Raw genomic sequence first — 57,671 nt, 5'->3', positions numbered from 1 at the left:
ACTGGGCCAGATCCTGACTGCCTGCGTTAAAGCGGATCGGCCACACTGCTACATCGGCCTTGACTTCACGCTCTGACAAGCCTTTGACCGAAACAATACGTTCATACTGTTTAATTTTCAGGGCACTATTGCCCAGAATCCAGCCAGCAAGCATCATCCCTAAAGCAATCAAGGCACCCAAAATCAGTGCCGGTTTGACTTGATTCATCTGCATCCACTCCTTTGAAATCCTGTTTTAATTGTTATTTAACTAGACTAATCCCAAGCTATTTTTTGTCATTAAAAAATGCAGTTCAGAATCGCGCTTAACTTTGTTTGATCAAATAGATTGCAATTAAAGGCGCCAGGTTAAACAGCAAAATTCCAATTTTATACAGCGCCATACCCGAATAATGAATCACATCGAAGCTGGCTTCAGACAGCCGGAACCATTTTCCGTGCACTTGTTTCATCCAGTTGCGGGCAAATACAAAAACCGTGAACCAGAGCATAAGAATGATGTAATTGATGAGCAAGGAAAATAGTAAAAAACGACACCAAATATCGAGATTCATCACGATTCCCCACCAGGCAGCTGATGCTTTAAAAATAACAGTTTTGATCTGGGAAAATGAGAACTGATTTGTATCTTGCTTGAATGAATATTTTTCTTAAGTTTTTGATTTATTATTATTTTAATGATTTCTTATGTTGCATTGCCGGAGAATTTTTTAGGGTGTTGGGAAAACGTTTCATGGTTTACTTCAACTATCAATCTTTGTAAGACTTGATCTTATAGCCTATAAACTTATGGTCTATAGCGTCCTAAGCCGGATCGAGACCTTTTGGGTTCGTACTGCACTCGCGTTTTGCGCCGCTCGCAGCATGCTACTCTTTCCGATCCCATCACACCCTTGAGAGCTATATTAGGCAAAGATGGACGGGATTAATTTCCTATGTTTTTTTAATTTTTAGATTTTTTGAAAATTTATTTCATTATTAAACCAAATTTAGGGAAATAAATTCTATTCTTCATTTTTTACGCTTTTTTATTCTGTAAACATGGCCTTTATTGCAATTTATCTTCAAGACATGATGACTATTTATTGAAACAAAGCAGCCTGAATCCATTGTGCGCTAAACCACCAGATACTGATCGCCGACATCCCGCACAGCAGATTGGCCAGAACTTTATTGAGTCTCGTCAGTTCAGAGCTATAGACTTTTAGATTCAGTAAATATGCCATCACGCCGTAGAGCAAGCCAATTGCGCCCCCAAACGGGATCAGAATTAATGGCCATGCGGAATAAAAGTGGGCTTTCTTGCTTAATTTTCCTGATTCTGGTTCGTACTCTGTGATTTCCATATGTGTTTGCCCTCTTTCCAATATGTGCACATGCACTATTTCAAGGCAGATATTTAGCTGTTATTAAATATTTGCCTTCTAGGACTTTGATTGAAGCAAGAAGCAGACCAGTTTTAGCGTACAAAAAGCTGACGGGTATGCTTATTGATATAGGCGTTCAGGCCATCGCCATATCGGGCGAGCTGTTTCATGTTTTCCACATGCTGATCACCGGCACTGCTATAACTGTAGGTATAAACTTTTGAGGTTTTCTTAAATTGCACGCGAATAAATTCGTTACCAATCTCGTAATTGGCAACACCTGAGTCGTGATTAAGATCAAGATAATGTTGCAATTCGGCAGCCTTAAATATGGTGAATCCAGGGTTTTATATGGAGGTAATTTGGTTAATTTTCAATCAAAATCAAAGTTCAAAAAGATGTGAATTTACAAAAAAATATCCCACTCAATGATGGGATATTTTTTTCAATCTAATTGAATTAATTAGCAATTAGGATCAACGACATAGCTTGTCTGGCTAAATTTTTGCCATGCTCCAGTAGCAGCACCATCTACAACCAGAATAGAAATAAGTCCCCAATCTAGGAAGATACCTAATAAAGTTGTTGGATCAAATGTTTTCTGTGGAATAACGGTGTTGGTTTGACAGCCTTGCTTCTCTGCCTTAATCACATAGTTTTCTTTCTTTTTGAAAGTATAGACAGTATTACGCTGTCCCATATATTCTTCATTGACATATAACTTAGCCAATTCATCATTACTACGGATATTCACAGTTTGAGTTGAACCATTAAACATCGTGGCACAGCCTGAAGTAAATAAGATTGCACTGCCTAGTACTAAAGCTGCAAATTTTTTCATTGTTTCACCCCGGAAATATCTAACCTTAATTTAAAAGTGGTTAGCTAATAAACAGCAAAAAGCCCTATGGAGTAATAGGGCTTTCATTCAAAACAGAGGGTAACTGTTTGAGTTGTTTTGCTTAGGCATTCTTATTGTTAAATTGATTGCCTTGGCATTTGGTACACGGTGGTAAACGATCAGTACCAATTTCTAAGTAGGTGCGGTGTCCGCATTGAACACAAAAATAGAAGCCTGTTCCGGGTTTTTCGCCAGCAGTAACCATCTTTGTTCTCCATGGTTTTAGAAATGGTCTGTCTAGTATAACCCTCTGGTGATGAATGTCTATTGTCCATTTTTGTAAATGATGATGGCATTTGGGCGAAGGCAAATACTGCAAAAATCTACATGGTCTTATCGCCTTTTATGTTCGGTTCTAATTGCAATATCAGGTATTGATTCAGCAGGGCTAATTACAGTTTGTATTTTTGCTCTATCACTCAACCTTTCATTTAACATATAAGCAAATGATTTACCTAATTTTTTAGCTTCCATTTGTATTTCATAGAGCTCTTCTCCTGAAATTGGATTATCACTCATATCCACTATAGTAGAGAAATGATACGTTGCATCTTCTTCATTTTCTGAAAGGGATGCTAATTCAATGACTTTATTAGGATCTACACTCACTGCATCTTGCATACCAGAACCTGCAACCCCAAAATTTTGAACTACTCTAGAATTATCCCTTAATTTCAAAATTTCCAGGTCTTCTTTTGAAAAGGGTACATGGAATTCATTAAAATTTATGAAAGGTCTTCCATCAATCCTCATTTGAAAATGGTAGTGGGGATATTCGATTTGTTTGCCTTTATGCCCCTCAGCATCATTCTCTGAGCAATCAAATGTCCACTCAATATTTTTCCACTTTATTGTAGAAGATAAAATTTTACGCCCAGATCTTTCACTGTCTAGATCGTTAATATTTGAAAGTAACTTCTCTTCATTTGCACACCACCTTAAATAAGCTGCAATATTGTGATAACCATATTTTTCATATATCAATTTAAAATGTTTTTTTTGAAATTTACAAAGACGTAATAACCAATGTAGACATGGTTCTCCTACACTCATCGTTTTGAAATCTTTTCTGCATAGGTAACATTGCCGTTTCTGATAGCTCTCTTTAAAAGCAATTACTTGTCGCAAATTTTCTTCATGCTGTTTTGTATTAAATTCTTTAATTTGATCTTCTGTTAAACTATCGAGCCAAGATTCAAAACTTTTCTTATTCACTATTTTTCTCTTTCATAAATTCAGTCATATAAGAACTTAACATTTCTATTTATGTATGCATTTAATCCATTACCAGATCTAGCTAATATTTTCATTTTATCTACGTGAAACCTCCCAGCCTTCCTATAACTGTATTGATAAATTTTAGCCGTTTCTCTAAATTTCACTCTAATATAAGTCTCACCAATTTCGTAATGCGTCACGTTAGAATCATTATTAATATCTTTATAAATTTCCAAAAATCCCCCCCATTAAAAAATAAAAAACGCCCCAATCCACATTAGAGCGTTTTTTAAACAATTTCAATAACTTTAATCTCCCCCCCTTGCGAAGCAATACTTCTCTCCTTTAAAAAAGGAGGGAGTTCCCCTCTTTATTAAAGAGGGGTTAGGGGAGATTCTTAAATATTCCCTTCTAAAAAGTCCTGTGCAAAGCGTTGCAACACCCCACCCGCTTCATACACATGCACTTCTTCTTCAGTATCCAGACGGCAAGTCACAGGTACTTCAATAATCTGGTTTTTACCATCATCGGTTGAACGCTCAATCACCAAAGTCAAAGTCGAACGTGGCGCGATATTACCAATCACGCTATACAGCTCCGTACCATCAAGACCTAAAGTCTTACGATCCGTACCCGACTTAAACTCAAGCGGCAATACCCCCATACCGACCAAGTTGGTACGGTGGATACGCTCAAAACCTTCTGCCACAATCGCTTCTACACCTGCCAGACGCACACCTTTCGCCGCCCAGTCACGACTCGAACCCTGACCATAGTCTTTACCTGCAATAATAATTAGCGGTTGCTTACGGTTCATGTAGATTTCAATCGCTTCCCACATCCGCATTACTTCGCCTTCCGGCTCCACACGCGCTTTCGAACCTTGCTTGATCGTGCCATCAGAACGCACGACCATTTCATTGAACAGTTTCGGGTTGGCAAAAGTCGCACGTTGCGTCGTCAGGTGATCACCGCGATGCGTTGCATAAGAGTTAAAGTCTTCCTCAGGCACGCCCATTTTTTTCAGGTATTCACCTGACGCACTGTCGAGCACAATGGCATTCGATGGTGACAAATGATCAGTGGTGATGTTATCACCCAAGATCGCCAGTGGACGCATATTGGCTAAGGTACGCGGTGCAGCGAGTGCACCTTCCCAATACGGCGGACGGCGGATATAAGTACTTTGCGGACGCCAGTCATATAGCGGGCTTGCTGCCTTTTCATTCACACCCAAATCAAACATCGGAATATAGATTTGACGGAACTGTTCCGGCTTCACTGCTTCTTTCACCAGTGCATCAATTTCTTCATCCGATGGCCAGATATCTTTTAGATAAATCGGGTTGCCCTCTTTATCTGTACCAAGTGAATCCGTTTCGATATCAAAACGAATCGTACCGGCAATCGCATACGCCACCACCAGTGGTGGAGATGCCAGAAAAGCCTGCTTCGCATAAGGATGGATACGGCCATCGAAATTACGGTTGCCCGACAATACCGCTGTGGCATACAGGTCACGGTCAATAATTTCTTGCTGAATTTTTGGATCTAGTGCGCCCGACATGCCGTTACAAGTGGTGCAGGCATAAGCCACGATCCCAAAACCCAGTTTTTCTAAATCTTTTAAAACGCCAGCTTCTTCCAAATACAACGCTGCTGCTTTAGAACCCGGTGCAAAAGAAGATTTCACCCAAGGCTTACGGACTAAACCGAGTTCATTGGCTTTACGTGCCAGCAAACCTGCCGCCACGGTATTTCGCGGGTTTGAGGTATTGGTACATGAGGTAATCGCCGCGATAATCACCGCGCCATCTGGCATTAAACCTTCAGCCTCTTGCGCACGTGCAGCTTCTAGATTACCTGCAATGCCTTTTTCTTTTAAGTCAGATGTCGAGACACGAGCATGTGGATTGGATGGGCCAGCAATGTTACGGGTTACTGTTGAAAGATCAAAACGCAATACACGTGGATATTCTGCCTGAGTCATATCCGATGCCCACAGACCAATCTCTTTGGCATAAGTTTCAACCAGTTTGACTTGCTCTGCTTCACGACCGGTCAAAGTCAGATAATCAATGGTGTTCTGATCGATATAGAACATCGCAGCGGTTGCACCGTATTCCGGAGTCATGTTGGAAATCGTGGCACGATCACCCACTGACATGCTGTCGGCACCTTCACCGAAGAATTCTAAGTATGCCCCGACCACACGTTCTTTACGCAGGAATTCTGTCAGTGCGAGCACAATATCGGTTGCGGTAATGCCCGGCTGACGCTGACCAACAAACTCCACACCAATGATGTCAGGCAGACGCATCCAAGATGCACGGCCCAGCATCACATTTTCCGCTTCCAAGCCGCCAACACCAATCGAGATCACGCCCAATGCATCTGTATGAGGCGTATGCGAATCTGTACCGACACAGGTGTCCGGGAATGCCAGACCGTCACGGTTTTGAATCACCGGAGACATTTTCTCCAGGTTGATCTGGTGCATGATGCCATTACCGGCAGGAATCACATCGACATTTTCAAACGCGGTTTTGGTCCATTCAATAAAATGAAAACGGTCTTCATTACGACGGTCTTCAATCGCGCGGTTTTTCTCAAAAGCATCCGGATCAAAACCACCAAACTCAACCGCCAGTGAATGATCGACAATCAGCTGGGTCGGTACCACTGGATTGACTTTAGCCGGGTCACCGCCCTGTTCTGCAATTGCATCACGTAAGCCGGCAAGATCGACCAAAGCTGTTTGTCCCAAGATATCGTGACAGACCACACGTGCCGGATACCATGGAAAATCATGTTCCTGTTTACGCTCAATCAGCTGGCGCAAAGACTGTTCTAAAATGGCAGGATCACAACGACGAACCAGCTGCTCAGCAAGCACTTTGGAGGTATAAGGAAGTTTGGCATATGCGCCTGGCTGAATATCTTCTACGGCCTGACGCACGTCATAATATTCCAGCTGGGTGGATTGCAGCGGTTTACGGTAGTTGTTGTTCATAGCTTGCCTGCCCTCGTTTATTACTCTTTTTTGCACATCAAAATTTATTGATGACTTGTTTTTAATCAAGGCATTGTACGCTGCCGAAAGTCCATTTCCCAAATCTTATAATTTTCAATAGTTTAATTATAGAAATCGGTCTATTTTAATCAATTTGTTATCTGGCCTTTAGAATTTTGGCTCTAAACTTCTATTTTTTTGAAAAATCGTAGAAAATTCATCTCATTCTTTAGTATGAGACACTCACAACAGCATAAAAAACAATCAACATATAGGCGCAATAAACAGGCTTTATTTCATATTCATGCAACTTTTATGAGCTGTATTTTAAGCAGCGAATAGACCCTATAACCGATTAAAAGCCAACTATTAAAAGCCAAATAAGTCTCTTCTCTTACATTTAGGTCTTTATATGCAAGCGGCTTGTTGATAAAAACTGGATATTAAGCATATCTTCAAAACATCCTTATACAATAATTCCGAAAATCATCGTATTTCAGCGATAGAACCATTTAAAAGCTGTGTCCTGATTCAATTCCATAATTTTCGTAAGACTTTCTTACAAATTTTACAACTATTTTAATATGTATAAATATTATCGAATAATTAAAGATTTACATAAAAATTAGCACATTCAACACCAAAGAAAAAATACTTTAGACATACCGTTTATCTGCCTCCCCCTAATTTGGTGATAACAGTTTTTCTCTCAATTAATTAAATCTAAACAGTAATTACTTCACAACAACAATACTCATCACAAAAGTAGATAAAGGTGATTACGATGTTACAGCTTGCGATTATCGGTGTCATAGCAGCGGTCATAGCCGTACTGGCATCAAACTGGAATGGAGCTAAAAATCCTCCTAACCCCTATAACCCTTCAAATCCAAATAATCCGTCAAATCCAAGTAACCCAAACAACCCGACTCAGCCACCACCTGCTCCAACTGCACCGGATTCTCTGATCAGTAATCCGCCATTGCTACAGAAAAATGCCAAAGGCAAATACGAACTGATCATCGCGTATAAAACGGATAAGTTGTATAACCCCAGAAAAGGAACATGGGATCAACTGGTGCTCCGTGGCTATGTGACCAAGCCCAGTTTATTTAATAAGAAAAAAGCAGGTGAATATGTCGAAGACCGGCTAGTCGGGCCCCAGATTCGGGTCAAACAGGGAGAAACCTTTTCTGTGCATTTGAATAACCAACTGCCCACGGAGTCCACAGCAACCTGCCCAGAACATATTCTCGATGCGAATGACCCACATTGTTTTAATACCACCAATCTGCACACTCATGGCCTCTGGGTCAGCCCGCAAGGCAATAGCGACAATGTTTTCCTGAAGTTCAAACCACAGGAAAAATTTGACTATCAATTCAAAATGGAACCAAATCATCCTGCGGGTACTTACTGGTATCACGCTCATCTACATGGTTCAACGGCTATTCAGGTCTCTAGCGGCATGGCTGGCCCATTAATCGTAGAAGGCAGCCGTATTCCTCAAGTCAGGAATGGCAAAATCACATCGACGGGAGACATGGATATTCTGTGGAAAGATAAAGGCAAGAACAGCTATTCTAATGAAAATATCCTCCTGTTTCAGCAAATTCAGTATCGATGCACTCACCCGGCAGGCACGACCAATCTCAATAATTGTGATGCTGGTGAAGTCGGTATGCTGGAAGATTATCAAGGCCTGAATGCCTTTAATTCATGGGGAGCAAATCATTATTACACCTCGATTAATGGCAAAGTACATGGCGAGATTCAAGTTGAGCAAAACCAGTTTAAGCGCTGGCGTATGATTCATGGTGGTGTTCGCGACACCCTTGGTCTTATTATTAAGGAACTGCCAAAATCACAAAAATTTACCGCTGAACAAACCATTAAAGCTTGTTCTGAATTTCAGGAAGAAGACAAAAAAGCAGATTTTGATCAGCTCACCAGCTTGCCGGTCTATACCATTGCTCAGGATGGTTTAACCATGGATCATGTGCAGACACGTAGAATCTCGATATTTCAACCCGGTTACCGTCACGATGCGATGGTCGCCTTCCCAAGCACGAATAGATACTGTATTTTTGACACCAACTTGAACATTGATGATGAAATCAATGCCATCCCTACATCCGGACAAATTACCCCTCAACTCGCTCCGGGTAATACGTTAAATGCCCAACTACTGGGATGGGTGAATGTCAAAGCGAGTAAATTAAAAGCGCAAACGCCAGCCCAGTTTTTACAAGCTCAGGCACAGAAAATTGGCTTAAACAAAGAAATTCAGACCCAGCTCTCACAGTTAAAGCTTTCTGCCTTTATCGACCATCCATCGCTGATGACCACTGAAATTGAAAATCGCTTAAAAAACCGTCCACCACAACGCTCAACCTTCGATGCCAGCTTTGGTCCAAATGGTAAGTTTGGCTACCGTTACAGTGATATTGAGGGAATCTATAGTTTTGGTGACCTCTTTACCGGCGCGGATGCAGTAGAAGGTGCATATGTACGGAAACTGGAATTTGGGCAAATTGATGAATGGATTCTTAGCAGTAATAACCTGAATCATCCTTATCATATCCATGTGAACCCCTTCCAGATTGTAAAAGTACTGGATCCAACGGGTAAGGATGTCAGCGATATTCCGCTGGCAGTAGATCCAAATCCTAATCTGGAAGATATTCAATACCGCGGCTTAAAAGGACAGTTTAAAGATACAATCTTTGTTAAACAGGGATATCAGGTAATTGTCCGCAGCCATTACAAGAAATTTGAAGGTGATTTTGTGCAGCATTGTCATATCCTTGACCATGAAGATCAGGGCATGATGGAAACCGTACGAGTCTGTGGAGGCAAATTCCCTTGTGATTCACCATTACCGGCTAGCCATCACCACTAAAGATCTGCTCGCTAAAAGCCAATGATTTCGATTGTTGGCTTTTTTGTTTGCCTCTATTTGATGCTTGCTGCACAATAACTGCATTGATTTATAGTATTCAAACCGGGGCTTATTATGGCAGCGTCTCCTGCTTTTACATTGTTTAGTCTGAATGGTGTAGATGCACAAAAATTCCTTCAAGGTCAGGTGACTTTGAATACTGAAACTTTGGCGGAAAACCAGACACGCTATACTGCAATCTGCAGTCTGAAAGGACGCATTCAATTTGGCTTATGGCTTAAAAAAATCAGTCCGGAAAGCTTTGAAATCGTCAGCACTGAAGATCAGTCCACGGAACTGGCCAATCATATTAAGAAATTTGGCGCCTTTTCAAAAATGAAACTGGAATTGGTCGGTCCGGTTTATCCAGTCATCAATGGTATTCATACTGACTTTGTGGCGACTGAAACTGATGTGACCATGTGGGAACAGCAAGCCATTGAATCAGGTCAGGCCTGGATTCAGGCTGCCACTGCAACCCTGTTTCAACCACAAGAATTACGTTTGCATCAACGCGAAGGCATTCACTACGACAAGGGTTGCTACCTGGGTCAGGAAGTAATTGCGCGCTTATGGTTTAAGGCCAAGCCCAAACACTGGTTACATCTGGTTCAAGGCACAGATACCGCGCCTGATGTTGCAACCAAACTGAATAATGATGTTGAAATCGTTAATAGCATCACGACTGATGCCGGTTATAAAGCGCTAGTCGTGGCAAAGCCTGAGGCATTAACCGAATTGGGCCTAGAAGTGCTGGAACTTCCTGAAGCCTTAAGTGGTGATGTGGCGCGTCCGCAATAATTCAGGTTCCGCCCATGAAAAAAGCCAAGATAAAATTCTTGGCTTTTTTGTTTTAGAAACCATGAAACAGCTTGTTCATGTCTTTTACCACATAATCTTTGAAGTGATAAGCACGCGCATGTTTGGCATCAAACTTTGCCGTGAGTTCACCTTTTTGAAAGACATATACCCGGTCTTCCTGACTAATCAAAAACTCTGCACCAAGTTTCATCAGCAGCGCATCAATCTTGTCTTCATCGGCAATCGATTCATCTGCATTGATTCTGTCATAGTGACGTTTAATGGTTTTGACAAACATGGTGAAATCCTGGGAGTCTGATTCAAACCGAGATTTAATCAGAGAAGTCGGCTGAAGCAAAGTAATCCTTTTGATATCTGCAGGATTGATCAGAAACCTGTCCGAATCATGCATCGATATAATCGGTGTATTGTGCTTCGATGATTTGTATTTAGTGACAAATTGTATATTTACAAAGCACAAAATCCTTTTATGATGTAAGTGAAAATGATTAAAACCGCACCAAGGAATAAGGTGCCAGCAATAATAAGGTTATAGGAACCATGAAAAAATTAGTACTCGCTGCAGTTCTTGCCGTTTCTGCGCAATTCGCTCTGGCAAATACCGTAAAAGATCAGGCCGACCCCCAGTTTGTAAAAATTGAAGCCATGGTGAAAGCCAATAATTTCAAAGGCGCCTATGACGCTTTAAATCAATTGGCTAGTCAGGGAAATGCCCAAGCCATATATAACTTAGGCTATTTAACCCAGACCGGCCAGGGCACTGCCAAAGACGAGAAAAAAGCCATCCAGCTCTATGAACAGGCAGCCAGCAAAGGTTACCCTGTGGCCAATTATGTACTGGGCAAAAATTATGCGGCGGGTACATTAGGACTAAAGCAGGATTTAAGCAAAGCCAAACAGTATCTGGAACATGCCTCAGCAGCCAACTTTGATGATGCCAGCATTGATCTAGCCATACTGCTATTTTCTGAAAATACGGCAGCGTCAAATAAAGCCGGACTGCAAAAGCTACAACCGTTGATCAGCAAAGGTAATATGCAAGCGATTCACGCCAAAGCCTTATATGACATCAGCTCTGGTTTTAAAAACAAAGATGAAAAACCGATTCAGCAAGGTTTAAGCAGTATTCAGGATCTGGCTAAAAAAGGCTATATCCCTGCCCTGATGGCAGTCGGCAATATGTTTGCCAATGGCAGTATCGTGCAGCAAAACTTGCCTGAAGCGAAAAAAATCTTTGCTGCATTGGCACAGCAAAATATTCCGCAGGCTAAAGAGTCTTTGGCAGCAGTAGACAAAATGATGGCGGAGCAGAAAAAAATACCTGCCAAAAAGAGTTAATTTGGTTTCGCCCCAATGAAAAGCGGAGCTTCGCAAGAAAGGCATCTTGCGGAGCCATACTCTCATCGCAAAACTCGTCAGCCAGCACCCACTAGTAAATTTGTCGCAGAAACAATCATTTTTAATCTTGCGGTGCAATACACCTCATGCCTCAAACAGTTGCGGATGAGTTTTTCATCTATCAGATATAATCATGAATTTAAAAAAGAAAATGCCAATATGGGGGCTTTTTATAAGGAGAGAATCAATCCTGGAATGAGCTATCCCCACCACAAGGCAATTAGGCCGCTGGTCACGATAAAACCAGCGATGGTGCTCATCAGCAGTGGTGTTAAGGCTCGATCATTTAAACCATAGGCCTGTCCCAACATACCGAAGATTGTTGGCATCGGTAAGGCAGCAATCAAAGTACCCGCATGAACCATTTCCTGACTTAAACTGGTCAATTGACTGAGGCCAAGATACATCAGCAGCGGCATCATAATGTTGTTAGAAAACACCAGATAGAAACTTTGCAGATTAACGTATTTCAGGCTCATTCCCACAATACCGCCACCAATTGCAAACAAGGCCAATGGCGATGCTGTCTGCCCGATCAAGGCAAAAACCTGATCGATATAGAGCGGAATTTTAATCTGGAAAATCGCACAGGCCATACCCAGTACGACCCCCATAAATAAGGGGTTTGTTACTAAAGTCAGCACCACACTTTTAAAAATAGAGCCAAGATTTGCCTGATGCTGTGTTCCCAGCGCAGCCATGACCAGTACCAAAGGAATCAGCAACATACTTTCAATGATGACCACCAGAGAAGTATAAGTCATGGCCTGCTGCCCGATTAACAGACTAAGCACGGCCGTACCAATCAGTCCGGTATTCGACATCGCGGCGCCCAGCGACAATACTGCACTCTGCGAATGCGTATTCTGAAAATAACGGCGCATCATCCAGAAACCGCTACCATAGAGCAGTAAAGTTACGCTGCTATACACCGCAAAGTATTCAAAATACCAGATTTCATGCAGGTCTTTAGAGGCGAGAGACTGGAAAAACAGCAGAGGCAACGCCACTTTAATGACAAAAGCACCGACTGTACCCACTTGCTCTTTGTCTAACACTTGACTTTTTACAGTCAGATAACCCAGTGCCAACAATAAAAAAATGGGCACAATGACCGCAAAAATCATAATGCAGCGTCCTCATTTGCAATGAGTGACTATTATACGACCTTCCTGCTTAGAAAAGATTGTTAAAAAGGCTCAAACAGATGGTTTAGACCATGCGGGGCACTGCGAAGATATTGGGGTGAAATCTTTAGTTTTTCTTCAAGTGCCGCAGCTGCATGCCAAGGCCAATGTGGATCGTAGAGAATCGCGCGTGCAATAGCGATGGCATCGGCCTGCCCTTTTTGCAGAATATGTTCTGCCTGTTCTGCTTCGGTAATTAAACCTACAGCAATTACCGGAATATTGACGGCTTTTTTGATGATATCTGCAAAAGGTACTTGATAGTTCGGTTTCACATCAATGTTCTGTTTGACATGTAAACCGGCACTGGAAATATGAATATAAGCTGCGCCCACCGCTTCGAGGGCTTTAGAGAGTTCAACCGAAGAATCAATATTCCAGCTATCCTCATGCTCCATCCAGTCACTCGCTGAAATACGCACTCCGATTGGATAATCTTCCGGAACTGCTGCCTTCATCGCTTGCAATACTTCCAGCGTCAGGCGAATCCGGTTTTCCAGTGAACCACCATATTTATCCTCACGCTTATTGGAAAGTGGCGACATAAACTGATGTAACAGATAACCATGTGCTGCATGTAGTTCAATCAGGTCAAAGCCTGCATCAACTGCGCGTTTGGCACTTTCTGCAAAGTCTGCAATGACCTGATCAATCTCTGCCTGATTCAGCGCTTTAGGAGGATGTTCGTCTGCCTGAAAAGGAAGATCACTGGCAGAAACAGTTTGCCAGCCATGTGCCTCATCCGGTTTAAACTGGCCTCTACCTGCCCATGGTTTATCTGTAGAGGCTTTACGTCCGGCATGTGCAAGCTGGATAGCAAATGGCATTGGCGATATAGATTTAACTTTGGCCAATAATGCTTTGATCTGGGCAGCTTGCTGATCATTCCACAATCCCAGGTCTGCATAACTGATACGACCTTCTGGTTGTACGGCAGTCGCCTCGACAATACAGAGTCCGGCACCAGAGAGCGCATAATTCGCCCATTGCTGCTCATGCCAATACGTGATTTCACCCTCATCTGTGGCTGAATATTGACACATGGGTGCAATAATAATTTTATTGCTGAGTGATAATGAACCAAACTTTAGCGGTTGAAATAATAATGTCACGTGGCAATCCCTCTTTATTCATGTGAAGTATGATCGGGCAATAAAAAACAGGCTTTAAAAAGCCTGTTTAGTTATAACGTGAACGATCACTTTTTAGAAGATGATGCGGCTGGTTAAACCAAGTAGCAGTGCATTATCTACGTTGTTGGTTGCCCCTGGATTGACTACATATTGCAGGTTTGGACGTAGCATCAGCCATTTTGTTGCATTATAGCTATAGTTAAGTTCGATATTGTATTCTGCATCGGCATTGAATGCTGGACGCGAATCTGCAAAGCGATTATTCACGTGCACACGGTTAACTGCCAGACCCAAAATATCATTCGGTTGACTGTCGAGCAGGCCAATATATTTCACCCCAAGCTGTTGTGAATGATCGACTTTATTGGTTACACGGTCATGCCAGGTGAAATTGGCAAATGAATGCAGGCCCTGACGCCCCTGACCTGTTGAAGTTAATTGCTGTTCGATGGCCAACCAGCCTGCAAAGGTACGATCTTCAGCTTGACCAGTGACAATATCTTTTTGATTGATTGGATCATCCGCAGTATTGTACATCCCACCCACACGGTAGCTACCCGGCAAGTTATTGATGAGTGATTTGGGTGTCCATACAATTTCTGCTGGAATGGTCACGCCATCGGCATGCTTAGTATCCAAACTCCAGCCTTGACCTTCTTTAGCACCATTGCCATTGTCCGGATTAAACTCATAAACACCGACTTGTACTGCAAGTTCAGGGTTTAGCTGCTGCTTTATACGCGCACCCCATTGTGATACTGGCGTGTTCATCCAGATATTGCCTTGCCATTTACCCATCTGCGCAGCACAAAATGCTGTACTGGCAAAGTCACAGGCCATCACATTAAAGTCCATGCCCAGACCCAAACGGCCAGCCTTAATACTCAGTCCTTGCTCTTTATAATTCTTTTCAATCGAAAGTTCACTCAGACGGCTATCCTGATTGCCACGCCCAAACGTACCTTGTGCATTGGCCATCTGTGGCGCTGATGGATCTTGCAAATCACGGATAGACGTACTTTGGCCTTGGCGCGCACTCATTGCAGCACGTACCGTGACACCGTTCCATCCTGCCAGTTTTTCCAGGTCCAGTTGAGTACCCAGCCATAATTGGGCAGAAGTTAATGGATCTGCGCCCTCATTACGACCACCATCAGCAAGATAGGCGGTATCGGTTAACAGATTGGCTTCAAATTTAATTCCCTGTTGGGCCAGTTCTGTACGTTGACCATTCCAGTCCCCCAGTAAATACTGACCTTGTGGATCAAATGCAGATTCCGCCTGAGCGGTTGTCATGGCAGCCATTAAAGGCAATAGAGCTAGACCTAAATATTTCATGTAAAACCTAAACATTCGGAGAGAAAAACAAGCAAGGTTTTTAAATTGCTATTAGGTGCATGAATTTACATAACTTTTCATACAAATTCCCAGCATTTTTTTTATTACTCATTAAACTTTTAGTTATGTCTTAAACATAAAAATATAATTTTTATTTAAAAAATCTTAAATTATTTATATATTTTTCATTAGCTTATAATGTATTGATAATTTCCATTCGATTTACTTCTAAGAAAATTCGCTATAAAAACATAGAAACCTAGTTTATTCTTTAAACAATTCCAGTTTAAATAAAGATGAAATACCCAGTCATTTTCCAGCGATTTCACCCAGATTAACGCTTGCAATCCCAGCCAATTCACCCAATATTAGCTGCATCTCCCTCGCCTCTGATGTGTTATGCCTGAATTACCAGAAGTAGAAACTACCAAAACCAGTTTATTACCCTTGTTAGAACAACGTGTAAAACGGGTTGAAATCCGTCAGTCAAGTTTGCGCTGGCCCATTCCCGAAAATATACAAAAGCTGGTCGGGCAGAAATTACTCAACCTGTCGCGCCGTTCCAAATATATTCTGGCTGAGTTTGAGCACGACACCATGCTCTGGCATTTAGGCATGTCTGGCAGCTTTCGTTTGTGTGAAACAACTGAAGAATTACGCAAACATGATCATCTGATTATTCAGTTTGATGATATTGAATTGCGTTATCATGATCCGCGTCGTTTTGGCTGTATTTTATGGCTGGATGCGCAGTCACAAAGCAAACTGATTGATACGCTGGGACCAGAACCCCTGAGTGAAAATTTTAATTCTCAGTATTTATTTGAAAAATTGAAAAATAAAAATGTTGGCACCAAAGTTGCGATTATGGATAACCATGTGGTGGTAGGTGTCGGCAATATTTATGCAACCGAAAGTCTGTTCAATATGGGCATTCATCCAGCGCAACCCGCCTCGACTTTAAGCTTGGCACAGATCGAAAAATTAGTGCTGGAAATCAAGCGCATATTAAAACAGGCCATTGATTTAGGCGGGTCGACATTACGGGATTACACCAACGCCATGGGGGAAAATGGCTATTTTCAGCAAACGCTGCTGGCCTATGGTCGTGCCGGGGAAATGTGCGTGAACTGTGAGACCACGCTTGAAAATATTAAACTGGGACAACGTGCTTCTGTGTTCTGTCCAGAATGTCAGCCTTTGAAAAAGATGCAACTCCCTGTCAAAAAACTGGCAACTGTACGAGGGGAAAAGTCATGAAAACAGCCATTGTGCGTCATATTCTGGTTAAAGATAAAGAAACTGCCGAGCAGCTTAAAAAGAAGATTTTGAGTGGCGCTGACTTTAATAAAATCGCCAAACAATATTCAACCTGTAATTCTGCCAAGCGTGGCGGAGAACTGGGCGAAGTAAAAAAAGGCCAACTGGTGCCTGTCATTGATAAGCTGGTGTTTACGGCTGCTGAACGGGTCTTACATGGTCCGGTCAAAAGCCAGTTTGGTTTTCATTTGGTAGAAATTAAGTTCCGGATGGATTTTTAACCTTATAAATCTCTCCCCACCTCCCTTTAACAAAAGGGGGGATTTAGGAGGATTAAAAAAACGGCACAAGAGGCGCCGTTTTTTATTTGTGTCAGAACGCTTATGCTTCAGGACGTTTTTTCAATTCATCACGAATTTCACGCAATAATTCGATATCTTCAGGGGTGGCTTCAGGTGCAGGTGCTTCTTCTGCCTGTTTACGACGAAGTTTATTCATCATTTTCACCAGTAAGAATACCACCCATGCCAACAACAGGAAATTAATCAGAATCGTTAGGAAGTTACCATAAGCAAATACATTCAGGCCTTCAGCCTGTGCATTTGTCAAAGAAGTGACATTATTAGGATTATCACCCAGTACCAGGAACCAGTTAGAATAGTCAACATCACCACCTAAAATCCAGCTAACGATTGGCATGATGATATCTTTTACAAAAGAATCAATAATTTTACCAAATGCTCCACCAATAATAACACCGACCGCGAGGTCCATCACATTGCCTTTGACAGCAAACTCTTTAAATTCTTGAATAATACTCATTTTTTCTCCAATAATTCATTTTAAAGTTTGTGATGAATTATACATTAATTATAAGTGATTTCATTTTCACATAAGGTTATGTTTTTTATAAGTTTTATGGTTCTAGTTAAAATTTTAATACAAAAAAACCGCAACCTTTGAAAAGATTGCGGCTTTAGGAATCTTAGATCAATAATCTACAGATTATTTACCTGAACGGTTACGTTTACGTTCGTTTTCAGTCAAATAACGCTTACGGATACGGATTGACTTCGGTGTTACTTCAACTAGTTCGTCATCTTCAATGAATTCAAGCGCTTGTTCAAGCGTATATTCAACTGCAGGAACAAGTGTTAATGCTTCATCAGTACCAGATGCACGTACGTTGGTTAACTGTTTTGCCTTAGTCGGGTTCACAGTCATGTCGTCAGAACGTGAGTTAATACCAATAATCATACCTTCGTAAACTTCTAACTGAGGCTTAGCGAATAGACGACCACGGTCTTGTAATGTGAACAATGCATAGCCCAGGCAAGTACCTTGAACCATAGAGATCAACACACCGTTTTGACGTTTCGCAACTTGGCCTTGTTTCATTGGACCATAATGCGAGAAGCTTGATGTCATGATACCCGTACCTGAAGTCATCGTCATGAATTCAGAACGGAAACCGATCAAGCCACGTGAAGGAACAGTTGCTTCAATACGGATACGGCCTTTACCGTCAACTTCCATATTGGTCATCTCGCCTTTACGGCTGCCCATTTGCTCCATTACAGAACCTTGGTGCTGTTCTTCAACGTCAAACGTCACGTTTTCGTACGGTTCTTGCATTTGACCGTCAATTTCTTTCAAGATGACTTGCGGACGAGATACACCCATCTCGAAGCCTTCACGGCGCATGTTCTCAATTAAAACTGAAAGGTGAAGTTCACCACGGCCAGACACTTTGAAACGGTCAGGACTGTCAGTGTCTTCAACACGTAATGCGACGTTGTGGATCAATTCGCGATCTAGACGCTCACGAATGTTACGTGAAGTTACGAATTTACCTTCTTTACCAGCAAACGGTGAGTTGTTTACCTGGAATGTCATTGTGACTGTAGGTTCATCTACAGAAAGCGGTGGAAGCGCTTCAACAGCTTTCGGATCACAAATCGTGTCAGAAATGTTCAATGCATCGATACCCGTTACGCAAACGATATCACCTGCATTGGCTTCTTCGATGTCCACACGATCTAAACCATGATAACCCATGATTTTTAAGATACGACCGTTACGTGTCTTGCCTTCTTTATCGATTACAGTCACTTGCGTGTTCAATTTAACTGAACCACGTTGAATACGACCAACACCGATAACGCCTACGAAGCTGTTATAGTCAAGTGAAGACACTTGCATTTGGAATGGACCGTCAACGTCAACTGCTGGCGGTTCAACGATGTCTACAATTGTTTGGAACAATGGTGTCATGTCGTCAGCAAGTTCTTCTGGAGAAGGACCCGCCACACCACGAAGACCAGATGCATAAACGACCGGGAAGTCTAACTGTTCGTCAGAACCACCCAAGTTATCGAACAAATCGAATACCTGGTCAATAACCCAGTCTGGACGCGCGCTTGGTTTATCAACCTTGTTGATAATTACGATTGGCTTCAAACCACGTGCGAACGCTTTTTGCGTTACGAAACGAGTTTGTGGCATTGGACCTTCTTGAGAATCGACAAGAAGCAATACGCAGTCAACCATCGACATTACACGTTCAACTTCGCCACCGAAGTCGGCGTGTCCCGGGGTGTCCACGATGTTAATGCGGTATTCGGTATCTGTACGTTTATCTAACCATTTGATTGCAGTGTTTTTTGCAAGAATGGTAATACCACGTTCACTTTCGATAGCGCCAGAATCCATGACACGCTCAATCTCACCCGCGCGATCACCGAGAGCACCTGATTGTTGCAAAAGTTTGTCTACAAGAGTGGTTTTACCATGATCGACGTGCGCAATAATGGCGATGTTACGGAGAGTTTTAATATCTGACATGTAAATTCAATGCGTATGTAATTTGAGGGCAAATTATACAGAAAAATACAAAACTTTTATAGTCACTGTTACCACACTCCTCAACTTTTTTTAAGGAGATGGGCTTTTTTTGATTTTGTAAAGGCGTGTAACTCGATTAGAATAGCGCCACCCTGCCTTAATTTGCATTGACACATGTCTGATTTTAATCAATCTCCTCCTCCTAAAGATCAACTCGACCTGGTATATGGTCTGGATGATCGTCCAAAACCATTTATTGCTTTTTTAGCTGCATTCCAACATTTATTGGCAATTATTGTCCCGATCGTGACCCCTGGCTTGCTAATTTGTCTGGCACTGGGGGTATCCAAAGAAGACACCAACATGATTTTGTCCATGTCCCTGGTGATCTCAGGTATCGCGACTTTTTTACAGTCTAAAAAAGTCGGACCTTTTGGTGCCGGTCTGTTGATTGTTCAGGGAACCAGCTTTAACTTTATCGGCCCAATTATTGGTATTGGTTCAGCCATGGTTGCTGCCGGTACGCCAGTTGAGTCAGTCATGGCAGCAATTTTTGGTGTGGTGATTGCAGGTGCATTTATTGAAATGGGCGTGTCCCAGATTCTGCCTTGGATAAAAAAACTGATTACCCCTTTGGTGACCGGGATTGTCGTCCTTCTGATTGGTTTAACCTTAATTAAAGAAGGTCTAATCAGTATGGGCGGTGGTTATCAGGCCATGAGCGATAAAACTTTTGCCAATGCAGACAACCTGATCATGTCCTGCACAGTCTTGGCGCTGATCATTATCCTGAACCGTATCCGGATTACCTGGGTAAAAAGTTCTGCCATTTTGATTGCTTTGGTTTGTGGTTATATCCTGGCCGGCTTTATGGGCCATCTGGATTTTTCTGGTTTAAAAGATGCCCCACTGGTACAGATTCCAACTCCAATGCATTTCGGTTTAAGCTTCTCCTGGAGCCTGTTTATTCCGATGGCATTCATTTATCTGGTGACCTCTTTAGAAGCGATTGGCGATATCACGGCGACCTCAAAGCTTTCTAACCAGCCGGTCGATGGTCCAAAATGGATGCAGCGCATTAAAGGCGGTGTACTGGTCAATGGCGCCAATTCATTCCTTGCCGGTATTTTTAACACCTTCCCAAGTTCGGTATTTGCACAAAATAACGGTGTGATTCAGTTAACGGGTGTAGCGAGCCGTTATGTCGGCATCTGGATTGCTGCTTTACTGATCATTCTGGGTTTGCTGCCTGCGGTTGCCGGGATTATCCAGGCGGTTCCGCAAGCGGTACTGGGTGGTGCAGTGATGGTGATGTTTGGTGCAGTAGCAGCTTCCGGCATTAATATTCTGTCTGGCGTACATCTGGATCGCCGTGCCCTGCTGATTATTGCGATTTCACTGGCACTGGGTTTAGGTGTTGCACAAGTTCCACAAATTCTTGAGCATCTTCCTGAGTTATTCCGTAATATCTTTAGCTCAGGCGTTGCCACTGGCGGTATTGCTGCCCTTATTCTGAATGTTGTACTTCCTGAAACAAAGAAGTAATTTCATGTCCAAAGAACACTGTCTAGGTCAGACTTAGGCAGTGTTCTTTATATTGGAGAGATACCTATGGATCCTAAAAGCGAAGTTTTATTAAGACAATATGATTTTTTGTCGGGTCGCATCTTACTCATTAATGCACCGACAGATGATCTACTCGCTGAATTCGATGCCTCTATCAATCCCGCTGTCTGGACATGGAATTTTAATGATTTTCACTATTTCCAGTCGCAACAAGCAGATGTCCACTTTGGCGCAGAGATGCCTGAAGCTGAGTTTGATCAGGCGGTTATTTTTGTACCCAAGTCTAAAGAACTGCTCAATTATTTACTGCATAATGTGGCAGCACAACTTAAACCGGGCAGCAGTATTTTCCTGGTTGGTGAAAAGAAAGGCGGGATAGAGCGTGCAGCCAAACAGTTGCAGCCTTATGGTAAAACCCTCAAACTGGATAGCGCACGTCATTGCCAGCTTTGGCAACTGGTTCTAGACCACACGGTCGAGAAAAAATCACTTGCAGACTGGGCACAGCGTTATAGCGTCTCGACCCCGAATGGTGACCTGAATATTTGTGCCCTGCCGGGCGTGTTTAGTCAAAACCGTTTAGATATTGGGACTGCCACCTTATTACCTTATTTGTCACAAGTTACCTCGGGTAAAATCGCTGACTTTGGTTGTGGCGCAGGTGTGATTAGTGCGTATCTGGCAAAGTTGAATCCGAAAAACCGGATTTTCGCCATGGATGTGGATGCCTTTGCGCTGGCCTCCACCCAAATGACCTTTGATGAAAACCAGCTTAGCCCTGAACAGATCGAAATTAAAGCGGTCACTGGCATTTCTGATGCACCCTTGTTCTTGCATGCCATTGTCAGTAATCCGCCTTTTCATATGGGAATCGAGACCGATTACACGGCCAGCGAAACCTTGTGTAAAACTTCGCGTCGTCATTTAAAATCAGGTGGCGAGCTTTGGATCGTGGCCAACCGTTTCTTAAACTACCCGACCCTGATTGAACAAAACTTTGGTCGCTGCACAGTGAAAGCGGATCAACAAGGCTTTAAAGTGCTGTTCGCTAGCACACAAAAAAATGTTAAGGAATCGTGATGAGCGAAACGCAAAATACGATGCAGCTGCAGCGTAAGCTGGGTGCTCGTCATCTGAATATGATCGCCATTGGCGGATCCATCGGTACAGGTCTATTCCTGGCCTCGGGTGCGACCATTGCCAATGCCGGGCCAGGCGGAGCACTACTTGCTTATGCACTGATTGGTGTCATGATTTATTTCTTGATGACCAGTTTGGGCGAACTCGCTACGCATAATCCTACCTCGGGTGCATTTTTCACTTATGGCACTAAATATGTCGAGGGCGGTTTTGGTTTCGCTTTGGGCTGGAACTACTGGTACAACTGGGCCATTACCGTAGCTTTTGAGCTGGTTGCCGTTCAGTTCATCATGAAATTCTGGTTTCCCGATATTCCTGGTGTTTATTGGAGTGCAATTTTCCTGGCCATTATTTTTGGGATTAATGCCCTGACAGTTAAAGGCTTTGGTGAATCTGAATTCTTCTTCTCTCTGGTGAAAGTTGTCGCGATTATTGCCTTTATCATTATCGGTATCTGGATGATCGTGAAGATTATGCTGACCCCAGGCGCAGAAGCATTTGCCAACTGGAGTATTGGTGACGCACCTTTTGTCGGTGGTTTCCAAGCCTTAATTGGCGTGGCGATGATTGCCGGATTCTCCTTTCAGGGAACCGAAATGGTCGGGGTGGCTGCGGGCGAATCGAAAGATCCAAAGAAAACCATTCCGGTGGCAATCAAGCAGATTTTCTGGCGTATCCTGTTATTTTATATCGTGTGTATTTTCATTATCGGCACATTAATTGCCTACAATGACCCACGCTTATTACAGGCGGCTGCGACCGACAATATTGCGCTTTCTCCTTTTACCCTGCTCTATGAAAAGGCCGGCTTTGCCTTTGCTGCGAGCATTATGAATGCGGTGATTTTGACAGCCATTCTGTCTGCGGGTAACTCAGGCATGTATTCATCTACACGCATGCTATTTGATATGGCACGTAAAGGTAGTGCGCCAAAACTGTTTGGCCGTCTGGATCCACGTGGTGTACCGATGAATGCCCTGTATGCCACCACTGCGATCGCAGCACTGTGTTTCCTGACCACCTTCTTCGGTGAACAGGAAGTCTTTAACTGGCTACTCAATATGTCGGGCATGTGCGGCTTTATTGTCTGGCTCGGGATTGCGATTTCACACTATCGCTTCCGCAAAGGTTACTTGGCTCAAGGCTACAAACTGGAAGATCTGGCTTATCGCGCCAAGTTCTTCCCCTTTGCTCCTTGGTTTGCTTTTATTCTCTGTGCGATTGTCGTCCTTGGTCAAAACTATCAGGATGTTCTGGCAGGTCAATGGATGGGGGTTCTCTCGACCTATATCAGTATTCCATTGTTCTTGGCAATCTGGTTCGGATACAAATGGAAGAAAAAATCCAAACTGGTGTCTTATCAAGAGATGGATGTACAACCTATGAAACTTGATCAGGAATAAACCATCAGAAATTAAAAAATCAGCCTACGGGCTGATTTTTTAATTTCTTAGATTAGTTATGCCGCATGACAAAATTACGGTCATCAATCACAATCACTTGCTGACAGATCCCCTCTGCCTGACGCTGCTGCTCGAATACATCTGCCGGCATCGCATCAAAACTGTCAAAGAAACTGATCTCATGTTCATCTATTGCATAGATCAATGAATGATTACCGACCCCTTCTAAGGTATCGTAGAAAACAATCACGAAACGGCCTGCTTCCACCTGCTGCTGGATTTCTGCACAAGAGATCACACGCTCTTCAACAGGTATTTTAAGTGTCTGTGCTTGTTGATAAAAATCAAGCTCGACTGGCTGTTTATCTGCATCATATTCGCTAAAAAAAGCAACATCCAGTCCCAGCGTCTGCAAAGCCACTGTAAGGGCAATAGTTGAAGTTCCCATTTCCGGATTGTGACGACAGAGCTGAACCAAGTCCGGAATATGCAGGTCAATTCCATAATGATGGAAAATCATCCAGATCGAGAAAATTCCGCTATTGGCTTCCAGATTTTGTAAATCTTCAGGAATTTCAACACCCATGTTATCACTCAATTACATCTTTAATGACTCAGTGTAGTCAAAATTCAGATATAAAAAAAGCGGCTCATAGGAGCCGCTTTTTTAACAATTCAATAATTAATTATTGAGCTTGTTGTTGACCTTCAACTAGTACAGTACGGCTACCAGTGATCGTCGCGAATACACGACGGTTCATAGCACGACCTTCTTTAGTGTTGTTGTCAGCAATCGGTTGATCCCAAGCGAAACCTTGAGTAGACAAACGAGATGCATCTACGTTGTATTCATTCACAAGTGAAGATTTAACAGAGTTAGCACGCGCTAGAGATAAACGTTCGTTTAATGCACGTGGACCAGTGTTGTCAGTGTGACCTTCGATGCGAGCAGTAGCGTTTGGATATTCAACTAGCTTCTCAGCAACTTTTGCGATTTCTGGTTTGTATTGATCTTTGATGTTTGATTTGTTTGTATCAAAGAACACACGAAGTTCCATGTTCAGGTCTTCAGTCAACTCTTGTGGAGCTGGAGCAACCGGAGTTACAGGCTCAACTGGAGCAACTTCTACTACTGGAGCAGCTGGTTTCAGACGACCACCTAGAACTACGTTAAGACCAGCAAGCGCTGTATAGTTCCAGAATTTTTCGTCAAAGTGGTAAGTACCACGAGCTTCAGTACGTAGTGCCAATGCATCGTTGATGTGCCAGAATGCACCGATACCAGCGTTACCTAGCGTACCTTCTTCTTCATTACCACGACCTTCGCGATCTACACCATCAAATTTGTATTTGTAGTGACCAGCACCTAACAATGCATATGGTTTGATCTTGCTGTCATAGTTACCAGTGAACACATCAGAAGTTGCATAGAAGTTACCTGCAATATTCTGACCTTTGTATTCTGCACCAGCATCAGCACCGTCAACATCACCCTTAACTTGGCTATATTCTGCTTCAAAACCTAACCATGGAGTAAGTTCTACACCGATAGCAGCACCTACAAATAAATCATCTTGTAATTCAGGGCTACTTGTAAGTTCGCCATCATTACCGCCATTGTTGTGCTGAGTGTCTTGGAATGTATAACCTAACATCAACGGAGTAACAGTTACGCCTGCATTTGCAGCAGCAAAAGGTGCAGCTACAAGCATAGCTAAAGCAATACGACTCATTTTCATGGATTTATCCTCCAGAGATAACAATTGTTGTTCAAGCTCAAGCCCGTAATAGGCCATCCTGAGATAGGCTTTTTATTACCCCAGTTTTATTCTTAAGCTATTCACATGGCATCATACAAACACTTTATTATTTTTCCAAGTGCTTGATTAATTTAATCAAGTAAATTATTGACAAAATTACTTACAATTTCCGTTGTAATTCAGTAATTTTTTACTCAATTTTTTATTCTGAATGACCTATTGTGATTGCCAATTATTTTTTAATAGCTTTCTTGAATTTTGAGTAACAGCTAAATTACACGCTCAACAAAGCATAAAAAACGCATAATTAATAACATGTTTCCTATAAAAATAATATATAAATCAGGTAACTCTATGTATAGAAAAATAACAAGAGCGTTCACTATTGTTGAATTGATTATCTGTGTTGCAGTGCTTGCAATTTTGGCCAGTATTGCCCTGCCTTACTTTCATGAATATCAGTCCAGACAGGAAGCCAAACAGATTCCTATCAAATTATCTGCGGTTAACCGTTATGCACGTAGTCAGGCTGCCGTGTTTCACCAGAATATTGTGATCTGTCCCAGTCAGGATTCACTCAGCTGTCACCCCAATCAATGGAATAAAAATATACTGGTCTTTATTGATAAAAATAAAAACCGGCAAGTCGATGCAGGCGAACAAATTTTACACATTGATGCTCTAAATCTTAAATATGGCAACCTGAGTTGGCGAGGCGCATTAAGTTCACCAAGTGTCACTTATCAGGCACATACCGCCCTTCCGATTGGTTCGAATGGTAGTTTCTATTATTGTTCTGCTCAACTTTCCAGCCAGCAGCGTATTGTACTGAGTAAAATGGGGCATATCCGGGTAGAAAGCCTCTCCTCATGCTAACAGAACTATCCAGTTTAAGATTGACTGCGATTAACCCTTCAATCCTAGTTTTTTTTCAATATACTGCTTATGTTTGAGAAATTAATTAAAACTTATACGGAGATATAACAATGACCGACATCGTGATTGTCAATGGTGCACGTACAGCCATGGGTGGCTTTCAAGGCAGCCTTGCCAGTGTAACTGCTCCTGAACTTGGTGCCGCTTCAATTAAAGAAGCAATTGCTCGTGCAGGTTTACAACCCGCAGATATTGAAGAAGTCATTATGGGTTGTGTTCTTCCTGCAGGTTTAAAACAGGGACCTGCACGTCAAGCGATGCGTCAGGCAGGTCTTCCGGATTCGACTGGGGCAGTAACCATTAATAAGCTATGTGGTTCTGGCATGAAAGCAGTGATGCAAGCAGCCGATATGATTAAAGCCGGCTCTGCACATATTGTTGTGGCAGGGGGTATGGAATCAATGACCAATGCACCTTATGTGCTGCCTAAGGCACGTGGCGGGTTCCGTATGGGGCATGGTGAAATCAAAGACCATATGTTCCTTGATGGTCTTGAAGATGCCGAGACTGGTCGTTTGATGGGTTCATTTGCCCAAGATATGGCAAATACCAAAGGCTATACTCGCGAACAGATGGATGATTTCGCCATTCGCTCATTGAAACGTGCACAAACTGCTGTGAATGAAGGCTATTTTTCTGATGAAATCGTAGCAGTTACGGTAAAAACACGTAAAGGTGATGTGGTTGTTGATAAAGATGAACAACCCTTCAATGCCAATATTGATAAAATTCCAACCCTGCGTCCAGCCTTTGCCAAAGACGGCACCATTACCGCTGCCAATGCCAGCTCAATTTCTGATGGTGCATCAGCTCTGGTGATTAGCTCAGCGGATCATGCCGCAGCAAAAGGTTTAAATCCTTTGGCCAAAATTGTTGCCTATGCTTCAAATTCACAGCATCCTTCTGAATTTACCATAGCGCCAGTGGGTGCAATTCAAAAGGTTCTCGATAAAGCAGGTTGGAATGCTCAAGATGTCGACCTCTGGGAAATCAATGAAGCCTTTGCCATGGTGACCATGTGTCCAATGGATGAATTCAAGCTTGATCCTGAAAAAGTCAATATTAATGGCGGTGCCTGTGCCCTGGGTCATCCTGTCGGTTCAACCGGTTCACGTATTATCCTGACTTTGATTCATGCGCTGAAACGTACCGGTGGTAAACGTGGTATTGCTGCACTTTGTATCGGTGGCGGTGAAGCGACTGCTGTGGCGATTGAGTTGCTTTAATTAAAAGCCTCCCTTTTAAAAAAGAGATTTAGAGGGATTTTATAAATCCTCCCCTCTTGCGGAACATCGTTCCTCATCCTTTAATAAAGGAGGGGGAATTTTAGAAATCAAAAAGCCTCCGATTGGAGGCTTTTTATCGTCAAATATTCAAAGCTGTACTTTAAATGATAAGACTTAAAGAATTTCTTTACGAAGTTGCTCAGGTGATTTCATTGACAACAAGCCCGGTGCCACATCAAATGCTGTTTTTGCACCATACTGCTGCATTTGATTTAAACGATAAGTTGCACGTGCATAAGCAACTAAAACGCTGGCTGTAAATTCTGGATTACTTTCTAGTTTTAATGAAAACTCAAGCACTTGTTTATGTGCATCACTGGTGTTTCCACTACGAATCACAAAACCACCATGCGGCATACGCTGGTGATCTTGTGCTAAAGTTGCTTCATCAATGAAATTCACAGTCGTGTCATAGTCGGCAAAATAATCCGGCATGGTCACAATCGCTTGCTTAACTGCTTCTGCATCTGCACCCTCTGCAAGCACCACATAACACTCACGGGTATGTTTTTCTTTGGTCGTTAATACTGGACGAACACCACTACGTACTTTCTCAATTGCTTCTGTTGAAGGAATGGTATATTGCACCCCTGCTTTCACACCTTCTACACGACGAATGGCATCTGAATGACCCTGACTTAAGCCTTTACCCCAGAAAGTATAGGTTTCACCGTCTGGTAGTAAAGCTTCACCAAATAAGCGATTGATCGAGAACATGCCTGGATCCCAACCAATGGAGATCATCGCAGTTTTCTTGCTGGCTGTTGCAGGTGCATCGACCGCTGCATAATATTCAGGAATACGTGCGTGGGTGTCAAAACTATCGACAATATTAAACTGGCTGGCCAAGATCGGACCTTGTTGCGGTAAGTCGTCTTTTGAACCGCCACATAAAATCAGCACATCAATTTTATCTTGGAAATCTGTCAGTGAGTCCATATGGAACACTTGGGTTGCTGCGAAGCAAGGAGATACCGTTTCAGGCGCACGACGGGTAAAAATACCCACAAGTTGTAAATCTGGATTCTTTTGAATGGCGGTTTCAACGCCACGACCCAAGTTGCCATAACCAGCAATACCAATACGGATAGAATTTTGCATAAAGACAAGTCACTTCATCATGAAAAAATTAAAAAAATAAATCAGATGACGATCCCATTAAAATCGCCCTCTTGATTGATTTTGCATACTCGAAAATTAGCGCTCTGCTCGCGTTACTCTCAGCATAAAGATACTTATGCTACAGCAATTCGCAGCAATTTAAAGTATTCAGGATAGTATAGAAACAATCATATCTATCGTCCAAAGCAAACAAAAAGCCTGCATTGCAGGCTTTTTGTTTATAAGAAAAATAGACTTATTTACAGACAAGCTTTTTAACCCTCAGGTTAGGCACCTGTTTGATAATTTGCCTGATTCACCGCGGTCGATGCCTGGTACGGATTTTTAAAATCATTTAAACCGGCAGCCGCCTCCTGAATGTCTTTACCTTCTTTAATCACGAAAGTATCGAAACCAGAACGCTTCATGTAGTTCAACACATCTTTGAATACATCACCAGTGGCACGAAGTTCGCCTTGAAAACCTTGACGGCGTAAAAGTGCTGCAAATGAATAGCCACGGCCATCATTAAAACCGGCGAATTCAATAAAGATTGCATCTAATTGAGCTAGCGGAAATTCATTGCTTTCAGGTGAAGCATCAACGGTTAAGTACAATGCTTTTTTACCTGAAACATGGCGAAGTTGATCTAACTGATCTACCGTCAGAACCACATCACCTTGTGGTAAAACACCCTCTTCACCGATGAGCTGATAAGTATTTTCTGTCACTGTGCCATCTTTAGAGAGCACTGCGAGTGCGGTATTAAGCATATGCACGCTCCTTGAATGGTTGGATGCCAACACGGCGATAAGTATCGATAAACTCTTCAGCGTCCTGACGTAGATCAAGATAGGTATTTAGAATTTCTTCTACAATATCCGGCACCACATCTGCTGCAAATGACGGCCCAAGAATGTCGCCAATTGAGGCATCATGGTCTGCATTACCGCCAAGCGTGATCTGGTAGAATTCAGCGCCTTTTTTATCAACACCCAAGATCCCGATATTACCGACATGGTGATGACCACAGGCATTCATACAACCGGAGATGTTCAAGTCCAGTTTACCCAAGTTGTAAATGGTATCCAGATCATCAAAACGGCGTGAAATCGCTTCAGAAATCGGAATCGATTTTGCATTGGCCAATGAACAGAAATCACCGCCCGGGCAGCAGATGATATCGGTCAAGAAACCGATATGGGCACGTGCCAGGTTGTTTTGTTCAAGGGTTTGCCATACAGCAAACAAATCTTTTTGCGGCACATCGACCAACGAGATATTTTGTTCATGCGTGGTACGTAATTCACCGAAAGTGTACTGATCGGCAAGGTCTGCAATCAGGTTCATTTCTTCAGTGCTGACATCACCCGGTGCAATGCCGGCACGTTTCAGTGAAATCGTCACAATACGATAACCTTTCACTTTATGGGCATTGGTATTGATATTGAACCACTGTTTGAATTTTGGATATTGCGCAAACAATTCAGTAAAATCTTCATCTGCATAATCTTGATAATCAAATGGGGTGAAGTTTTCATCCATTTTTGCCAAGGTGTCTGCATCGATTTTCAAAGTCTTAACAGTATGCGCAAATTCAGCTTCAACTTTCTCAGCAAATACCGCTGGCGTTAAAGCTTTGACCAAAATTTTGATACGGGCTTTATATTTGTTGTCGCGACGACCATGCAAGTTATACACACGAAGCACTGCTTCAAGATAAGCAATCAAGTCTTCACGTGGCAGGAACTCACGGATAAAGCTGCCAATCACTGGAGTACGGCCAAGACCACCACCCACTTTGATTTTATAGCCCATTTCGCCGGCTTCATTACGCACAATATATACACCGATATCGTGAAATGCAGTGGCTGCACGGTCGGTTTCTTCAAGCGCAGAGACTGCAATCTTGAACTTACGTGGCAAGAAGGCAAATTCCGGATGGAAAGTTGACCATTGACGGATCAACTCACAGGTCGGACGCGGATCGGCAATTTCACCAGCCACCACACCGGCATACTGATCCGTCGTGGTATTACGGATACAGTTGCCTGAAGTCTGAATCGCATGCATTTGCACGGTCGCCAGTTCAGCCAGCATATCAGGTACGTTTTCCAGTGCCGGCCAGTTAAACTGAATGTTTTGACGGGTCGAAATATGCGCGTAACCACGGTCATATTCTTTAGCCAAATCAGCCACTTTACGCAGTTGCTTTGAGTTCATCAAACCATAAGGCACTGCAATACGTAACATCGGCGCATAACGCTGCACATACAGACCATTTTGCAGACGAAGCGGACGATACTCATCTTCGGTGAGTTTGCCGGCTAAATAACGTTCCGTTTGGTCACGGAACTGTGCAACACGTTCATTAATCAGTTGCTGATCGAAATCAGTATATAAATACATGGCGTACAGCTGCTAGTAGTTTCTATTATATCGAGCGTAAGGATAGCGAGATTAAACCTATCAATAAAATGCTTTTTATACATATTTCATAGCTGTTTTATTGATAAGCCTGCCAAAGTTTCACTGATATCACGGTTTAGCGCATTTAGTGTAGTTTTAAAGCAATAATGCTTTAATTCATCAATCATTAGCAGTTATTTTCATATAGTGATATTTCTATATTTTTATCCTTTTTTGTCTTTTAAATAATTAAAAATATTACCATTTTTCACTCTCACCCAAAAACTGACCGACAAAATCATAACGTATCTTTGAACGTGAAAATTTAATCGGACAGGCCAGTTGTGCTTCGGTCTGCTGACTATCGGGTTTTAATGGAACCTGTACTAGCCATTCTCGCTGTTGCGCTAAATCAGAATGTAAAGCTTCTTCCAGTTTTAGCACCGGCTCGACACAGACATCCAGCGCTGCGAATAGTGTTTGCCATTCCGCTAATGGTTTTGACTTTATTCTATTTTGAATTGCCTGTTTCACCGCAGCACGATCTTCTGGAGCAAAAGAATTGCCTTTTTCTAGAATAATCGGCAGTTCTAAAGCCTGTGCCAATCCCTGCATAAATTGAGGTTCCAGACTGCCAATCGACAGATAACGTCCATCCTGTGTTGCATAATAGTCATAGAAAGTCCCGCCATTCAGATAGCCAGACTCAGGTCGTTGATGCTGATTGCCAGCCAGACTGGCAGATGCGGCCAGATTATTCATGGTGACCACACAATCGGTCATGGAAATATCAATATATTGACCTTTACCGCTGCGCTGGCGTTCGATCACCGCCGCCAAAATCGCAATTACGGCATGCATGGAACCACCGGCTACATCGGCAACCTGAATGCCTAAAGCAGGTGGCCCACTTTCAATCCGGCCACTGTGTCCAGCAATACCGGACAAGGCCAGATAGTTAATATCATGTCCTGCTTTCGCTTTATAAGTACCGGTTTGGCCATAACCAGTGATAGAACAGTAAATTAATTTGGGGTTAATTTCGCTTAAGATTGAGTAGTCCAGTCCAAGCCGTTGCATCACGCCGGGACGGAATTGCTCAATCACAATGTCATAATCTGCAATCTTGGATTTGACCAGTTCGATATTGGCCGGATCTTTCAAATCCAGTGCTACCGATTGCTTGTTTCGGTTCAGATAACTCTGTGAGGTGGCCTGTCCATTGGCAAAGGGGGGCATTAATCGCAACAGGTCCAGGCGGGTCGGTGATTCAATATGCACAACCTCGGCGCCGAGATCAGCCAGATATAATGTCGCGAATGGGCCCGGCAATAATGTAGAAAAGTCTAGAATTTTCAATCCTTTTAAGGTATATGACATTGGAGTATTTGCTCTACTTATATTGCTTTTTTCAGCATCATAGAAACATAAATGCATAAAAACAATGTCATGTTCAGCCATTTACCTTGATAGTTTCGGCAATCTAATATGTAAGAAAATGGCAAAGGTGTTCTTGTAAATTGCCATTGCTTTATTATTTTTCGTCATTTAGGTCAAATATTAGTGAACATTAAAGAGACTGAAGGATTAAACATGAGTCGTGATACGATCAGTATCCATTTCGTCAATGCAGCCTTATCTGGCGTCAAGCGCTTAGGCATGGATGTCGATACTTTATTGTCTCACGTCGGAATTGAAGCAGAACTGCTGCATCAACCTAAAGCCCGTATTTCACCTGAACAATATACCCGCTTTATTAAAATGTTATGGATGGTGACCCAAGACGAGCATGTTGGCTTTGACAAACAGCAACGCCGATTGGGCACTTTTGCCATCATGTGTCAGCTCATCATTCATGCCAAAACCTTAGGTGATGCACTGGAACTTTCCTCGCAGTTCTATAAACTCTTCGGTGATGACTGGTCGGTGACCCTGGAACGTGACAAACACGAAGCACGTCTGGTGCCCCTCATTCCAAATGCAATGGATCCGGATCATTTTATTACCGAAAGTATGCTGATGATCTGGCATGGTCTGGCATCTTGGCTGATTGAACGTCGTTTACCGCTGGAACGTGTGCATTTTAGCTATCCACGTCCAGCCCATGCTGACGAATATGATGCCCTGTTCTTTGCGCCGGTAATGCAGTTCGACATGCCACGCACCGAAATCACTTTTGCTGCGGACTATCTGGACCTGCCGATCCGTCAGAATGAAGAAACCTTAGAGGAATTCTTGAAAGCTGCGCCTGCTCAGCTCTTGGTGAAGTTTAAAAATACCAACTCGCTGACCTCAAGAATCCGTGATGTATTGAAGAGCCAGATTGGCGAAGAAATGCCGACATTGAATGATGTCGCGTCAATGCTGTATTTATCTCCTCAAACCTTGCGCCGCCGTCTGGCAGCCGAAGGTAAAAGCTATCAAGGTGTGAAAGATGCCTTGCGCCGTGATGCCGCGATTCATCTGTTATTGAATCCAGATCTAACCCTCGAAGATGTCGCGCAGCAGGTCGGTTTCAGTGAAACCAGTACCTTCCATCGTGCCTTCAAGAAATGGACCGGTGTAACCCCAGGTCTATATCGCCAGTTGCATGGTTATCATTAATTAAAATTCTCGATATCCTCTTCTCCAGCCCAGGTTTCCAGACCTGGGCTTTTTTTATTGGCAAAAATCATCAAATGATCTGGTCCGTTCTCGTCATTGCACTTCAAAATTTAAGTATTACACTCGAGTCATTAGAATAATTTTCAGCAAATTAATAAAAGGGACATGCTATGAGCGAGGCATATATTATCGACGCCATTCGCACGCCACGCGGAAAAGGTAAAAAAGATGGATCTTTACATCAAGTCAAACCCATTTCATTACTGACTGGCTTGCTTAACGAACTTCAGGCACGTCATCAATTTGATACATCAAAAGTCGATGATATTGTGCTGGGTTGTGTCACTCCGATTGGTGATCAAGGCGCCGATATTGCCAAAACCGCGGCGATCGCAGCGGGTTGGGACAATGATGTCGCCGGTGTACAAATCAACCGTTTCTGTGCTTCCGGTCTGGAAGCTGTCAATCTGGCTGCACAAAAAGTCCGTTCTGGCTGGGAAGATCTGGTCGTTGCAGGCGGCGTCGAATCCATGTCCCGCGTGCCGATGGGTTCCGATGGTGGCCCTTGGGCACTGGATCCTGAAACCAATATGGCCTGTGATTTTATTCCGCAAGGTATTAGCGCGGACTTGATTGCCACGATTGACGGTTATAGCCGCACCGACGTAGACCAGTTTGCCGAGCAATCCCAGAAGAAAGCCGCTGCCGCACAAGCCAATGGTTATTTCAACGCTTCTGTTATCCCGGTCAAAGACAAGGCCGGTGTGGTGATTCTGGACAAAGACGAATTTATCAAACCGACCACAACTGCTGAAGGCTTAGGCAAACTCAATCCTAGTTTCGCGACCATGGGACAGATGGGCTTTGATGCCATCGCCCTACAAAAATATCCTGAAGTTGGCACGGTGAATCATGTGCATCATGCCGGGAATTCTTCCGGAATCGTCGATGGTGCAGCCGTGGTTCTCATCGCATCGGAACAAGCGGTCAAAGAACAAGGTTTAAAACCGCGTGCCAAAGTACTGGCCACGGCGCTGGTCGGGGCTGATCCTACCATTATGCTGACCGGCCCTGCCCCGGCAGCACGTAAAGCTTTGGCTAAAGCTGGCTTGACGATTGATGATATTGACCTGTTTGAAGTCAATGAAGCTTTTGCTGCGGTGGTGATGCGATTTATTAGCGAACTCAATGTTGATCCAGCGAAAGTGAATGTGAATGGTGGTGCAATCGCTATGGGTCATCCATTGGGCGCAACAGGCGCGATGATTCTGGGAACTTTACTGGATGAGTTAGAACGCCAAGGCAAAAAACGTGGACTAGCCACACTGTGTGTCGGTGGCGGTATGGGCATCGCCACCATTATTGAATTGGTTTAACTCAAATATTTAAAGTGTTTGATTCACGTTTTAGTCATATGCAACCTGAGCAAAACCAAAGCACTGCTTTGGTTTTAGCGCAAGATCATTGTTTTACAAAATTAATAGATTTTGCGTATGACAATGGTTTTGCCTACTTTTGCTAAATGAGAAATACATTTCGTAAGGCAGGTCGAACTGAAGCTTAAACCAAGAATTTAGATGAATTTGGAAAGGCTCCGGAATAAGGAAAATTTCTAAAATCTAATCAGGATATTAATGCCAAATTCATCCCATTATGATCTGGATAAAAATTTATGAGCGCAATTCAATATCAAAAAACTGAAGATAATATCGTCATTCTGACCTTTGATTCTCCAAACCAGTCTGCCAATACCATGAATGCAGATTTTCGTAGCGCTTTGGCTGAAACCGTAGAAAAACTCAAAGCTGATGAAAATATTACTGGCATCATTTTCCGGTCTGCGAAAAAAACCTTCTTTGCCGGTGGCGATCTGGATGAACTGATTCAAGCTACACCTGAACATGCGACTGAATTCTTCAACATGATTGAAGAGATGAAAGCGCAGATGCGTTATATCGAAACCCGCGGCATTCCGGTTGTGGCTGCACTAAATGGCACAGCACTGGGCGGTGGCTGGGAGATTGCTCTGTGTGCCCATCATCGTATTGCCTTGAATGACCCTAAAAGCAAGTTTGGCCTGCCTGAAGTCACACTGGGTTTACTACCCGGTGGCGGTGGTATTGTCCGTAGCGTGCGCCTGCTCGGCCTGCAAAATGCTTTTCCCTTGTTGATGGAAGGCAAACAGTTGGGTATAGAGAAAGCCCGATCTTTAGGGCTGATTCACGATATTGCAGACAATACCGATGAACTCTTAGACAAAGCCATTGTCTGGATCAAAACCAATCCGAAGTCACAACAGCCTTTTGATGTAAAAGGCTACAAAATTCCGGGTGGTAGCCCTTCAACGCCAGCAGTTGCACAGATGCTGGCGATTGCCCCGGCGATGCTGCGTGATAAAACCAAAGGTTGCTATCCTGCACCTGAAGCAATCATGTCGGCAGCGGTGGAAGGTGCTCAGGTCTATGTCGATACGGCGCTGACCATTGAATCACGTTACTTTACTTATCTGGCCACCGGTCAGATTTCTAAAAATATGATCGCTACTTTTTGGCATGGATTGAATGCGATCAAATCCGGTGCCAGCCGTCCCCAAAAGGTTGCGAAATGGAAAGCCACTAAAGTTGGCATTCTGGGCGCAGGCATGATGGGTGCAGGCATTGCTTATGTGACTGCCAGCAAAGGCATTCAGGTTATTTTAAAAGACATTTCGATTGAAGCGGCTGAAAAAGGTAAAGCTTATAGCCAGAAACTGCTGGATAAAAAAGTAGCTCAAGGACGTTTATCTGCTGATCAACGAGATCAGGTTTTAAGCCTGATTCAAGCGACTGCATCCAATCAAGATCTGGCCGGTTGTGACCTGATCATTGAAGCGGTGTTTGAAAATCCCGCACTGAAAGCTCAAGTCACACAAGAAGCAGAACAGTATCTTGCCAGTCATGGCGTGATGGCATCGAATACTTCGACCCTGCCTATTACAGATTTAGCTCAGGCTTCAAAAAATGATCAGAACTTTATCGGTCTGCATTTCTTTAGTCCAGTCGATAAAATGCAGCTGGTCGAAATTATCAAGGGGCAAAATACTTCAGCAGAAACACTGGCCAAAGCCTTTGACTTTGTCCAGCAGATTGGCAAATTACCGATTGTGGTAAATGACAGCCGTGGCTTCTTTACCAGTCGTGTCTTTGGTACGTTCGTTCAAGAAGGTTTGCGCCTGCTGGCAGAAGGCGTGCATCCGGCACGGATTGAAATGGCCGCACTCAAAGCCGGTATGCCAGTCGGGCCTTTGGCCATTCAGGATGAAGTGTCCTTGACCCTCTCCGAACATGTGGCCAATGAAAGATACAAAGCCTTAGAAGCACAAGGTCAGACCATCACCAAATCACCCGCAGATGAAGTTATTCACAGTATGATTCATGAGTTTAACCGCAAAGGTAAGGCTGCCGGGGCAGGTTTTTATGATTATCCAGAAAATGGTAAAAAGCAGCTCTGGACGGGTCTCAACCACTGGAAAAAAGAGGTTGATCTTTCTGAACAGGAAATGATAGATCGTTTGCTGTTTGTGCAGGCACTGGATACCGTGCGCTGTCTGGAAGAAGGCGTGCTGGAGTCTGTGGTCGATGCCAATGTCGGTTCCATTTTTGGCATTGGCTTTGCAGCCTGGACGGGTGGCGCGGTGCAATTCTTAAATCAGTATGGTCTGGCCAAGGCGCTGACCCGTGCCAAGGTACTCGAAAATAAGTATGGTGAACGCTTCAAAGCACCGCAACTCCTGAAAGACCGGGCAGCAGAAGGCCAGCCAATTCAATAATTTTGAGCTCTAAATAAAAAGAGGAACTGAGTTGCTCTTTTTATTTTCCGGATCTGGCTGAATCACTGGATACACTCGTCTAATGACAGATTTTGATCTGCTTTTTGATCAATTTATGTTATAAAGTTACATAAGTTTGATATCCACGTGGGTAAGACCTATGACTGATCACAGTTCACCTGAAAAATCCCCTTGGGGTTGGAAAGCACTTATTATCTTCTGTATTTTAGGTGGATTATTCATGTTTATTTTTTGGCTTGCGGTGACGAATGAACCGGATTACATGCCAAGCCAGCAAAATAAACAGACGACCCAGCAGCATGCTTTTAAAAATGCACCGACCATGTCTCCTGAAGCAATTGCGAAGGCTCAAGCAGATCGTGAGGCACGTGCGACTGCCAATACGGCTCATTCCGATACAACAGCGAATGAACATAATATGTCAACTGAAGAACATGCCAATATGGAGAGTGCCGAGCATAGCTCAGCGCATGGCCACTGATCTTGATTCAGTAAGGGCGTAAAAAAGCGAGGTCAATGCCTCGCTTTTTTGTATCTCAATAACTAAAAAATTAAAGGTTTAAATACATATTAATATGCGGGATGCCGCAATCCAGATAGTCTTCACCCTGAACCTTAAAACCCAATGCCTGATAAAAACCGATGGCATGTACTTGCGAAGACAGTTTTAAATCTTTTCGATGATCTGCTTTGGCATAATCGATAATCGCCTGCATCAATTGCTGCCCGATCTTCAAGCCACGATGTGGCTTTAACACTGCAACACGACCTACACTGTTATTCGCCAGCAATCTTGCAGTGGCTATCGCATGCCCCTTTTCATAGACCACAAAATGGATGGAAATGGCATCTTGCTCATCCCATTCTTCTTCAGCAGCGATATTCTGTTCTTGAATAAACACGGCTTCGCGAATGGTTTTGGCATGCTTCGCTAAATCCTCCCAACCACCCGAAACAATTTTAAGCTCTGAATCCTTTAGCATTTAGAACCAATCCCCTGCTGATCCCACTGATTATTCAATAACAATTCCAGTGAATGTTTTTGGATAGTGTACATTTCTTTCAAGTCCTGAATCTGTTTCAAGACCTCCTGATCGGGTTGTTGGTAATCTTTGCGTTTCGTCGCCAGAATCATTTTATTTTTACTGGTATGTTCCAGTGCCACAAACTCAAAAACTTTGGTTTCATAACCATAGGCTTTCAGCAATAACGCACGAATGGTATCGGTCAGCATTTCTGCCTGTTGACCGGCATGAATACCAAATTGCAGCATCGGACTCAGCACTTTTGGCGCCTGTAACTGTGGGCGCAATTCCTTATGGCAACATGGCGCACACATGATCATCTGTGCATTCAGGCGAATACCGCTGTGAATCGCAAAATCCGTTGCCACATCACAGGCATGCAAAGCGATCATTACATCCAGGCGTTTCGGTGCATAAGTACGCACATCGCCCTGAAAAAAGTCGAGCTGATCAAAGCCAGATTGTTGCGCGACCTTTTGGCAGAACTCGACCATTTTCGGATTCAGTTCCACCCCTGTAACCCACGGCGTCTCACCATGTTTTTGCATATAGTCATATAAAGCACAGGTCAGATAGCCTTTACCGGAGCCAAAATCCACCACACGCAGACCTTCGACTTGTGGCTTGAGTTGCGCCAATGCACCCGAAAAAATCTCGACAAATTTATTAATCTGTTTCCATTTACGCGCCATGCTCGGAATGATCTGCGCGTTATGATCGCTAATGCCGAGATGCTGTAAAAAGATGCTGTCCTGATCAACATAACGTTGTTTAATCCGGTCATGACCCTGTTCAGCGGACTTGACCTGAAGCGTCGAGTTTTTGTTTTTAGTACGGGTCAACATGGCTTTTTTCTTGTTTTTTTTCAGCTGTAATTCTTCATCTAGCGTCATTAAATTGGCTTGCTTGCAACATGCTAATAATACTGTCACCTGTGCCAGTGCATCCGCTAAAGGATAGTTTTTGGTGACATCCTGAGTTTTATGGCGATACAAACAGCTCAGTACTTTTTGCCCATTTAATGAAATGACTCGCAAGGTCATTTTCTCTAAATCCTGCAGTTCACCTTTATACTGGCTTAAGATCAGACGATCAAATTGATCACTTTCAACAGCTTGCTGAAATACATCTAAAAACTGCTGTTCTTGGTCTGAGAGAGTTGCCAACGTTGACATAGATAAAACCTGAAATGAATTGCCCCTCAAGTTTAAATCTTCTTAACCTAAAAGCAAAATTGAATTACTATACAAATGTATATTTTAAAGAAGAATGACAATCATGCAGAATGCGCCGCTGGTTCCAGATTATGATCACACTGAGGAACGAATTAATTATATCAGTCATGCTGTGGGTGCTGGACTATCGGTAATTGCTGGTATTCTTTTGATTATTAAAGGGTCTTATCTCAGTACTGGACAATGGATTGGACTTTGGGTCTATGCGCTGAGCATGATCTTGCTCTTCTCTGCGTCCATGCTCTATCACATGGCCACCGCAGCAGACCGTCGTTATTTTTATAAAAAAGTTGATCATACTGCAATTTATTATTTAATCGCCGGAACCTATACGCCTTTCCTGTCAATTGCCATTCCAACAGCCAAAGCCCAGTATTTATTGATTGCACTCTGGGTGATCGCCCTCATTGGTACACTGTTCAAGTTCGTTTTCATTCATCGTTTCCAGAAAATTTCTTTGGCGGCTTATCTGGTCATGGGCTGGCTGGCGCTGCTGGTGATGGATGATATGCAACAATATCTTAGTGCTCAATCTTTGACCTTTCTGATCATTGGCGGATTGGCTTATACCGTAGGTGCATTGTTTTACGCTTTAAAAAGAGTAAGATATACCCACGCTATCTGGCACATATTTGTATTGATAGGCGCAGGATCACATTTTCTGTCTATCTATCTTTACGTGATTTAATCATCTTCTTTTTCATTTCAGTGACCCTGAGCGAGTTAAAGCGAGAAGATTGCAGTTGTTTTTTTAAAAAATTACGCCTTTTTTAAAAAGATTACGCTTTTAAAACTAAGCTTTTTTATTTTTAGTAAGTGTAAGGTTCTCCATGGCGTCGTCTAATTCTGCTGCTCAGCCAGCACAAAATTCAAAATTTCGCGTTTTAACCGCGAGCTTGGTCGGTACTACAATCGAGTTCTTCGATTTTTATATCTATGCCACTGCTGCTGTCATTATTTTTCCATATCTGTTCTTCCCTGCAAGTACAGATCCGATGACTGCCACCATTCAGTCGCTTGCCACTTTCGCCATTGCCTTTATTGCCCGCCCGATTGGTGCGGCACTCTTTGGTCATTTGGGTGACCGGATCGGGCGAAAAGCCACATTGGTCGCTGCCTTGCTGACCATGGGTATTTCCACCGTTGCGATTGGCCTCTTGCCCACTTATGCGCAAATCGGGATTGCTGCACCACTCTTGCTTGCACTCTGTCGTTTAGGTCAGGGCTTGGGGCTGGGTGGTGAATGGTCAGGTGCCGTACTTCTTGCCACCGAGAATGCACCTGAAGGTAAACGTGCCTGGTATGGCATGTTCCCGCAACTGGGTGCTCCAATCGGCTTTATTCTGGCAACAGGTTCTTTCCTGACGTTGGGCGCTTTCATGTCTGAGGCTGACTTTATGGCTTGGGGCTGGCGTATTCCATTTATCTCAAGTGCCTTGCTGGTGATTGTCGGTTTATGGATTCGTTTAAAACTGCATGAAACCCCGGCATTCCAAAAGGTGCTAGATAAACAAAAAGAAGTGAACATTCCATTTGTTCAAGTCTTCAAAAAACATTCTCGCATGCTGGTACTCGGCACCATCGCTGCAATTTGTACCTTCGTGGTGTTCTACCTCACCACAGTATTTGCATTGCAATGGGGTACTAAACAGCTAGGTTATTCTCGTGAAGAATTCCTGCAATTGCAGTTGGTTGCAACCCTATGTTTTGCTGCCTTTATTCCACTTTCTGCAGTATTGGCCGAGAAATTTGGCCGTAAAACCACCTCGATTGCAGTCTGTGTTATCTCTGCCATCTTCGGGATTTTCTTTGCAGATATGCTGGAATCTGGCAGCACGCTGGTGGTATTCTTGTTCTTGTGTATTGGTCTGGCGATCATGGGCTTAACCTATGGGCCAATCGGTACTGTATTGTCTGAAATCTTCCCGACTTCAGTACGTTATACCGGTTCTGCATTGACCTTTAACCTGGCAGGCATCTTTGGTGCATCCTTTGCTCCGCTGATTGCCACCAAACTGGCAACAACTTACGGTCTGTCTGCAGTCGGTTATTACCTGACCGCAGCATCAATCCTGTCACTGATTGCATTTCTGTTGATTCGTGAAACCAAGAATGATGATGTAAATAATCAAATTTAAAGTCTTAGTTTGATTTAAAAGCCAGCATTCGATGCTGGCTTTTTTATGATTTCACAACAAAACTCTGCTACTTATCTCGTTAAATTTGCTCAACAATCAAATGGACTCAACCAGACAATGAGACAAGGCAATGCAGGAGCTTATTGAATCCCTAACCCAGGAACAGTTGGTCAATATTATCATTTTGCTGGAAGATGATAAAAAAATAGAGGCCGTTCGCTATATCACCGAGCATACGACTTTGAATGAAATCCAGGCGCTGCAAGTGATTGAAGAGATTGTCCGTGAGCACGATGTGGTCATGAAAACTGAAAGCACAGGACCGCGCTTTAGTGATGATGCGGGTGAGATTGACTTGGTAACGCCTCCCCTTGAAATTCCGACCCATCCGAGCCTGAATACCCCCACAGAAGCTGAAATCACCGCACGACAATTACGCGAAGACGTCCCAACCCGAAAAATTGAAAATAAAATCTGGATTCTGGCAGCCATTGCAGTGCTGTTATTGATCCTGATCTGGATCATCAGTTAAAGCTGAACAGGACAATATCTCCATTTAGATCAGTTCAATAATATCAATGGTGGGTGGTACTCGAAAACGAAAAGGTACGCCGACCAAACCGGTGCCAACCGTGACAAACACATCTGCATGTTCATGACGGTACATGCCCTTCTTGTGCCCCAAAATTGATACTTTTTTCATGACATAATCGGTCAGCCAAGGCAATTCCACCTGTCCGCCATGGGTATGTCCAGCCAGCATGAGAGGACGTGTCGGCAATTTGGGAATCATATCCACCGTATCGGGATTATGCGACAAAATGACCCAAGGCTTGTCCTGAGGTAAATCTGGCAGACTGCGCATATCGGCTTTACCCGCCCAGAGATCGCCCACACCCAAGAGCCGAAATTCATCAAATTCGACAATTTGCCCTTCAATATCCATGACCTGATTGACTTGCAGTGCATAATGCAACAGTTCCTGAATCGGTGGTCCCGGATATTGCTCGTCATGATTGCCATTGACGGAATAGACTGGGGCATGAATTTCTTTTAAAACTGCCAGTTCTTGTGCCAGTTTATTTTCCGGCTCATAAGTCCAGTCTCCGGCCACCACCACCAAATCGGGTTGAACATGATTTAACTTATGCACAATTTGTCGCAACTGCCGTTCATGACCAGAAAACAGACCGATATGTAAATCTGCAATCAGGGCAATCCGGACGGGTTGCTTTAAGCGTTTATCCGCATTGATCTGATATTGTGTCGTTTTCACTTGAATTAAATGCGGCTCGATAAAGCGTGCATAACTCAAGACGGCGCTGATCAAAAATACAAAAACAGCTTCATGCAAGGAATAATAACCGCTCCATCCGGCATAAATACTGAAGAACACCAGTGGAACCAGTAAATAGGACAGGTAAAAAGCCAACAAATGACAAAATGCTTTAAATGGATGAATAGTCTCGGTACGAGATTGACTAGACCATGCCTGGTACACAGCCCAGATGGCCAGAATGGCCATGCCTAAATAAAAATAAAAAAGTACGGAACTGGTATCCCACATAGATTTGCCTTGTCGAGTCGAGAAGCTGATTACTGGCTTTATATTTATCTTTTCATAGCTGGCAATTATACTCAATTCTAATTTTTCATTCTTCGACTTATATGGCCACTGCTCCCCACGTTCAAGCTCATTCAAAATTTTCCTGCTTTTCATCAATTTACCGCTATAAAGCTGGAATTTTACTGAGCTGTAGCATGATCTTGGGTCTTCCTGCATGCAGTACTTTGCCCAAGCAAACTGAGCAGCCTAGCCAGATGGCATTTGAAACAGATACCTCACAAACCAGTTTGGCGCAAATTGTTGAACCTTTACGTGAACAGAACATCGGCCTGACCGGTTATCGTGTGCTCTATGACCCACTCGAAGCACTGGGTGCGCGTATCCAGCTGATTAACAAGGCCGAGCGTAGTCTGGATCTACAGTATTATATTTGGGACAACGACCGGATTGGCACCCTTGCCCTGCATGCGATTATTCAGGCGGCAGATCGTGGCGTAAAAGTGCGTCTGTTAATGGATGACAATAATGCCAAGAAAATGGAAGGCATTTATCTGGCCTTAAACCAGCATCAGAATATCGATGTCAAACTGTATAATCCCTACCGTTTTCGAAAATATCGTGCCATGGACATGGTGCTGGATTTAAAGCGTATTAATCGCCGCATGCATAATAAAAGTTTTATTGCCGACAACCAGATTGCCCTGATTGGTGGACGCAATATGAGTAACCAGTATTATAATGTCAGTGAAATTTATCAGTTTTCCGATGTCGATGTGATGCTGGTCGGTGCAGCATCGGATGAAATCATTCATTCCTTCGATGAATACTGGAATGATGATTATGCCTATCCGGTGCAACAGATTGTCAATCCGCGCCATCATGGCTTACGCTTTCCAAGCCTGAAACAACAACTGGAAAAGCACAGTCAGGATCAGGCCACACAGAATTATCTGGATCTGGCCAATCGTTCCAGAGCATTTGACCAATGGCTGGAACAAAACATTCAACTGGATTGGGTCGAAGCCGAAGTGGTCAAAGATCCTCCAAGCAAAATCAAGGCCAAGGCCAAAGCCGAAGAACATCTCAACTTCCAGTTATTACAACATCTGGAAAAACCTGAACAAAGTGTTGATATTGTCTCTGCCTATTTTGTTCCGGAAAAAATTGGCGCAGATCGTTTAAAGAAACTGGCGGATGAAAATATCGAGGTCCGTGTCTTGACCAATTCGTTTAAAGCCAATGATGTTGCCGTTGTACATGCCTTTTATGCCAAATATCGTCAGGATTTATTGGAAAATGATGTGCAGCTATATGAGTTCCTTGCAGCGCCAGATGCCGATCATCTCAATGCCAATACAGCGGAAATTTCCAAAAAAGCCAAAGTCAGCCTGAAAGGTCTGAGCCGCTCCAGCCTGCATGCCAAGCTGATGGCAATCGATCAAAAACAGGTGTTTATTGGTTCTTTTAACTTTGATCCACGTTCTGCCTATCTCAACACTGAAATTGGTGTCTTACTGAATAGTCCCTCTTTAGCACAGGCAGTGCACCAAACCATGGATCAGAACTTAAGTAAATATGCCTATAAACTGGTGCTGGATGCCAACCAGAATATTAACTGGAAAATCAAGAAAGCCAATGGAGAGGTTAAAACCTTCACCAAAGAACCCGGAATAAGATGGTACCAAAAAGCTGGGCTCAAACTGGTGTCCTGGTTGCCGATCGAAGGGTTTATGTAAGTGACAAACAGCTTGAGTTGAACTATTTAAAATAGCCTCTTCTTTAACGCTGCCTTCTTCTCATGGATTTGCCCAAGTTTCAGAGATATGAGTGTGGCAAGGATGTCACATATTATCTATCACGACAGGACGTCGTGTATGGATAATAAAGACTTTTGCCTACTTTGGGTCTGTCAAAAGTAGAGTTTTGCCAACACAAAGCCATTTAAATGTTTAAAGCAAAGATGAGGCTATACACGTCTATTCCCAAGAATAGATATCAAATGCCTAAATTTCTCATCCAGTTGTTTTTTATTAAGTCTTTTCTAGTACACGCGATTGCAACTCCACCAAGCCAGCCTGCATGGTTTGCTGTACCACACGGGTCAGGCTTTCAACAGTGTGCCCCTCAGTCGCGATTGCAGGTAAAGCCACTAAATGTGCAATCACTTGTGGCATTTCCAGTACTTTTTTGACATGGGCTGCAAAACTGATGTCATTGATAAACGGCGCAACCACATCGAGTTCACCCTGCTGATTCACATAACAAATCAGGCAAATTTGCACAGGACGCTGTGCCTCAATCGCAGCGCCCAAAATCCGGCCGTGTACTTTTTTAATGGCTCGCCCATCTGAAGTGGTGGCTTCAGGAAAAAATAATACGGGAATATTCTGTTTTAAAAATCCGGTAATCTGTTCGCGGATACGCACCGAATCACCAGAACCACGTTTGATAAATAAAGTGCCGCCACCTTTGGCCAATTTACCCAGAATTGGCCAGTTTTCAATTTCTGCTTTGGCCAGAAAAAATACGCGTGCCCCTGAACCTAAAACTGCAATATCGAGCCAGGACACATGGTTACTCACCCATAAAGCGGGTTCGCGCGGAATTTCACCGTGCACCTGGACTTCTATATTGAATACTTTGCACAACTGTCGACAAAAATGTTGCACATAACGGGTATTGGTTGGATTGTTCGGATTTTTGTATAAACCGTGACGGAAAACCAAATAGAACCCTTCACTGATAACAGCCAGTGAAGCTGTTACTTTTCGCATATAAAGCCAGAATTTTGCCAAGCCATGTCGGTGAGATGTTTGATCTTGTACAGTTGGGTTCATAAAAACGTCACTAAATCCTAAGCTAGATACAGGGAATATCCACGAATTAAACTCATTCTATACTGTTCATTCGCAACATGCATTGATAATAAAAACCGACCAATAAGATCTATATCTTCAATTTTAATTGGATTAATAAATCATTTAAAATAAAAACATCGGAATATTAGATTAAAAAGGATCGCTGCCATGCCAGATCAAACCCAGCCTGCGAATGAAAAGCTTCAGCCTTTACAAGTGCTCAAATATATTTTGGGTGGTACCTGTATCTATGCCGCTGTACTGGTAACACTTGCACAACTGTTTGTCACCGCACTTTAAACCAAAGCCGCGCTAATTCAGTATCTGCCTCGCTCTTTTTCAACTACACTAAAGCTTTCAAGTGGAGATTGGCCTGAGTGGAATATTTAGAACAACATCGGGGGAAAGAACGCGTCATTCTGGTGAGTGTCAGCGTACAAATGCTGGATGACCTTGATGCTGAAGAGTTTAATCTGCTGGCGCAATCTGCAGATGCCGAAATTCTGGAACATATTCATGCTCAACGCGTCAAACCGGATGCCAAATTTTTTATCGGGTCAGGCAAAGCAGAAGAAATCGCCGAACGCGTAAAAGAACTGGACGCCAATCTGGTCATTGTTGATCATGCCCTGACACCGGCCCAGGCCCGTAATCTGGAACAGGTCATCAAGTGCCGTGTGGTCGATCGTACCGAACTGATTTTAGATATTTTCGCCCAGCGTGCCCGTACCTATGAAGGCAAGCTGCAAGTCGAACTGGCACAACTGCAACATTTATCATCCCGCTTAATTCGCAGCCGTGGCAATCTCGACAGCCAAAAAGGCGGCATTGGCTTGCGTGGTCCGGGTGAAACCCTGCTTGAAACTGACCGTCGTTTACTGCGTATTCGCATGGGACAACTGAAAGCCAAAATTGATAAAGTCCGCCAGACCCGAATGCAAGGTCGTATTGCCCGTCAAAAAGCAGCTGTCCCCACTGTGTCTTTGGTCGGTTATACCAATGCCGGCAAATCGACCCTGTTTAACCTGCTGGCCAAGAGTGATGTCTATGCAGCCGATCAGCTTTTTGCCACCTTGGACCCGACTTTAAGACGTCTGGAATGGGATGGCATCGGTAATCTGGTATTGGCAGATACGGTGGGTTTTGTTCGCAATCTTTCCCACTCGCTGGTTGAATCCTTTAAGGCGACCCTGGAAGAAACCGTAGAAGCTACCCTGTTGCTGCATGTCATCGATTCAAGTAGTCCAGAAATTCTGGAGCAGATTGAAGCGGTTGAAAAAGTCCTGAAAGAAATTGGTGCCGATGTTCCGATCCTGCAGGTTTACAATAAAATTGACTGTAGCGGCGATGAGGCCAAAATTATTTATCGACGCCCGGGTGAGCCAGAACGTGTCTATGTTTCAGCACATAGTGGCGAAGGGATCGACCTGCTGCGTAAAGCGGTACATGAAGCCCTGATGGGACAATTGCAATCCTTTGACCTGATTCTGAAACCCGCCTACGGCAAGCTGCGCAACCAGCTTTATGGTTTAAATGTAATCCAGTCAGAACATTATGATGATGAAGGTCAGCTGCATTTACATATTCGGATTGCAGCACAAAAACTGGAGCAGCTGATTAAACAGGCGCATTTACCTTTAGATGAAATTTTAGGAAAACAGGCGCAGCAGTTTCAACGTCCACTGGAAGCGTTTGAAATCCGGTCAAAGATCGAGTAAAACTTGATAAGTAAACTTAATAATTGATCATACGAATGAACTGGATAAAACGAATAGACTGGCCAGCATGGATCGGCACCCTGTTACTTATTATTGTCTTTCGGGAAGCATCCGTCTGGCTCATGACCCAGCTGGATCATCCTGAATTGGGCAATCTGGTAGGGTTACTCAGCTTATTGATTGCCCTTTTTACCTGGCGCTATTTCGGTAAACTTCCCGCTCGTCTCGTAGACACCAATAACAAGCTGATGAAGGAAAGCGCCTTTGCTTTCCTGCCTGTCAGTGCAGGTGCACTGATGATGCTGGTCCATATGGGCCAGAAAATTCCGGCATTTTTGTTCATCATGTTTTTCAGCACCCTGATTCCTTTATGGATTTACGCCAAAATGGCCAAGCGCTGGTTATAGGAGTACCGCATGTTATCTATTTTATATGGCTTTGCGGTCACGCTGATGGCCTATCTGATTGCCAAACCCTGTAACCGGATCATCCCGCAAATTCCTGTCATCGTATTTAGCATGTTCTTTGTGCTTGCAATTTTATTTGTGCTCGGGATTCCTTATCAAAATTACATGGATCAAGTGAATCCGCTCTTCAATCATTTACTTGGCTATGTGACCGTCGCCCTGGCCATTCCACTGGCTGCAATGCGCTATGATGACTTACCACTAAAAGCGATTATCGGTATCTTGGTTTTTGCCAGTATCAGTGCTGTCGCCCTACCAATGGGACTTGCATATCTGCTGCATATGTCTTCCGCAGATATTATGGCTTTCGCGACTCGGGCGGTGACGACACCCATTGCGATTAATATCGCCACCTTGCTGGATGCTCCAATCAGTATGGTGATTCTGATTGTGATTCTTTCCGGAGTGATTGGCGCAGCATTTTCACCGTTTATCCTGCGGCATATCAATGATGAACGTGCTTCCGGACTGGCCTTAGGATTGGCAGCACATGCGATTGGTACAGCTCAGGCCTGGCAGCGTGGCAGTGTTGCAGGACGTTATGCCGCTTTCGGTATGGCAGTCAATGCGGTGTTTACTGCCATCTGGCTGCCTACTTTTATACTTTATTTGCAAAAAATGTGACTAGTGAATCACTTTAATTGTTTGTTTTGTGCTTTAATCGTTCCTAATATACAAACATAAAACAATTTTATTCAAGGAACAGAAATATGAAAAAGGTTCAATTATTCTCGGCTTTACTTTTAACCTCTTTCAGCCATCTGGCCTTAGCTTCGGATCTGTCAGGGACATGGCGCAATATTGATGATAAAACCGGCTCACCTAAAGCATTCCTGGAAATTCGCGAAACAGCTACAGGCACTTATACGGCCAAAATTACCAAAATCACGCCGCGCCCGGGCTATACCCCAAAAGAAAATTGTGTCTCTTGTCCTGCACCTTATACCAATAAACCGATTCTTGGACTGGATGTACTGACAGGCCTGAAGCACACCGGCAATAATAACTTTGCTCAAGGCAAACTACTCGATCCATTATCCGGGAATGTGTATAGCACCAAGGCAAAATTAAGCAGTAATGGTAAACGTCTGACTTTACGCGGCTATGTAGGCGTTTCGGCCCTGGGTCGCAGCCAGACCTGGATTAAACAGGATTAATTCATACTCTATTGAATAAAATGTGATGAGTTTAAAATTTAGCAGAGAGAAGCTTGCATTTTCATACATTAAGTTGTATGAATATTGAACATATGCTTTTCTCATGGATTATGAAAGTATAATAAGTAGAATTTACATAATATGTATCAAATGGAATTTGATGTGTTGTCATAAGGATATCGTATGCAGAAAATTGCAATTTTAGGTGTATTTACAGCCTCTATAGTCACCTGCTCCATGGCATTTGCGCAGGAGTTATCGGGTTTCTGGCAACAGATTGACGATAAAACCGGCTCACCTAAAGCACTGATTGAAATGAAAACTCAGGCAGATGGTTCTTATACTGGGAACATTCACAAAGTTACACCGCGACCAGGCTATACGCCACGGGAAAAATGTATAAAGTGCCCACCCCCATATACAGACAAACCGATTTTAGGACTAGAGATCATTAAAGGGCTGAAACCAACCAGCAAGAATAACTATGGACATGGTCAAATACTCGACCCTTTAACTGGCAAAATTTATGAGTTAAAAGGGCGGATTTCTGCCAATGGGAAACGACTGACTCTACGTGGATACATTGGGATATCTGCCATCGGCCGTACACAAACCTGGATTCGCCAGGATTAATAAAGCAGCACATTTGTGTTGGAGATATTTTATTTCATCTATAAAAAAAAGGATAAATATAATGAAACAATCTAAATTAGGATTAATATTCATCGCTGCCATGATGACTGGCACTGCGTATGCACAGGACTTAACAGGCACCTGGCAACAAATTGATGACAAAACCGGTTCACCAAAAGCAGTGATTGAAATTCGCCAAAATGATAACGGTACGTTTGCCGGAAAAATTATCAAAGTTACGCCACGTCCGGGCTATACCCCACAGAAAACCTGTAATAAATGTCCTGCTCCCTATACCAATCAACCTATTCTGGGCATGGATGTACTGACTGGCTTAAAACATGTGGAAGGCACCAATAACTATGAAAAAGGCCGTGTGATCGACCCGTTGGCGGGTAAAATTTACGATGCCAGAGTACGTCTGAATGCCAATGGTAAACGTTTAACCTTGCGTGGTTATGTCGGCGTTTCTGCTTTAGGCCGCAGCCAGACCTGGATTCGTCAGGATTAGTATCCAATTCTCAATATTAATAAAAGCTGCCAACTTGGCAGCTTTTTTTAGTACATTAACTCTATAGTATTCAGATAATTATTGACTATTTAATCATAATTCCTAACATGAGGGCGCGATGACAAAAAACTCTCTGGAATGACTCTCTATGTTAAAAAAAATATTACTTGCCGCATTGACCACAGGGTTTAGCATGACCCTTTGGGCGGAAGATATTACTGGAACTTGGCAACAAATTGATGATAAAACGGGAGCTGCCAAAGCGATTATCGTAATTAGCCAAGAGCCTAACGACACTTACTCTGCTAAAATTGTGAAAGTTACCCCTCGTCCGGGCTATACACCACGTGAAAAATGTAATGCCTGCCCTGCTCCCTATACCAATCAGCCCATTTTAGGTATGACAATTATCAAGGGCTTAAAACATGTTAAAGGCACCAATAACTATGAAAAAGGTAAAGTGATTGATCCTTTGGCAGGGAAAATTTATGACGCAAAAATGCGTTTAAACAACACTGGCAAACGTTTAACCCTGCGCGCCAGTGTAGGTGTTTCAGTACTTGGTCGTAACCAGACCTGGATACGTGCAGACTAATAGATAGTTTAAAAAAGCCACGTGATCACGTGGCTTTTTTTATTGGATTTACTTAGATCACCGGATTATCAACCGCGAACATCTGCTGATCTTCCAGACGGAATGCCATGAGTTGATTGCCCCAGACACAGCCACCATCGACATTTTGAATTCGGTCCGAAATAATTTTACCATTTAAGGCAGCCCAGTGACCAAACAGAATCTGATGGCTTTGCGCTGCTAATGACTCAAATTCAAACCAGGGTTTAAAGCCTTCCGGCATTGGATCATCTAGCGCATCTTTAAAGCTGTATTCCAGACGCCCCTCTGCATCAGTGAGACGCATCCGGGTCAAATAATTCACGATACAGCGAATACGCTCATGGCCCTTTAGCTGGTCTGACCACAGTGCGGGTTCTTTCCCAAACATCTCTTTCAAAAAATCATCCAGCACATCGAAGTCATCATTAGAAATGATGGCTTCAACTTCTTGTGCCAATTGAGCAGTTTTTTCTGCATTCCAGATATTCGGAATCCCTGCATGGGTCAGAATAGTCTGCTCATTTGGAAATAGACACAGCGGCTGTTTACGCAGCCAGTCAATCAGGTCATCGCTGTCGATGGCATCAATCACATCACGAACATTGTCCTTTTCTTTAATCGGCTTGATGCCGCGGGCATAGGCCAATAAAGTCAAATCATGATTACCCAAGACTGTTGCAGCCGATCCCTGTTCGGCCAGCTTCTTGATAAACCGCAGTGCAGCAATTGAGTTTTCACCTCGTGCCACCAAGTCTCCAGCAAACCAGATAAAGTCCTGATCTGCATCGAAGCGGATTTCTTTGAGCAGAGCTTTCAAGGCCTCAAAACAGCCTTGCACATCGCCAATTACATAATTATATCGAACAGTGCGGTTCATCGTTATTTAAGCCACCATTTGATCTGAAAGTGCAACAAACTGTTCAAGGGTCAGAGTTTCTGGACGTGCCATCGGGTCAACACCCGCTTTTTCAAAACCATCTTCAACCAGCATGCCTTTTAAGCTATTGCGCAAGGTTTTACGACGCTGGGTAAAGACATGAGATACCAGACGTGCCAGCGCTTTTTCATTTTTGGCCACAATCGGCTTGTCTGCATAAGGCTCTAAACGAAATACCGCCGAGGTTACTTTTGGTGGCGGATTGAAAGATCCCGGTGGTACTTCAAACAGGAAAGTCGGTTTGCAGAAATACTGGATCATGACTGACAAACGGCCATATTCCTTAGTATTTGGTAATGCGGTAATCCGATCAACCACTTCTTTTTGCAGCATGAAGTGCATGTCCTGCACTTTGCCACCAAATTCCAAAAGATGAAAAAGCAGGGGAGTAGAAATATTATAGGGCAAGTTACCAACCACGCGCAGCGGACGGCCTTCTTCAAATAATGTTGAATAATCAAAGCGCAGTGCATCGGCTTCAATAATGGTTAAACGTTCTGGATGTGGTACACGACCCGGCAGGCCCGCAGCCAAATCACGGTCAAGTTCGACCACAGTCAATGCATCACATTCACCAATCAAAGGTGAGGTCAATGCGGCCAGACCCGGCCCAATTTCCAGAATGTTCTGACCTGGACGTGGGTTGACTGAGCGTACAATTTTGGCAATGACACGTTGGTCATGTAAGAAGTTTTGACCAAATCGTTTTCGAGCCTGATGCCCTTCTTCTTTTGGGTTTAAGGCATTAATTTGATACATAAAAACATTTCCAACGTGAGTGATGAACAATAATCAGTGGCGCGCCAGATCGAGGGCTAAATCGACAGCAACGTGCAGGCTGGAACTTTTCGCAAGTCCCGTACCCGCAAGGGAGAGTGCTGTGCCATGATCTACAGATGTACGAATAAAGGGTAAGCCGAGGGTAATATTAATGGCTTCACCAAAGCCCTGTGATTTTAACACAGGTAAGCCCTGATCGTGATACATCGCCAGAACCGCATCGGCATCTTTTAAGTTTTCCGGGGTAAATAAAGTATCTGCGGGCAAGCTTAAACTCATATTGATGCCTTGAGCACGGTAGCTTTCAAGTACCGGATTAATCACTTCAATTTCTTCCATACCCAAATAGCCACCCTCGCCTGCATGCGGATTGAGACCGCAGACCAAAATATGTGGATGTTCAATCTTAAATTTGGATTTCAGATCGTGAATCAGGATATCAATGACTTGATGCAAACGCTCTTTGCTAATCGCATCGGCAACGGCACGTAAAGGAAGATGCGTCGTTGCCAAAGCCACACGTAAAGTCTTGGTCGCCAGCATCATCACCACCCGCTCAACGCCTGCAAATTCTTGATAATATTCGGTATGACCGCTGAAATGGATGCCAGCCTCATTCATCACAGACTTTTGCACCGGTGCAGTTGCCACGCCGACACTTTTAGCTGACATGGCATAGTCCGCAGATCGTCGCAGTTGTTCTAATACATAAGCGGCATTGTTCGGGTTCAATTCACCTAATACCACAGGCTGATTGAGTGGCACATGTTCAACATACAGCTGACCTTTTTTTGAAGATGCGTCCTGTCCGGTATATTCAATCAATGCCACAGACAATTTCAATTGATCTGCACGGGCTTTCAGCATATTCAGATCGGCCAATACTACAATCGGACGTTCATCCACACGTTCTGCCAGACTCAGGCAAATATCAGGACCAATTCCAGCAGGTTCCCCGCTAGTGACATATAAAGGCAGCATCATCTTCTCAATTTGGCAAAGCTGAGAAATATTATAACCCGATCATATCCAGGCTGCAGCGATCATTGCAAAGTGTCCTTATAAATCAATATTTTGATACGATTGAAAGGATGGTTACAAATATAGTCATCGTTTTTGCGAGATATTCAGGTTTATGCCTTTCCTTATTTCAGGAGATTAGATAAAATACAGCGCTTGAAATTTCAATTTTCATTTGTGATTCTTCACGTATTCGTTTAGAATCGCGTCTCCTTTAGTTTGGACAGATTCCATAGTCCAAACCAACTATAATAGGTAGTGGTTTAATGAAAACTCTCAGCGCTAAGCCAGCTGAGGTTCAACACGACTGGTACGTTGTTGATGCTTCTGGCAAAACTTTAGGTCGCCTTGCGACTGAAATCGCTCGTCGTTTACGCGGTAAGCACAAGACTTCTTATACTCCTCACGTTGACACTGGCGATTATATCGTTGTAATCAATGCTGAAGAAATCACTGTGACTGGTAAAAAGTCACAAGATAAGAAATACTATCGCCACACTGGTTTCCCTGGTGGTATCCGTGAGACTAACTTTGAAAAGTTAATCGCTCACAAACCAGAAGCAGTTCTAGAAAAAGCTGTTAAAGGTATGTTACCTAAAGGTCCTCTTGGTTATGCAATGATCAAGAAAATGAAAGTGTATGCAGGTACTGAGCATCCACACGCTGCTCAACAGCCACAAGTTTTGGACATCTAAGGGATAACAGCACATGGCTACTAATTATGGTACAGGTCGCCGTAAGACCGCAACTGCACGTGTTTTCCTATCAGCTGGTACTGGTAAACTCGTAATTAACAACCGTACTCTTGAACAGTATTTCGGTCGTGAAACTGCTCGTATGGTGGTTAACCAACCTCTTGAGCTGCTTGAAGCAACTGAGAAATATGACCTTTACATCACTGTTGCTGGTGGTGGTATCGGTGGTCAAGCAGGCGCAATCCGTCACGGTATTACTCGTGCATTGATCGCTTCTGACGAGACTTTAAAACCTGCTCTTCGTCAAGCTGGTTTCGTTACTCGTGATGCTCGTGAAGTTGAACGTAAGAAACTTGGTTTACGTAAAGCTCGTAAACGTCCTCAGTTCTCTAAACGTTAATTCGTTTACCGAACCGGACAAAAAAGCCTTGGATTATTCCAAGGCTTTTTTTATAAGTATTCATTATCAATATTGAAGGATATTTTTGCGGTTATTGTTCATGTATATCTTTACCCCAGCCCCCGTCATGGCACCAAAATGATTTACTCAGATAATAATTTGCCACACCAATAACAATAAATAGCAGGATGATGAGCGGTTTAATAAGCATGCTGTTTTTCTCCAGATATTTTTCTTATAATCTACCTTGGCTCAAGCCGATTGATCTTTGATGCTTGGTGCTTTTTAGGTTGAATTTTAGTATCCTAGTCTATTCATTAGAACTTCATCAGGATTTATGTCAGTCGAAAGCGCGCCTCTTCAAGGAATTACCTTATATAGTCATGCCGATGACTTCCGTTCCCATTGGATTCGCTATGTGCTTGCCGAGAAGCAAATTAAATACAACCTGATTCTGGTAGATACAGATGACGAGGATCTGGCCAGTCTCAATCCTTATAATCAGTTGCCGATGCTGATCGAAAATGAACTCAAATTATTCAATACTTCAATTATTTCTGAATATGTAGATGATCGCTATCGTCAGAATAAACTGTATGCCGATGCGCCGATGCCGCGTGCGGAGCAACGTCAATACATCTGGCGCTTTGAAAATGACTGGCTACAACTGGCCGATATCATGTTACGTCATCCAGACACCCTAGATAAAAAAGCCAAAAACCAGGCACAGAAGCAGTTACAAGATATCCTGACCTCATTGATGCCACTATTCCAGCATTTTCCCTATTTTATGTCTGAACAATTCAGTATTCTGGATTGCATGTTGGCGCCAATTTTTATCCGCCTGAAACAGATGGGCATAGAATTACCGCAGCAGCAATGCCGTCCATTTTATTTATATTGCCAGCGAATTTTCAGCCGTCCTGCCTTTGCAAAATCTATGACATTGCAGGAAAAAAACCGTTATTCAGCACAAATCAAGAACCTGTAGAGAAACATCATGTCCGAACAAGAATTCAACCTTAGCCCTACTCGTCCCTATATGGCACGCGCAATCTATGAGTGGGTTTGCGATAACAATATGACGCCCTACTTGCTGGTCGATGCGACACGTCCAAATACCATGGTTCCTGAGCAGTTTATTAAAGATGGGCAGATTGTGCTGAATATTGTGCCTCATGCGGTACATGCGCTACATATGAGCAATGATGCAATTAGCTTCTCTGCTCGCTTTGGTGGTGTCTCTCGTGATATCTATGTCCCTATGGCAGCCGTACTCGGTATTTACGCACGTGAAAACGGCCAAGGTTTATTCTTTGATCCAAGTGAATATGAACATACACAAACCGATGAAGATGCTTTAAAATCAAGCACTGAAGAAAAACCTGAACAGCCAAAGAAAAAACCAACTTTAAGGTTATTAGATTAAAAAATAATGGAGCAAGTGAATGGCTTTTGATTTAGTACAATATTTTGTTGAACAGATAGAAACTCAAAAGCCTGAGCTTCTAAAAGACCATACGAAAGAAGAAAGACGAAAATATATAACTGAAATTAATGCCTTAACTTTAGGCAAACTGATTACCGAGTGGCGCAACAATCCACAAAAAATTTATAACGAAATTAATCATCCTGATGAATTATATATACTGGAAGTCGTGCGTCATCTGGCCACCCATTCGGAAAACCAGTCAGCTCTGGATCGAACTCAACTAGAACAAAGCACCTCGGAAATTTTCCATTTACAGCTCACTGAATTAAAACAGTTACATGATACCGGCAATCATAATCTTAACAGCATTCAAGAACTGCTCACCGGCCAGATTGAACATTTATCCGGTCAAGCAGATGATTGGGTTTGGACAACAAACAACCTAACAGAACTCAAAGGCTCTAAACCAATTGTACAAGAAGAGCTATCATTGGAGGCATCAATGAAGGAGTTTAATCAAATGGTAAGCCAGAATCATCAGCATCAAGATGTTGAAGACGTCGTTCTTGTAGAAACCCCAACATGGGCAAAGATTGTTGAACCCATCATCGCCATTGCAATTCTTTGGGTATTAATCGCAGCCGTAATGCGCGTATTTGGTTAAAATGAACTGCAATCAAAAACCAGCATTTTGCTGGTTTTTTTATTTGCCAAGATTTATAAGATCGGCCTATCAATTATTTTAGAGCAAACCCAAGATTCAAGATCTCCTATCACTCCTATAAGAACAACCCTCCTAAGAAAGTTTTGATCAGCTTTGAAATATAAATATATTTAAGCACTTCAATAAGTTTGAGAAGCTCTAGTAGTTTCAATATTGCTTATTAAAAGTTCTTAAAAATCCCGCACACAAAAAAACACCCCCAAGCCTTGGCTTGAAGGTGTTTCGAATAATGAGCTGGCGATGACTTACTCTCACATGGGTAACCCCACACTACCATCAGCGCAAAGAGGTTTCACTTCTGA

At 43.2% G+C, this 57,671-nt stretch carries 59 protein-coding genes (1 of these 59 running past the window's edge); 31 read left to right on the top strand and 28 right to left on the bottom strand.

What is annotated here, in order from left to right:
• The 9 genes from GVV58_RS12680 to acnD form a co-directional block, all read right to left on the bottom strand.
• A protein-coding gene (locus GVV58_RS12680) for an SIMPL domain-containing protein (protein WP_159516700.1) crosses the window boundary here: on the bottom strand, positions 1-208 show its 5' portion. The gene continues 506 nt to the left of window position 1, outside the view; the window shows 208 of its 714 coding nt (coding positions 1-208); it begins with the start codon at positions 206-208; its stop codon lies off the left edge, out of view.
• 97 nt (positions 209-305) lie between these two features.
• Complete coding sequence (locus tag GVV58_RS12675; protein ID WP_159516699.1) at positions 306-554, bottom strand: DUF6868 family protein; 249 nt, start codon at positions 552-554, stop codon at positions 306-308.
• A gap of 528 nt (positions 555-1,082) precedes the next feature.
• Entirely contained in the window at positions 1,083-1,346 is a 264-nt protein-coding gene (locus tag GVV58_RS12670; protein WP_159516698.1) for a hypothetical protein, read from the bottom strand.
• Positions 1,347-1,459: 113 nt separating this feature from the next.
• A complete protein-coding gene (locus GVV58_RS12665) occupies positions 1,460-1,681 on the bottom strand; it encodes a hypothetical protein (RefSeq protein WP_159516697.1) in 222 nt (73 codons plus the stop codon).
• Positions 1,682-1,830: 149 nt separating this feature from the next.
• A complete protein-coding gene (locus GVV58_RS12660; protein WP_005169548.1) occupies positions 1,831-2,208 on the bottom strand; it encodes a hypothetical protein in 378 nt (125 codons plus the stop codon).
• A 121-nt stretch (positions 2,209-2,329) separates the two neighbouring features.
• Entirely contained in the window at positions 2,330-2,473 is a 144-nt protein-coding gene (locus GVV58_RS15540) for a zinc ribbon-containing protein (RefSeq protein ID WP_004645925.1), read from the bottom strand.
• A gap of 128 nt (positions 2,474-2,601) precedes the next feature.
• Complete coding sequence (locus tag GVV58_RS12650; RefSeq protein ID WP_005169545.1) at positions 2,602-3,483, bottom strand: hypothetical protein; 882 nt, start codon at positions 3,481-3,483, stop codon at positions 2,602-2,604.
• A 20-nt stretch (positions 3,484-3,503) separates the two neighbouring features.
• Positions 3,504-3,722 carry a hypothetical protein gene (locus tag GVV58_RS15695; RefSeq protein ID WP_034608409.1) on the bottom strand — a complete coding sequence of 73 codons (219 nt, stop codon included), beginning with the start codon at positions 3,720-3,722 and terminating at the stop codon, positions 3,504-3,506.
• Positions 3,723-3,883: 161 nt separating this feature from the next.
• Positions 3,884-6,499: a Fe/S-dependent 2-methylisocitrate dehydratase AcnD gene (gene acnD / locus GVV58_RS12645; protein ID WP_159516696.1), complete on the bottom strand. Its 2,616-nt coding sequence runs from the start codon at positions 6,497-6,499 to the stop codon at positions 3,884-3,886.
• A gap of 784 nt (positions 6,500-7,283) precedes the next feature.
• On the opposite strand from acnD, the gene GVV58_RS12640 reads away from it, so the two are divergent.
• The gene (locus GVV58_RS12640) at positions 7,284-9,401 is read left to right on the top strand and encodes a multicopper oxidase family protein (protein WP_159516695.1); all 2,118 of its coding nucleotides are present in this window, start codon (positions 7,284-7,286) and stop codon (positions 9,399-9,401) included.
• A 114-nt stretch (positions 9,402-9,515) separates the two neighbouring features.
• Positions 9,516-10,241 carry a folate-binding Fe/S cluster repair protein gene (locus tag GVV58_RS12635; protein ID WP_159516694.1) on the top strand — a complete coding sequence of 242 codons (726 nt, stop codon included), beginning with the start codon at positions 9,516-9,518 and terminating at the stop codon, positions 10,239-10,241.
• 52 nt (positions 10,242-10,293) lie between these two features.
• On the opposite strand, the gene GVV58_RS12630 is transcribed toward GVV58_RS12635, so the two are convergent.
• On the bottom strand, positions 10,294-10,539 hold the full coding sequence (locus GVV58_RS12630; protein WP_159516693.1) for a hypothetical protein: 246 nt from the start codon (positions 10,537-10,539) through the stop codon (positions 10,294-10,296).
• A 263-nt stretch (positions 10,540-10,802) separates the two neighbouring features.
• On the opposite strand from GVV58_RS12630, the gene GVV58_RS12625 reads away from it, so the two are divergent.
• Complete coding sequence (locus GVV58_RS12625; RefSeq protein WP_159516692.1) at positions 10,803-11,600, top strand: tetratricopeptide repeat protein; 798 nt, start codon at positions 10,803-10,805, stop codon at positions 11,598-11,600.
• A 260-nt stretch (positions 11,601-11,860) separates the two neighbouring features.
• Here GVV58_RS12625 and GVV58_RS12620 read toward each other — a convergent pair whose 3' ends face one another.
• From GVV58_RS12620 to GVV58_RS12610, 3 genes are all read right to left on the bottom strand, one after another.
• Positions 11,861-12,787: an AEC family transporter gene (locus GVV58_RS12620; RefSeq protein WP_005097988.1), complete on the bottom strand. Its 927-nt coding sequence runs from the start codon at positions 12,785-12,787 to the stop codon at positions 11,861-11,863.
• Between the two features lie 62 nt (positions 12,788-12,849).
• The gene (locus GVV58_RS12615) at positions 12,850-13,959 is read right to left on the bottom strand and encodes an NADH:flavin oxidoreductase/NADH oxidase (protein WP_159516691.1); all 1,110 of its coding nucleotides are present in this window, start codon (positions 13,957-13,959) and stop codon (positions 12,850-12,852) included.
• A 93-nt stretch (positions 13,960-14,052) separates the two neighbouring features.
• Positions 14,053-15,318, bottom strand: a complete 1,266-nt coding sequence (locus GVV58_RS12610; protein WP_159516690.1) for a carbohydrate porin — start codon at positions 15,316-15,318, stop codon at positions 14,053-14,055.
• 399 nt (positions 15,319-15,717) lie between these two features.
• Between GVV58_RS12610 and mutM the strand changes: the two genes are divergently transcribed.
• Together mutM and GVV58_RS12600 are read left to right on the top strand one after the other, a co-directional pair.
• A complete protein-coding gene (gene mutM, locus GVV58_RS12605; RefSeq protein WP_159516689.1) occupies positions 15,718-16,578 on the top strand; it encodes a bifunctional DNA-formamidopyrimidine glycosylase/DNA-(apurinic or apyrimidinic site) lyase in 861 nt (286 codons plus the stop codon).
• The gene (locus GVV58_RS12600; RefSeq protein ID WP_004281718.1) at positions 16,575-16,859 is read left to right on the top strand and encodes a peptidylprolyl isomerase; all 285 of its coding nucleotides are present in this window, start codon (positions 16,575-16,577) and stop codon (positions 16,857-16,859) included. Before mutM ends, GVV58_RS12600 begins: the two co-directional genes overlap by 4 nt.
• 100 nt (positions 16,860-16,959) lie before the next feature.
• Here the strand turns inward: GVV58_RS12600 and mscL are convergent, their stop codons facing one another.
• Both mscL and typA read right to left on the bottom strand, forming a co-directional pair.
• The gene (gene mscL, locus GVV58_RS12595) at positions 16,960-17,400 is read right to left on the bottom strand and encodes a large conductance mechanosensitive channel protein MscL (RefSeq protein ID WP_074383487.1); all 441 of its coding nucleotides are present in this window, start codon (positions 17,398-17,400) and stop codon (positions 16,960-16,962) included.
• 183 nt (positions 17,401-17,583) lie between these two features.
• Positions 17,584-19,422, bottom strand: a complete 1,839-nt coding sequence (gene typA, locus GVV58_RS12590) for a translational GTPase TypA (RefSeq protein WP_100329172.1) — start codon at positions 19,420-19,422, stop codon at positions 17,584-17,586.
• A 174-nt stretch (positions 19,423-19,596) separates the two neighbouring features.
• On the opposite strand from typA, the gene GVV58_RS12585 reads away from it, so the two are divergent.
• The 3 genes from GVV58_RS12585 to GVV58_RS12575 all read left to right on the top strand — a co-directional run bounded on the left by GVV58_RS12585 (position 19,597) and on the right by GVV58_RS12575 (position 23,531).
• Positions 19,597-20,967: a uracil-xanthine permease family protein gene (locus tag GVV58_RS12585; RefSeq protein ID WP_005097996.1), complete on the top strand. Its 1,371-nt coding sequence runs from the start codon at positions 19,597-19,599 to the stop codon at positions 20,965-20,967.
• A gap of 66 nt (positions 20,968-21,033) precedes the next feature.
• Entirely contained in the window at positions 21,034-22,068 is a 1,035-nt protein-coding gene (locus GVV58_RS12580) for a methyltransferase (protein WP_159516688.1), read from the top strand.
• Positions 22,068-23,531, top strand: a complete 1,464-nt coding sequence (locus GVV58_RS12575; protein WP_005097999.1) for an amino acid permease — start codon at positions 22,068-22,070, stop codon at positions 23,529-23,531. The genes GVV58_RS12580 and GVV58_RS12575 overlap by 1 nt, the downstream gene beginning before the upstream one ends.
• A 52-nt stretch (positions 23,532-23,583) precedes the next feature.
• On the opposite strand, the gene GVV58_RS12570 is transcribed toward GVV58_RS12575, so the two are convergent.
• On the bottom strand, positions 23,584-24,117 hold the full coding sequence (locus tag GVV58_RS12570; protein ID WP_100329173.1) for a peptidase C39: 534 nt from the start codon (positions 24,115-24,117) through the stop codon (positions 23,584-23,586).
• A 100-nt stretch (positions 24,118-24,217) separates the two neighbouring features.
• On the bottom strand, positions 24,218-25,270 hold the full coding sequence (gene omp38, locus GVV58_RS12565; protein ID WP_159516687.1) for an outer membrane protein Omp38: 1,053 nt from the start codon (positions 25,268-25,270) through the stop codon (positions 24,218-24,220).
• Between the two features lie 375 nt (positions 25,271-25,645).
• Between omp38 and GVV58_RS12560 the strand changes: the two genes are divergently transcribed.
• A complete protein-coding gene (locus GVV58_RS12560) occupies positions 25,646-26,167 on the top strand; it encodes a GspH/FimT family pseudopilin (protein WP_159138650.1) in 522 nt (173 codons plus the stop codon).
• A 110-nt stretch (positions 26,168-26,277) separates the two neighbouring features.
• Positions 26,278-27,453, top strand: coding sequence for a thiolase family protein (locus GVV58_RS12555; protein WP_159516686.1), 1,176 nt, complete (start codon positions 26,278-26,280; stop codon positions 27,451-27,453).
• Between the two features lie 174 nt (positions 27,454-27,627).
• Here the strand turns inward: GVV58_RS12555 and GVV58_RS12550 are convergent, their stop codons facing one another.
• From GVV58_RS12550 to GVV58_RS12535, 4 genes are all read right to left on the bottom strand, one after another.
• Positions 27,628-28,614 (bottom strand): diaminopimelate dehydrogenase, encoded by a 987-nt coding sequence (locus tag GVV58_RS12550; protein ID WP_005098004.1) that lies wholly within the window; start codon positions 28,612-28,614, stop codon positions 27,628-27,630.
• 287 nt (positions 28,615-28,901) lie between these two features.
• Positions 28,902-29,387: a DUF934 domain-containing protein gene (locus GVV58_RS12545; protein WP_005098005.1), complete on the bottom strand. Its 486-nt coding sequence runs from the start codon at positions 29,385-29,387 to the stop codon at positions 28,902-28,904.
• Positions 29,380-31,023, bottom strand: coding sequence for a nitrite/sulfite reductase (locus tag GVV58_RS12540; protein ID WP_005098006.1), 1,644 nt, complete (start codon positions 31,021-31,023; stop codon positions 29,380-29,382). The genes GVV58_RS12545 and GVV58_RS12540 overlap by 8 nt, the downstream gene beginning before the upstream one ends.
• Positions 31,024-31,281: 258 nt before the next feature.
• Complete coding sequence (locus tag GVV58_RS12535) at positions 31,282-32,403, bottom strand: CaiB/BaiF CoA-transferase family protein (protein WP_159516685.1); 1,122 nt, start codon at positions 32,401-32,403, stop codon at positions 31,282-31,284.
• 213 nt (positions 32,404-32,616) lie between these two features.
• On the opposite strand from GVV58_RS12535, the gene GVV58_RS12530 reads away from it, so the two are divergent.
• The 4 genes from GVV58_RS12530 to GVV58_RS12515 all read left to right on the top strand — a co-directional run bounded on the left by GVV58_RS12530 (position 32,617) and on the right by GVV58_RS12515 (position 37,937).
• On the top strand, positions 32,617-33,627 hold the full coding sequence (locus GVV58_RS12530) for an AraC family transcriptional regulator (RefSeq protein WP_005169495.1): 1,011 nt from the start codon (positions 32,617-32,619) through the stop codon (positions 33,625-33,627).
• A gap of 170 nt (positions 33,628-33,797) precedes the next feature.
• Positions 33,798-35,003 (top strand): acetyl-CoA C-acetyltransferase, encoded by a 1,206-nt coding sequence (locus GVV58_RS12525; RefSeq protein ID WP_159516684.1) that lies wholly within the window; start codon positions 33,798-33,800, stop codon positions 35,001-35,003.
• Between the two features lie 296 nt (positions 35,004-35,299).
• Positions 35,300-37,435 carry a 3-hydroxyacyl-CoA dehydrogenase NAD-binding domain-containing protein gene (locus GVV58_RS12520; protein ID WP_159516683.1) on the top strand — a complete coding sequence of 712 codons (2,136 nt, stop codon included), beginning with the start codon at positions 35,300-35,302 and terminating at the stop codon, positions 37,433-37,435.
• Positions 37,436-37,595: 160 nt separating this feature from the next.
• Positions 37,596-37,937: a hypothetical protein gene (locus GVV58_RS12515; protein WP_034608399.1), complete on the top strand. Its 342-nt coding sequence runs from the start codon at positions 37,596-37,598 to the stop codon at positions 37,935-37,937.
• Between the two features lie 70 nt (positions 37,938-38,007).
• Here the strand turns inward: GVV58_RS12515 and GVV58_RS12510 are convergent, their stop codons facing one another.
• Together GVV58_RS12510 and GVV58_RS12505 are read right to left on the bottom strand one after the other, a co-directional pair.
• On the bottom strand, positions 38,008-38,439 hold the full coding sequence (locus GVV58_RS12510) for a GNAT family N-acetyltransferase (RefSeq protein ID WP_005169487.1): 432 nt from the start codon (positions 38,437-38,439) through the stop codon (positions 38,008-38,010).
• Positions 38,433-39,656, bottom strand: coding sequence for an SAM-dependent methyltransferase (locus GVV58_RS12505; protein ID WP_159516682.1), 1,224 nt, complete (start codon positions 39,654-39,656; stop codon positions 38,433-38,435). The genes GVV58_RS12510 and GVV58_RS12505 overlap by 7 nt, the downstream gene beginning before the upstream one ends.
• 103 nt (positions 39,657-39,759) lie before the next feature.
• On the opposite strand from GVV58_RS12505, the gene GVV58_RS12500 reads away from it, so the two are divergent.
• The 3 genes from GVV58_RS12500 (at position 39,760) to GVV58_RS12490 (ending at position 42,386) form a co-directional block, all read left to right on the top strand.
• Positions 39,760-40,404: a hemolysin III family protein gene (locus tag GVV58_RS12500; RefSeq protein ID WP_074383498.1), complete on the top strand. Its 645-nt coding sequence runs from the start codon at positions 39,760-39,762 to the stop codon at positions 40,402-40,404.
• Between the two features lie 142 nt (positions 40,405-40,546).
• On the top strand, positions 40,547-41,854 hold the full coding sequence (locus tag GVV58_RS12495) for an MFS transporter (protein WP_074383499.1): 1,308 nt from the start codon (positions 40,547-40,549) through the stop codon (positions 41,852-41,854).
• 130 nt (positions 41,855-41,984) lie between these two features.
• Positions 41,985-42,386 (top strand): hypothetical protein, encoded by a 402-nt coding sequence (locus tag GVV58_RS12490; RefSeq protein WP_005098017.1) that lies wholly within the window; start codon positions 41,985-41,987, stop codon positions 42,384-42,386.
• A gap of 24 nt (positions 42,387-42,410) precedes the next feature.
• On the opposite strand, the gene GVV58_RS12485 is transcribed toward GVV58_RS12490, so the two are convergent.
• On the bottom strand, positions 42,411-43,421 hold the full coding sequence (locus tag GVV58_RS12485; protein WP_034608396.1) for a metallophosphoesterase: 1,011 nt from the start codon (positions 43,419-43,421) through the stop codon (positions 42,411-42,413).
• A gap of 101 nt (positions 43,422-43,522) precedes the next feature.
• Between GVV58_RS12485 and GVV58_RS12480 the strand changes: the two genes are divergently transcribed.
• Positions 43,523-45,157 carry a phospholipase D family protein gene (locus GVV58_RS12480; RefSeq protein ID WP_159516681.1) on the top strand — a complete coding sequence of 545 codons (1,635 nt, stop codon included), beginning with the start codon at positions 43,523-43,525 and terminating at the stop codon, positions 45,155-45,157.
• A gap of 294 nt (positions 45,158-45,451) precedes the next feature.
• On the opposite strand, the gene GVV58_RS12475 is transcribed toward GVV58_RS12480, so the two are convergent.
• Entirely contained in the window at positions 45,452-46,258 is an 807-nt protein-coding gene (locus GVV58_RS12475; protein ID WP_100329182.1) for a lysophospholipid acyltransferase family protein, read from the bottom strand.
• A gap of 189 nt (positions 46,259-46,447) precedes the next feature.
• On the opposite strand from GVV58_RS12475, the gene GVV58_RS15745 reads away from it, so the two are divergent.
• The 8 genes from GVV58_RS15745 (at position 46,448) to GVV58_RS12440 (ending at position 51,360) form a co-directional block, all read left to right on the top strand.
• On the top strand, positions 46,448-46,579 hold the full coding sequence (locus tag GVV58_RS15745) for a hypothetical protein (RefSeq protein ID WP_005098021.1): 132 nt from the start codon (positions 46,448-46,450) through the stop codon (positions 46,577-46,579).
• A 77-nt stretch (positions 46,580-46,656) separates the two neighbouring features.
• A complete protein-coding gene (hflX, locus tag GVV58_RS12470) occupies positions 46,657-47,997 on the top strand; it encodes a ribosome rescue GTPase HflX (RefSeq protein WP_159516680.1) in 1,341 nt (446 codons plus the stop codon).
• 35 nt (positions 47,998-48,032) lie between these two features.
• On the top strand, positions 48,033-48,404 hold the full coding sequence (locus GVV58_RS12465; protein WP_005098027.1) for a hypothetical protein: 372 nt from the start codon (positions 48,033-48,035) through the stop codon (positions 48,402-48,404).
• A 9-nt stretch (positions 48,405-48,413) separates the two neighbouring features.
• Complete coding sequence (locus GVV58_RS12460; protein ID WP_005098028.1) at positions 48,414-49,088, top strand: LrgB family protein; 675 nt, start codon at positions 48,414-48,416, stop codon at positions 49,086-49,088.
• A gap of 86 nt (positions 49,089-49,174) precedes the next feature.
• A complete protein-coding gene (locus tag GVV58_RS12455; protein ID WP_005098029.1) occupies positions 49,175-49,621 on the top strand; it encodes a DUF2147 domain-containing protein in 447 nt (148 codons plus the stop codon).
• A 183-nt stretch (positions 49,622-49,804) separates the two neighbouring features.
• Entirely contained in the window at positions 49,805-50,254 is a 450-nt protein-coding gene (locus tag GVV58_RS12450) for a DUF2147 domain-containing protein (RefSeq protein WP_159516679.1), read from the top strand.
• A 61-nt stretch (positions 50,255-50,315) separates the two neighbouring features.
• A complete protein-coding gene (locus GVV58_RS12445) occupies positions 50,316-50,765 on the top strand; it encodes a DUF2147 domain-containing protein (protein WP_005098033.1) in 450 nt (149 codons plus the stop codon).
• 148 nt (positions 50,766-50,913) lie between these two features.
• Complete coding sequence (locus GVV58_RS12440) at positions 50,914-51,360, top strand: DUF2147 domain-containing protein (RefSeq protein WP_005098035.1); 447 nt, start codon at positions 50,914-50,916, stop codon at positions 51,358-51,360.
• Positions 51,361-51,412: 52 nt separating this feature from the next.
• Here the strand turns inward: GVV58_RS12440 and GVV58_RS12435 are convergent, their stop codons facing one another.
• From GVV58_RS12435 to pdxA, 3 genes are read right to left on the bottom strand one after another with little or no spacing between them, the layout of a single operon-like run.
• Positions 51,413-52,258, bottom strand: a complete 846-nt coding sequence (locus GVV58_RS12435; protein WP_159516678.1) for a symmetrical bis(5'-nucleosyl)-tetraphosphatase — start codon at positions 52,256-52,258, stop codon at positions 51,413-51,415.
• Positions 52,259-52,264: 6 nt separating this feature from the next.
• A complete protein-coding gene (rsmA, locus tag GVV58_RS12430) occupies positions 52,265-53,077 on the bottom strand; it encodes a 16S rRNA (adenine(1518)-N(6)/adenine(1519)-N(6))-dimethyltransferase RsmA (protein WP_005169455.1) in 813 nt (270 codons plus the stop codon).
• Between the two features lie 33 nt (positions 53,078-53,110).
• Positions 53,111-54,079, bottom strand: a complete 969-nt coding sequence (gene pdxA, locus GVV58_RS12425) for a 4-hydroxythreonine-4-phosphate dehydrogenase PdxA (RefSeq protein WP_005098039.1) — start codon at positions 54,077-54,079, stop codon at positions 53,111-53,113.
• Between the two features lie 305 nt (positions 54,080-54,384).
• Between pdxA and rplM the strand changes: the two genes are divergently transcribed.
• The 5 genes from rplM (at position 54,385) to GVV58_RS12400 (ending at position 57,309) form a co-directional block, all read left to right on the top strand.
• On the top strand, positions 54,385-54,813 hold the full coding sequence (gene rplM / locus GVV58_RS12420) for a 50S ribosomal protein L13 (RefSeq protein WP_004281682.1): 429 nt from the start codon (positions 54,385-54,387) through the stop codon (positions 54,811-54,813).
• Between the two features lie 13 nt (positions 54,814-54,826).
• Entirely contained in the window at positions 54,827-55,213 is a 387-nt protein-coding gene (gene rpsI, locus GVV58_RS12415) for a 30S ribosomal protein S9 (protein ID WP_005007735.1), read from the top strand.
• 337 nt (positions 55,214-55,550) lie between these two features.
• Positions 55,551-56,204, top strand: coding sequence for a glutathione S-transferase N-terminal domain-containing protein (locus tag GVV58_RS12410; protein WP_005169445.1), 654 nt, complete (start codon positions 55,551-55,553; stop codon positions 56,202-56,204).
• Between the two features lie 9 nt (positions 56,205-56,213).
• A complete protein-coding gene (locus GVV58_RS12405; RefSeq protein WP_005098047.1) occupies positions 56,214-56,642 on the top strand; it encodes a ClpXP protease specificity-enhancing factor in 429 nt (142 codons plus the stop codon).
• Positions 56,643-56,661: 19 nt separating this feature from the next.
• The gene (locus GVV58_RS12400) at positions 56,662-57,309 is read left to right on the top strand and encodes a hypothetical protein (RefSeq protein WP_005169443.1); all 648 of its coding nucleotides are present in this window, start codon (positions 56,662-56,664) and stop codon (positions 57,307-57,309) included.
• Positions 57,310-57,671 lie beyond the last annotated feature (362 nt).

Source organism: Acinetobacter sp. 18QD2AZ41W, from assembly GCF_009829025.1.
In the GTDB taxonomy this organism is placed as follows: domain Bacteria; phylum Pseudomonadota; class Gammaproteobacteria; order Pseudomonadales; family Moraxellaceae; genus Acinetobacter; species Acinetobacter pseudolwoffii.
This window is presented reverse-complemented; position numbering and strand designations above follow the sequence as displayed.

What these genes read in the sequence shown, in the direction of transcription:
- GVV58_RS12675 (WP_159516699.1), bottom strand. Translation starts at nt 554, where the DNA reads ATGAATCTCGATATTTGGTGTCGTTTTTTACTATTTTCCTTGCTCATC.
- GVV58_RS12670 (WP_159516698.1), bottom strand. Translation starts at nt 1,346, where the DNA reads ATGGAAATCACAGAGTACGAACCAGAATCAGGAAAATTAAGCAAGAAA.
- GVV58_RS12660 (WP_005169548.1), bottom strand. Translation starts at nt 2,208, where the DNA reads ATGAAAAAATTTGCAGCTTTAGTACTAGGCAGTGCAATCTTATTTACT.
- GVV58_RS15540 (WP_004645925.1), bottom strand. Translation starts at nt 2,473, where the DNA reads ATGGTTACTGCTGGCGAAAAACCCGGAACAGGCTTCTATTTTTGTGTT.
- acnD (WP_159516696.1), bottom strand. Translation starts at nt 6,499, where the DNA reads ATGAACAACAACTACCGTAAACCGCTGCAATCCACCCAGCTGGAATAT.
- GVV58_RS12640 (WP_159516695.1), top strand. Translation starts at nt 7,284, where the DNA reads ATGTTACAGCTTGCGATTATCGGTGTCATAGCAGCGGTCATAGCCGTA.
- GVV58_RS12635 (WP_159516694.1), top strand. Translation starts at nt 9,516, where the DNA reads ATGGCAGCGTCTCCTGCTTTTACATTGTTTAGTCTGAATGGTGTAGAT.
- GVV58_RS12630 (WP_159516693.1), bottom strand. Translation starts at nt 10,539, where the DNA reads ATGTTTGTCAAAACCATTAAACGTCACTATGACAGAATCAATGCAGAT.
- GVV58_RS12625 (WP_159516692.1), top strand. Translation starts at nt 10,803, where the DNA reads ATGAAAAAATTAGTACTCGCTGCAGTTCTTGCCGTTTCTGCGCAATTC.
- GVV58_RS12620 (WP_005097988.1), bottom strand. Translation starts at nt 12,787, where the DNA reads ATGATTTTTGCGGTCATTGTGCCCATTTTTTTATTGTTGGCACTGGGT.
- GVV58_RS12610 (WP_159516690.1), bottom strand. Translation starts at nt 15,318, where the DNA reads ATGAAATATTTAGGTCTAGCTCTATTGCCTTTAATGGCTGCCATGACA.
- mutM (WP_159516689.1), top strand. Translation starts at nt 15,718, where the DNA reads ATGCCTGAATTACCAGAAGTAGAAACTACCAAAACCAGTTTATTACCC.
- GVV58_RS12600 (WP_004281718.1), top strand. Translation starts at nt 16,575, where the DNA reads ATGAAAACAGCCATTGTGCGTCATATTCTGGTTAAAGATAAAGAAACT.
- mscL (WP_074383487.1), bottom strand. Translation starts at nt 17,400, where the DNA reads ATGAGTATTATTCAAGAATTTAAAGAGTTTGCTGTCAAAGGCAATGTG.
- typA (WP_100329172.1), bottom strand. Translation starts at nt 19,422, where the DNA reads ATGTCAGATATTAAAACTCTCCGTAACATCGCCATTATTGCGCACGTC.
- GVV58_RS12585 (WP_005097996.1), top strand. Translation starts at nt 19,597, where the DNA reads ATGTCTGATTTTAATCAATCTCCTCCTCCTAAAGATCAACTCGACCTG.
- GVV58_RS12580 (WP_159516688.1), top strand. Translation starts at nt 21,034, where the DNA reads ATGGATCCTAAAAGCGAAGTTTTATTAAGACAATATGATTTTTTGTCG.
- GVV58_RS12575 (WP_005097999.1), top strand. Translation starts at nt 22,068, where the DNA reads ATGAGCGAAACGCAAAATACGATGCAGCTGCAGCGTAAGCTGGGTGCT.
- GVV58_RS12570 (WP_100329173.1), bottom strand. Translation starts at nt 24,117, where the DNA reads ATGGGTGTTGAAATTCCTGAAGATTTACAAAATCTGGAAGCCAATAGC.
- omp38 (WP_159516687.1), bottom strand. Translation starts at nt 25,270, where the DNA reads ATGAAAATGAGTCGTATTGCTTTAGCTATGCTTGTAGCTGCACCTTTT.
- GVV58_RS12560 (WP_159138650.1), top strand. Translation starts at nt 25,646, where the DNA reads ATGTATAGAAAAATAACAAGAGCGTTCACTATTGTTGAATTGATTATC.
- GVV58_RS12555 (WP_159516686.1), top strand. Translation starts at nt 26,278, where the DNA reads ATGACCGACATCGTGATTGTCAATGGTGCACGTACAGCCATGGGTGGC.
- GVV58_RS12550 (WP_005098004.1), bottom strand. Translation starts at nt 28,614, where the DNA reads ATGCAAAATTCTATCCGTATTGGTATTGCTGGTTATGGCAACTTGGGT.
- GVV58_RS12545 (WP_005098005.1), bottom strand. Translation starts at nt 29,387, where the DNA reads ATGCTTAATACCGCACTCGCAGTGCTCTCTAAAGATGGCACAGTGACA.
- GVV58_RS12540 (WP_005098006.1), bottom strand. Translation starts at nt 31,023, where the DNA reads ATGTATTTATATACTGATTTCGATCAGCAACTGATTAATGAACGTGTT.
- GVV58_RS12535 (WP_159516685.1), bottom strand. Translation starts at nt 32,403, where the DNA reads ATGTCATATACCTTAAAAGGATTGAAAATTCTAGACTTTTCTACATTA.
- GVV58_RS12530 (WP_005169495.1), top strand. Translation starts at nt 32,617, where the DNA reads ATGAGTCGTGATACGATCAGTATCCATTTCGTCAATGCAGCCTTATCT.
- GVV58_RS12525 (WP_159516684.1), top strand. Translation starts at nt 33,798, where the DNA reads ATGAGCGAGGCATATATTATCGACGCCATTCGCACGCCACGCGGAAAA.
- GVV58_RS12520 (WP_159516683.1), top strand. Translation starts at nt 35,300, where the DNA reads ATGAGCGCAATTCAATATCAAAAAACTGAAGATAATATCGTCATTCTG.
- GVV58_RS12515 (WP_034608399.1), top strand. Translation starts at nt 37,596, where the DNA reads ATGACTGATCACAGTTCACCTGAAAAATCCCCTTGGGGTTGGAAAGCA.
- GVV58_RS12510 (WP_005169487.1), bottom strand. Translation starts at nt 38,439, where the DNA reads ATGCTAAAGGATTCAGAGCTTAAAATTGTTTCGGGTGGTTGGGAGGAT.
- GVV58_RS12505 (WP_159516682.1), bottom strand. Translation starts at nt 39,656, where the DNA reads ATGTCAACGTTGGCAACTCTCTCAGACCAAGAACAGCAGTTTTTAGAT.
- GVV58_RS12500 (WP_074383498.1), top strand. Translation starts at nt 39,760, where the DNA reads ATGCAGAATGCGCCGCTGGTTCCAGATTATGATCACACTGAGGAACGA.
- GVV58_RS12495 (WP_074383499.1), top strand. Translation starts at nt 40,547, where the DNA reads ATGGCGTCGTCTAATTCTGCTGCTCAGCCAGCACAAAATTCAAAATTT.
- GVV58_RS12490 (WP_005098017.1), top strand. Translation starts at nt 41,985, where the DNA reads ATGCAGGAGCTTATTGAATCCCTAACCCAGGAACAGTTGGTCAATATT.
- GVV58_RS12485 (WP_034608396.1), bottom strand. Translation starts at nt 43,421, where the DNA reads ATGTGGGATACCAGTTCCGTACTTTTTTATTTTTATTTAGGCATGGCC.
- GVV58_RS12480 (WP_159516681.1), top strand. Translation starts at nt 43,523, where the DNA reads ATGGCCACTGCTCCCCACGTTCAAGCTCATTCAAAATTTTCCTGCTTT.
- GVV58_RS12475 (WP_100329182.1), bottom strand. Translation starts at nt 46,258, where the DNA reads ATGAACCCAACTGTACAAGATCAAACATCTCACCGACATGGCTTGGCA.
- GVV58_RS15745 (WP_005098021.1), top strand. Translation starts at nt 46,448, where the DNA reads ATGCCAGATCAAACCCAGCCTGCGAATGAAAAGCTTCAGCCTTTACAA.
- GVV58_RS12465 (WP_005098027.1), top strand. Translation starts at nt 48,033, where the DNA reads ATGAACTGGATAAAACGAATAGACTGGCCAGCATGGATCGGCACCCTG.
- GVV58_RS12460 (WP_005098028.1), top strand. Translation starts at nt 48,414, where the DNA reads ATGTTATCTATTTTATATGGCTTTGCGGTCACGCTGATGGCCTATCTG.
- GVV58_RS12455 (WP_005098029.1), top strand. Translation starts at nt 49,175, where the DNA reads ATGAAAAAGGTTCAATTATTCTCGGCTTTACTTTTAACCTCTTTCAGC.
- GVV58_RS12450 (WP_159516679.1), top strand. Translation starts at nt 49,805, where the DNA reads ATGCAGAAAATTGCAATTTTAGGTGTATTTACAGCCTCTATAGTCACC.
- GVV58_RS12445 (WP_005098033.1), top strand. Translation starts at nt 50,316, where the DNA reads ATGAAACAATCTAAATTAGGATTAATATTCATCGCTGCCATGATGACT.
- GVV58_RS12440 (WP_005098035.1), top strand. Translation starts at nt 50,914, where the DNA reads ATGTTAAAAAAAATATTACTTGCCGCATTGACCACAGGGTTTAGCATG.
- GVV58_RS12435 (WP_159516678.1), bottom strand. Translation starts at nt 52,258, where the DNA reads ATGAACCGCACTGTTCGATATAATTATGTAATTGGCGATGTGCAAGGC.
- rsmA (WP_005169455.1), bottom strand. Translation starts at nt 53,077, where the DNA reads ATGTATCAAATTAATGCCTTAAACCCAAAAGAAGAAGGGCATCAGGCT.
- pdxA (WP_005098039.1), bottom strand. Translation starts at nt 54,079, where the DNA reads ATGCTGCCTTTATATGTCACTAGCGGGGAACCTGCTGGAATTGGTCCT.
- rplM (WP_004281682.1), top strand. Translation starts at nt 54,385, where the DNA reads ATGAAAACTCTCAGCGCTAAGCCAGCTGAGGTTCAACACGACTGGTAC.
- rpsI (WP_005007735.1), top strand. Translation starts at nt 54,827, where the DNA reads ATGGCTACTAATTATGGTACAGGTCGCCGTAAGACCGCAACTGCACGT.
- GVV58_RS12410 (WP_005169445.1), top strand. Translation starts at nt 55,551, where the DNA reads ATGTCAGTCGAAAGCGCGCCTCTTCAAGGAATTACCTTATATAGTCAT.
- GVV58_RS12405 (WP_005098047.1), top strand. Translation starts at nt 56,214, where the DNA reads ATGTCCGAACAAGAATTCAACCTTAGCCCTACTCGTCCCTATATGGCA.
- GVV58_RS12400 (WP_005169443.1), top strand. Translation starts at nt 56,662, where the DNA reads ATGGCTTTTGATTTAGTACAATATTTTGTTGAACAGATAGAAACTCAA.